This window comes from Psychrobacter sp. PG1 (genome assembly GCF_014897815.1).
In the GTDB taxonomy this organism is placed as follows: Bacteria; Pseudomonadota; Gammaproteobacteria; order Pseudomonadales; family Moraxellaceae; genus Psychrobacter.
In genome coordinates this window covers 92575-143588 of sequence record NZ_JABUZG010000083.1, presented here as the reverse complement: position 1 = coordinate 143588, position 51014 = coordinate 92575, and the positions used below count along the sequence as shown (strand labels likewise).

The window sequence follows — 51014 nt, the reverse complement described above, 5'->3', positions numbered from 1 at the left end:
TTTGCCATCGTTTTATTCCCAATGTTCAACACGCCCTAGTCGATTCAAGATAATTTAGAGACAAAGAATGTGAGCAAATACAGAAAAGCCCTTATCTATTTTAGATAAGGGCTTTTGAGACTAACGAATATTAAAGATATATAAGCAGCAATGCTTAAGTGTTTATTATCAATATTCGCTTATGAATGCTATATTTTACCATGACATTGCTTGTACTTAAGACCTGAACCACAAGGGCATGGGGCGTTACGACTGATATTCATACCAGCGTATGGGTCTGCCTCATTGGCATTATTACCACTACCCACAATAGCACCTGCGACCGCACTACCAGCAAGATTACGATTTTGCGCGGCGGCTTTTTCAGCTCCGCTATCCATATTATCAATATCACTATGCTCGAACTGCATTTGCATATGAGCAGCATTCTCACGCTGCTGTATTTCCAGCGCTTCTAGCTCTTCTTTAGTCGGAATATGGACACGTGATAAATCTTGAACGGTCTCAGATTTAATTGCGCCAAGCATCATTTGGAACAGCTCAAATGATTCACGCTTATATTCTTGCTCAGGGTTTTTCTGTGCATAACCACGCAGATGAATGCCTTTACGCAGCTGATCCATTTGGGTCAAATGCTCTTTCCAATGCTTGTCTAAGCTCTGTAGCATAAAGTGACGCTCAAGCTGAGCAGCATCTTTTTCGCCCATCTGCTCACGGCGGCTATGATAGCGATCGATAGCTGTTTGGATGATTTTGGCACGTAAGCCTTCTTCGTCTAAGCGGCGATCTTCATCGAGCCAATCATTGATAGGCATCGCAATCTTAAATTCATTTTCAAGCTCGTCTTCTAAGCCATCAATATTCCATTGGTCATCGATAGAACCTGGTGGAATAAACTGGTTAATCATGGCGTTATAGACTTCTTCGTGCATAATCTCAATGGCTTCAAGCAAATCCATCTCTGCTAGCAAGTCATCACGCTGACCATAGATCACTTTACGCTGTTCATTGGCGACGTCATCATATTTCAACAGATTTTTACGCGCATCAAAATCGCGGCTTTCTACTTTACCTTGGGCATTTTCAATCGATTTTGAGACCATCTTATGCTCAATGGCTTCATCTTCTTTAAGACCCATGGCACGCATCATATTTACGACGCGATCACCAGCAAAGATACGCATCAAGTCATCTTCGAGCGATAAAAAGAAACGCGACATCCCAGGATCGCCCTGACGACCAGCACGACCACGTAACTGGTTATCGATACGGCGTGATTCGTGACGCTCAGAACCAATGATATGCAAACCGCCAGCCGCGACCACTTGGTCATGTTTGACTTGCCACTCTGCTTTTAGGCGTGCCATTTCTTCAGGACTGACCGAATCGATATCTTCAATAAACGATTGCCAGTTACCACCAAGGATAATATCGGTACCACGACCTGCCATGTTGGTCGCAATCGTCACAGCCTTTGGACTACCCGCCTGCGCGATGATTTCGGCTTCACGCTCGTGTTGTTTGGCGTTTAGGACGTTATGCTTGACGCCCTCTTGATCGAGCAAATAAGACAACTCTTCACTGGCTTCAATCGTCGCCGTACCAACCAATACTGGGGCACCTTTTGCTTGAATCTCTTTAATTTCGCGAATAATACCTTTGTATTTGCCTAGCTTGGTTAAGAAAATCTGATCATCCATATCGATACGAGCAATCGGCTCGTGCGTTGGAATCACGATGACATCTAAGTCATAAGTTGATTTGAATTCTGCTGCTTCGGTATCAGCGGTACCTGTCATGCCTGATAGTTTTTCATACAAACGGAAGTAGTTCTGGAACGTCGTGGTCGCAAGCGTTTGGTTTTCTGCTTGAATTTCGACGTTTTCTTTGGCTTCTACCGCTTGATGCAGACCTTCTGACCAACGGCGACCCGGCATGGTACGACCCGTGTTTTCATCAACGATAACCACTTCGCCGTCATCGACGATATAGTGGACGTTTTTAACAAACACATGATGGGCGCGAATGGCAGCTTGTACGTGAGCCAATAATGGCAAACGGCTTGGGCTGTATAAACTTTCATTTTCACCCAACTCACCGACTTCGATTAAGAAGCGCTCAATTTTTTCATAGCCTTTTTCACTGATTTCGATTTGACGATTTTTTTCATCAATCCAGAAATCTTCTTCTTCGTTATTCTTATTGGCCTCTTCGTCTTTTGAGCGAATCAGCACCGGGATAATGGTATTAATCAGCGCGTACATACGTGAAGAATCTTCGGCTTGACCTGAGATAATAAGCGGCGTACGAGCCTCATCGATTAAAATAGAGTCAATTTCATCGATAATACAGAAGTTTAATGGACGCTGCTTTTTCTCTTTTAAACTAAAAACCATGTTATCGCGCAGATAATCAAAGCCATATTCGTTATTGGTACCGTAAGTAATATCCGCTTGATAAGCGTCGATTTTTTCTTGCGGCGGTTGTTGTGAATAAATGACACCGACGGTCATGCCCAAAAAGCCAAATAATGGACGGTTCAATTCAGCATCACGTGCCGCCAAATAATCGTTGACCGTAACCAAATGCACACCTTTACCACTGATGGCATTGAGGTACATCGCTAAAGTACCCATTAGGGTTTTACCTTCGCCCGTTTTCATCTCAGCGATTTTGCCTTCGTGCAAGGTGATACCACCGATCAGCTGCACATCATAATGACGCATGCCATTGACGCGTAATGACGCTTCACGGCAGACGGCAAACGCTTCGGGTAGTAATGCATCTAAGCTTTCACCTTGTTGGTGTCGTGCTTTAAACTCTTCGGTTTTTTGTTGTAATTGCTCATCAGACAGGGCTTGTACCGCAGCCTCTTGTGCGTTGATTTTGCTGACCACTTTGCGCATGCGCTTTAATTCGCGGTCATTTTTAGTGCCAACCACACTGCCTATAATCTTTGATAACATAATTTTTTGACCTATGGAAATATTCGATAATTAGTGCGCATTAGCCAAAGCTTCGCCCGCTGCCGCCTTGTCATTACAGTCATCACCTGACTAAGTACCTGTTGTTAACAAAGCACCTCTTAACAAAGTACTGATTAATAAGGTACTGCCTAATGAAGTGTCGCCTAATGAAGTATCGCCCAATTAAGTGTGACGTCATTATATATGGTTATGACGCCGATGGATACAAGGGCAGCGAGTAGATATTTGCCGACGTAAAAGCGCGGCTGGACGTGTTAAAATAGTAATTACACTTCACACTTCTTAGTTTTTCGACTGCTAAATTTGCGCGCTATGATGACCCTTTAATAAAGCTATTTTGGTAAAAATCAACCAGAATCTTGCAAATCAACCACTCATAAGCGAGTGTTTTTCTCATCTATTTTTTACACTGATCTGTATATACCGTCGTCCGTTTAACGCCAGCTGACTAAAAAACCCATTTAAGCATTATAAGAGACTCTGCATGACCGCTAAGCCATCCGCTCAAAACCTTAACGCCGAAAAACCTACTCCCTCAAAGTACGCAATATCAAAACAACAGACCGTGACACCTTTGACCTCCGATCAGTTGATGGTAGGCGATACCGTTTATCACTTGGCAGATCATACGCCGATGATGGTGCAATATCTAACCATGAAAGCCAACTATCCACAAGCGTTACTGCTGTACCGCATGGGTGATTTTTATGAGTTATTTTTTGATGATGCCAAGCGCGCGGCACAAATATTAGACATCACCTTGACTCGCCGTGGTACGGATAAAGCGGGCAATACCATTGCCATGGCAGGTGTGCCTTTTCATGCGGCCGATAGCTACATGGCAAGGTTGATAGCTGCTGGGCAAACCGTCGTTGTGTGTGAGCAAATTGACGAATCAGCCACTGGCACTGACAACACGAATAACCCGTCCAATGCTCCGACGATGGGCGATAAGCAGAAAAAAGATAAAAGCAAATCTGCTGCTGGCAGCATTATGCGCCGTGAAGTGGTTAAAACCCTGACCGCAGGAACAATTACTGATGATGCTTTAATTGCGCCCAATCATACGCCAACTGTGGTCGCCATTGATATCGAAATACCTAAATCGAACAGCAAACAACCTGTGCAAGCTGCCATTAGCCAAATGGATTTAGCCGCTGGAACACTAACGACGCAAACGCTGAGTGCCAGCTATAATAATAGCCATGATGATGTCAAAAATTTGCAAACGCAAATGCTGACGGTACTGGCACGCTTTGCGCCCAGTGAATGTATCATTAGCGAAGCACTTAACGACCGTATCGACGAAGATTGGATGCTGTGGCTACGTCAAAATCTCGACTGTCCGATTATCGAAGTGGCGGCAAATGACTTCCACCGTGAGCATGCCAGCGCAACTCTTTGCCAGCAGTTTGACGTACAACGCCTCGATGGACTAGGAATCAATGACGCACTTCTTGCCCAATCTAGCTGTGCAGCATTAATACATTATGCGCGGCAAACTCAGCAGCGTCACGTGCCACAGCTTAACCAACTTATCGTTGAGTACAGTGACGACTATTTAATTATCGATGCCAATAGTCAGCAAAATCTTGAGCTATTTACCCCCGTTAGCAGTAATGGAACCTCATTGATATCTGTACTTAATCATTGTCAAACACCGATGGGTAGGCGCTTACTGGTGCAGCAAATGAAACGCCCACTGCGTCAGCATGCGCGTATCAATTTGCGCTTAGATGCGATAACCAGTTTGTTAAATACTGATAAACAGTCTGAGCAAAGCTCGGGAAATATCTCATTAATTACCAGATTGCGCGAAACCTTAAACGTTATTGGCGATATGGAACGTATTAGTAGCCGTATTGGTCTGATGAGCGCTAAGCCGCGTGACCTGCGTAAACTTGCTGAGGGTATTGCTAGTAGCGCCCAGCTTACGACGCTACTGACGAATGCAGGTATTAGCCATGAGCAGGCAGGACTGTTACCGATGTTGATACAGCAATTGCCTGCACAGTTACCTGCCGTACAAACAGTCGCTGAGCTGATTGAGCGAGCCATTATCACAGAGCCACCCGCACATATTCGTGATGGTGGCATGCTCGCCGCAGGTTTTGATGCGGAGTTTGATCGCCTGACTCATCTGCATGACAATATCCAAGTGACATTGGATGATATGGTAGAATGCTCGCGTCAAGAGAGCCAATTACCCAGTTTAAAAGTGGGTTTTAACAAGGTCAGCGGCTTTTATTTTGAATTGCCCAAGATGCAGGCAAAAAATGCACCAGCACATTTTATCCGGCGGCAAACGCTGAAGAGCAGTGAGCGATTTATCACTGACGAGTTAAAGACTGTCGAAACCGAATATCTAAGCGCGCAAAGCTTAGCATTAACTCGTGAAAAGCAGCTGTATCACGAACTCTTAACTGAACTCAGCAACCATTTAGCCGAACTGCAACAACTCAGCGCTGCGGTTGCGCAAATAGATGTGCTTAGTAATTGGGCGCAGCTGGCAACTATTTATAACTGGCAGCGTCCAGTCATGAGTAACGACTCAAAAAAGAATAATAGCTTAGATAGTGTCATGGAAAGCAGTAATTTACATAGGGGCTTAGAAAATAGTCACTCAAAAAACGGCTTGAATAATAACAGTCAAACCAGTATCGACATCAAAGCAGGTCGTCATGTCGTCGTCGAAGCCGCACTAAACCCTGTTCATGCTCACAGTAATACTCCTGCCAAACATAGCAGCCATTTTGTCGCCAATGATTGTGCCTTAGGCAGTCACGAAAGCCCTGAAAGACTGTTGATGATTACCGGTCCTAATATGGGTGGCAAATCGACCTATATGCGTCAAACCGCGCTGATTGTTCTACTCGCGCATTGCGGCAGCTTTGTACCAGCTGCGCGTGCTCATATTGGTGATATCGATCGTATCTTTACCCGCATTGGCTCAGCTGACGATTTGGCAGGCGGCAAATCCACCTTTATGGTGGAAATGATTGAAACTGCCAATATTCTCAATCAAGCAACCAATAAATCGCTGGTGCTCATGGATGAAGTCGGACGTGGTACAGCAACCACTGACGGTTTGGCCATTGCTCATGCTTGCGTTAATCGACTGCTAGAGATTGGCTGCCTGACATTATTTGCCACTCACTACTTTGAGCTGACAAAATTGGCGGAAAACTATAAAGAAAGCAGTGGAAGTAATGACAAACTTATCCGCAACGTCCATGTCGCTGCCAGTGAAATCGACGGTCAACTGCTACTACTGCACCAAATCAAGGATGGTGCCGCAAGCTCTAGTTTTGGTCTGCATGTGGCAAAAATGGCAGGGATTCCTACCCAAGTACTGGATGATGCCAAGCGCTACTTAGCAGATAACTTAAAATTAGACCCTATTAAAGTAGAAAACGTGACAACCGTTGATGACAAAAATGAATTAACTAAGTCAGTAAATGATAAATGCGATCCTATTAATGGTCCTGAAACAGAGAAAGCGCATATAAGCCGTACCAATCAATCTCAAATAATGACTGATATTCCACAGCAAAATCAGCTGTTTAGCTTACAGGATGAGCTAAGCGCAATAAACCCTGACAACCTAACGCCAAAACAAGCGCATGATTTACTCTATCATTTGAAGAAAATCATTAGTCATTAAAGGGAATTGTCAATTAGCCGTAAAGGCGTTAAAATGTGCCTTATTTTCCAACTATTCTATGTAGCCCTTATCGTTGATTCAATTTAAAAGAAGGTCAAGGCAACCAAGTGCAGATGTATCAATGATACTTCAGGCACGGTGAGCACAGTAACTCTTTTAAAAGGGATGGACTATATCAGCCAATCCAATAACAGGTAGACCTCACTATGACCTTTGTCGTTACAGATAACTGCATTCTTTGCAAATACACCGACTGTGTGGAAGTCTGTCCTGTGGACTGCTTTTATGAAGGCCCGAACTTCCTCGTCATCGATCCTGACGAGTGCATCGACTGCGCGCTATGCGAGCCTGAATGCCCTGCCAATGCGATCTTCTCAGAAGATGAAGTGCCAAAAGGGCAAGAGATGTTTACTCAGCTAAACGAAGAGCTGGCACAAAAATGGCCAAACATCACAGAAATGAAAGGACAAATGCCAGAAGCTGAAAAGTGGGATGGTGTGGAAGGTAAGATTCAGTATTTAGAGAAGTAGTTAAGACTTAACAACCGCTCAACATACTGAGACAATAAAAAACCATCTAATGGCCACCAGAAAAAAGGGCTGTTAGGTGGTTTTTTGTCGTTTGCTAATCAGTGATAGTCTATATAGAAATACACATTATTGACAAGTACATGGGAGATATACTACCAGTATATCGGCTGATGTACGACATCGCCACAATCTTCTATTATCATAGTCCAAGCTAATATATTGGTTTTGCAAATACGAAAGGCTATGTATAGTCAGAGAACTGCTAAACGGCTACGGCGTTACTCTGCTTAGGGGTAATATTTTTACAATCTGAAGTCGGCTACCTTGTACCCGTTTTAGACTTCTTTGACTATATGTCACAGCGCACAGCATCAACGGTAACTCCCACTGTATTAAATCATAAGAAACTGAATTGGAAACATTCAACCTATGCTAGCATATTAACACCAGTCGGACTAAGTTCTGTCTATCCTGCGCCTTCATATAAATTACTTACTACGGCAAATAAAAAAATATTTCTTGATAAACTCTGGTTTATAACTAATTATTTCTATAATCGCTAGAAGACAAGTCAGAGTGATAATAACCATCAAATCAATTAAGATAAAACTAAACAGTTTTTTTAAATGAGCATTTAGAGTCAACAACATAATAATGCTCGAACTCATAGGCAATAAATCTTTAAAATTCATTCTACTACCAGCATTCAATCGTAAAAAAGCCAAACTTAATGTTTGGCTTTTTATTATGGATTAATAATATTATTGAATCTGTAACTCTTAATTATTCACGGCAAGAACCTGGTAAATACTTAGCAGGTATTCGATTAGCTTTTTTAACTACATTACCAGCTGTTGGACCACATTTCCAAGAATTGATAACTACACCATTTTTTGCACCAGCTACAATGGCTGCTCCATCTTTATCAACTGGTACCATTGCAAACTGCATTCCTCGAACTTCTGTAGGTAAGCCATCATCGCTACTAACAGTAACAACAATTGCTCCCGCATTTGTAGTATTTACTTTCTGAACATACTTTGTGGCAGGAGTTGTATCATCACCAACTTCACATCCCCACGTATCTTTTTTGGGTAAATTATCACTTCCAGATTGATAGACTTCTGATACCGTGGTTCGACATGTAGATGCTGCTAATACAGCTTCAGAAAGCTTAGCGCGAGCAGTATAATCCTGATAAGCAGGTAGAGCGACCGCAGCTAAGATACCGATAATGGCAATAACGATCATTAATTCGATTAAGGTAAAACCTTTTTGAGCAGTGTTCATATGAACTCCTTTAGGTATATAAAGATAAGTGGCTGTTGTTGATACAGCCGCATTTTATCTTTAGTAATATAATATGTTTGTTTCTCTTGTAATAGATGTTGCATATAACGTGCCAAAACTAATGGCTATAATGTACATGCGTGCTAAGTACTCGATTATTATTACTATTTTTGCATAACAAATCATGACTCTAATAGTAATTGACAGATAATGTTACTCTTACCCTACTGAAAATTGTCAGTTCACCTATTATAGGTAGTAAAAGGTAAGTCTTATTGACAATTTTTGTCAGCTTTATTTACCTTAAACATATTGTTTCTAATCATTCCAGTCATCTGCAGTCCCACAGACGCTGCCTCGACACTTATTATTTTGATAATTAAGACTGAGCGTTCCATCATTAGACATTTGACTGCCCGATTTTGGCGTTGCAATGATACGCCACTCTGAGGTGAGCGGATTGGGGGTAAAGCTGATGGTATAGAGCGCATTACCTTGTTTAGGAAAGTCCCCACCCAGCCCAGTAGTTAAAGCATTGCTATAACTACCTTGGATCAGTTTACGGCTTTGAATCTCGGCCGCGACATTATGTAGCTCACTCATCATATCCGTGCGTTTAGACTTTATGACATAGCGCTGATAGTTTGGGTAGGCGATAGCAGCGAGTACGCCTAAGATAGCGACGACAATCATGACTTCAACCAAAGTAAAGCCACGTTGAGAGACGGTTGTCTGCATAGATGATTGCTGAGTGTCTTTATATATCAATACCATTACCAAGTTTCCTCATTCGCACCGCAGTTGACATCAGCAATAGCTATGGTATTAGTTTTATGCGCACAGCGTATGCCGTTGCTGCTTAGCATGATCGTACTGCCACCCTTTGCAGGTCCTGAAGTATTTGGTATTGCTAGCATCTTCCACGTCCGACCAGTAGTGATAGAAAACCCTGTCGATACTAACGACTTACTCGTATCACCGCCATCGACGAGGGTAATCTTATATCGGTAGTTGGACGCATCGCTGCCATCCGGTACATAGATGGTTTTATTATCTTTCTCTGCATAGGCATAAGTGACTTTATTGCTCGTATCAATTTTCTGCGGCTGAAAGCCTTTATAGCTTAGTGCTTTAGAGCGCCAACTCTCAAGCTGTATCTGTAATTGCTGCATTTTGGCTTGTGTCTCACGCTCAGCATTCAAGATGGCATATTGACGATAGCTTGGAACAGCGATGGCAGCCAGTATACTGACAATAAAAATGACAATCATCAGCTCTATAAGCGTAAAGCCTCGTACACCGCTATGCGCTACCGTACTTACTGTCTTATTGATGGGCGACTTGGTCATACGCGGTGTCCTGTTGTGAGTGCGAGTAGAGTCATTTACTTTTAATGACTCTAAGGATGGTACTTAGCAAGCTTATGTATACATTTATCGCTACACTACTAACGCTGTTACTTTCTTTCATACCATGCTCGCGGTTGCAGAGTATAGCGCTCATTGAATAAAAACTCAGCAGCCGTTCCATCACCTGTTGCCTGTGTAGGACGACTCGTCTCTCCTGGATACAAGTCTTTGATATTACTATCATTCTTTATACCATCCAAACCGTATCCTGCACGATTAGCTGCTTCTATACGATCAGTAATGGTCGTTGTACCTATCAATATTTTGACGTCTGTATTGTCCTTATCGTATGCGCCAAGGGTCAATTCCTGAATACCCTGACCAGCAGGTATATAGCCACCCGTTCCTGATACTGAAGTGCTATCCATACAAACACCATAAGGTAGGCAATATAATTGACGCTCTGAGCCACCCGATATCTTAGCTGCACAGCTAGCCACTGTACCGTATTGCTTATCTGGATTATAAACCGTGGTATATAGCAAGTTGTTGATGACTGCACTATCACCAACGCCTTTATTATGCCTAACATTGTTGTATCCATCGAATCTCGTCAACGGATAATACCAACCCTGTTTACTTCCTTTGATCATATTTACCTTGGCAGCATTTTTCTGCGCTTCAGAAGGAGAAGCGCCAAGGGTAGTCGCTAAGTTAACCAGTTCACCTTCTGTTAGATTTTGCGTCACAGGCGTAAATCCACTTTTGTATAAATCAGCGTTGGTAATATCAGTGTCAATGATGCCGTAGACACGATTGGCGTAGTCATTATTGTTACGCAAAGTAGATAAAGGTGCACTACGATTACCTGAGATAACGTTGACTAACGCAAAGAGCTTGCCGTTATTAGCAATGGTTTGCCCACTAATCCCTTCATTACGATAAAAACTAACGATGGGGCGATCATAGAAACGATACGCATATTTTTTAAATGCTTCAGTGCTAGGTGCGGCATTAAGCACTCGTGTAACACGCTTATTTGAGAAACTGGCCACTTCAGTAAAACCATATTTTTCAGGACGAGCATTCTCAAAATCAGCACGGAATACTTGTCCGCCCAAATCAGCTGCATATAAATGATCCATAAGACCATCGTTGTCTCTATCAAGTACAGTAATACCACCAACCATACTATTGATCATCTTGTCGGTTTTGATATTCTTTGTACTGCCTGACTCACCACTGGTCGACCATATCAGTTCACCTGATTGGGCGTTAATCACATAGATAGCATTACCTTTCGCAGGCGCACTAGCTGTTGGTACATAGCTATCATCTTCGTATTTCATATCATAACCACCACCAAACACTAGTACATTGATAGGGTCAGCATCCTTACTCATACGAATTTTGGCTGATGTTGGTTTGTTCCAAATTTGACCTAGACGCTCAAAACCGACAGTGTTAGATTTAGCAGTCGTGGTTGAACTCAGTCCTGCTTTAGTAATGGTAAACAGCATTTTTGGTTCAGCTTTTTTACTAATATTCATCCCGTAAAAAGCCTCACCGCCCATTCTTAGACCGCCATAGGCAAACATACCTTTCTCACCTGCTACCTCTTCTACTTTTACCTGCTTTCCAGGCAAATCAAAGTTGTAATCCGTTGTTACCAACCACGGTGCATCAACGCCAAAGTAAGGTTCGCCCACTCTATCTCTAATCGAACCATCTACTAACGCTTCTGGTTGGGCAATCAACATAGACCTCGGGATGATAGCCACTTCTTCTTTGCCATCATCAGCATCAACCAAATGCAAGGCACCGTCCATAGAACCAAATAAAACATAATCATCACGGGTATCAGTGATACGCCCATTATCATCTAAAGTAGCGCTATAGGAGATCGCTTCAGGCTTAGAATGTACCACCCCGCCCAAGACTTTAGTTTCATTCGTTGGACGAGTCAGTACTAAATTTTTCACCTCTGTCGTGGAGGTAGGCTGTCCATCGTTGGTTAATACACTGGTAAAACCTAAAAAGCTCAGTAAGCGGCGTTGATTTAGCTGACTGTACGCTCCTGCATCTATTAGCTTGTCAAACCCTTGTGGCTTACCGCTACTATCCACACTCAATTTACGTAAAATCGGTGTGGTATTACCGCTCGAAGTATAGTCCTCAACATAAAGGCTACGAACACTACCAAGGCTTGAGCTTGGTGTACGCAATTGCGCATAAACACCACCAGCGGTAATATTATTGTTGGCTATACTGCCTTCTACTTTGAAATCAGAGGTTTGCCATAGATCTTGAGTTTTTTCATCGAGGTTACCTGCGACATCTTTGTACAGCAGTTTGCTGCTATTACCGAATAGCGTGCCTTTATTTAGCTCATACTTCTTGAGGTTGCCTCTCCAAATACTGGCTGCTGAAGCAATACTAGGATCGAGCATCGGTAGATAGGCATAGGGTAGTTGGTTTGCAGCGCGATAAGGATCCTCTGGAATAGTAATAGTACCTGAAGGTGCCGTATTGATTATCTGTACCAAGCCTGAGGCAAAATCAACAATACTGGCAGCAATATCTGCTGACTCTTCGGTATAGTAAAAACCGCCATCACCAAAGGTTTTGACTTCATTGTCACCTTTACGCTCACCCAGTTTACATAAATTCCGAGTGTCATTGCCGACACTACCGCTATCACAATCCGTTACTTCTTTTGATTCGCCGTCAACTGTGATGGTGCGCGTGCCAGTCAGTCCAGCAAAATCACTACCAAAACCAACTGTTGCTGTTTTGATAGGTAACCCAAGCGGATTATTGGCAGTATTGCGTAGTAGCGCTGCATAGCTAGCCATACAACCCCATGACCTAGAACTACTGTCACCTGTCAAACTTTCACAGCTATCTACTGACAATGCAGGGCTAGAGGTAGAAGCTAACAAAGATTCATTCATTAAATTCTTAGATCTAGTAGTACGACTACCGTTTGGTTGGCCATCGGTTAATAAGTAAATACCATTACCGCTACATTCTTGGGTATTCAATGGAGAAATATATGCATTGCCAGATTTGGAACTACTAACAGAGTCATCAAACCCACTATAATTATCTGAGCCGCCACCTTTAGTAGTCGTACCCATCATGTAAGCACCTGACTCTGCTAGCGCGTGGGCAGTTGGTGTCAAACCTGATGCTTCTAAGTCTTTTGCTGCATTGATTAATGCTGCTCGTTGAGGCGCAGTTAGTGCCTTGGTAGGAACTAACACCACCCCCGCTCTGTCTCTGCCATTATAACTATAATTACCGAAGCCTATCTCATAATCATCCGAGAGAGAGCCACTGTCTTTTAGGTTGTTCTGATAGTCGAAAACCTCATCGGCCAATAGTTCGATGAGCGCTATTTTTAGGCGAGTCAATCTATCAAATCGCATCGTCCCATTAATAGTACAACCTTCAGGAGTAAAGTTAATTTCTTGTTGAATGCTTGTCTTGTCTATGACGGTATTCCCATCTTCATCCCTGTACAACCCATCAGCAGCTGAACCATCATCCTGACGTTTATAAATAACGGCACGAATTTTTTCTGAAGACTGAGAAGATGTCCAGCATGATTGGCCATAATCGTTGCGCATGCTACCACTACCCATACTACCTGAGGTATCTAGCATCATAAAAATAGACGCCGTACCTGGTGTGGCTGGTGCATAAATCTCCAAGTCACCTATCGGCTTTCTATTGACAGTAGCGGCTTGAGTCACCGTACCAGTCAGCCCTATGACCACCGCTATCGCTAAAGCTTTGATAGGCCATGACTGTCGGTTAGACCTTTTGCTATATACATGTTGCATGACCTATTCCTTATATGTGTCAATTCAATTTGCTAACCATATGTCAATCATATCCCGATGGTCAGCTGCACAGATTTTTTGTCTATAAAATAGTTGCTAGTGACGAGTATTAGGTAGAAGGAAGCGTACAACGTAGGCCACTGCCTTTACCAAAGTCAACACACTGTGTACGCTCTGATTTATTCTCTACATTAGCCTTTTCATACAAGACTTTACTGGGAACACCAGCTTTTATCATGCAACCACCAATAGTGTTGTCTTTATTGCTAACGCTATCGACTTTACTAGTCTGCTCAAAACAATCTTTACCATTAACCTTTGGATCAGCATAAGCAGGTAGTACAGAAGTGCTGTTGATATCAAACATAAACGCTTGACTGGAAATTGTGCCACTGTCTTGACCAATCGTATAACTACCAAATGCTTCATTGCTAGCACTTGGTGGTGTCAGTGATATATTTACTTGGGTCATGCTCGCATTACGTTCGCTGACATAGTCAGCAGATTTAGCAGGATTACAATAGCCTTTGCCAGCGCCTAGTATATTACCCCCACCAGGTACAGTAATGGTTGTCTTATTAATGTCAAAAAACTGACTACGAGGACGGAAACAAAAAACATATTCATGGTTGGTGCTACTGGTATCTAAGATGAAGTGCCCAAAAGGGCCACTACGTGACAGCATATCGTCATAAATACTAGCACTACTACTGCCATTGATACTTTGTTCAATATTCTGATTGGCGTTATCTGCTGACTGTAATAGCAAGGTATTGATTTGGTCACTGGTGGCTAGTCGCAGGTCAGTCGTACTTTGCTTAACAGCGATAACGCCCGCTAATATGATCAATACTAAAAACAATAGCACTACAATTAGCACAGCGCCTTGCTGTGTTGATACAGAACTTTTAAGGGACTGGTGATGAGGTATATTTGACATGTTGTCCTCTTTTTTTGTGGTGCTACTTGCTACTAGATGTCATACCAGTTACCGACATAACACGAGCGTTACGCAATAAATTTGTTGACTCATAACTGCGGCGATAATATTTAGTGTTCTCGGTTTTTAATGTCTGTGCTGTGCCAAATACGCTAAAGTCAGTTTTGTCTACACTACTGATTAGTGGCGTGCTACTACGAACGATGACACCAATTTTGACTGTCGTGATTGCAGGCTTATCCGTGAGTAAAGGTTTATCTAAATTGAGATAAATGCTTGATGGCAGATACGTTAAATTATTTACATCTGTTAGCGTCCCTAATAGCACCTTAAATTGGTCAATAGCGGGTATCATTACCTCACCGTTATCACCCAAATCACTAACAACACCTGCACTACTCAGACGTCCCGCATCACAAGCCAACACTAAGTTTTGTGAACCTGTTACTGCTGTTTTTCCTGCTACTGGGCGTACAAAGTAGCGCTCGATAACCCAATCGCTACTACCGGCAACAATCTCTGCACCCTCACAGTCAAACAAAGCATTTTGCGTAATATTTTTATATTGAATAGTCAGCTGATCGCTAGCAACATTCGTATTTGATATGCCTGTCCAGCCGTTGGTACCCTTCGTTCCTGTCTGACCAGCACTGACCGTAAGATAACCAGTATTAGCGTAGCTACTGTCTCCTAAATTATTACCTGTTAAAACAATCCCACCATTTCTTGTGGTGTCGTTAACATTGGTAATAGGGTTTCCTAAATTGGCAATACGAATCTGATCTTCTAGGGTTTGTAATGCAAATATTGTACTGTCTTGAACTTCTGAGGCGCCCTGCTGTACGGTCACGGTACGGGTACTAATGATATAAACCTGTATTACTGCGGCAGATATCAGTAAACCTAAGACTAACGAGATCATCAGCTCAATAAGCGTAAATCCTGAGGCAGAAGAAGGCGAAGTGTGATAAGGATGGCTTCTATTACTGTAAATATACATTAATACGCCTCCGATATTAGGCACTGACTGCCTGTTTTATAAACACCATTAGCACCAGCACAGGCTTTAACGTCTGTATCATCTAATAATGCTTTGGTACCGTTCCATGCAGTGACAATACACATTTGCTGCTGAATAGCTTGTTTGGTCGTCCCTGGACAAGTAACCACGGCAAGCTCCACACCTTCATCTTTTGCTAACTGTTTGACCATCAATGCGTCACGAGTTGCCAATTGGCTGATGTTACATAGTTTATTTGGAATTTTTTTACTATCAGCATTAGTCGTTGTGCCATTTGATAAGCAGTTGTTAGCACCATTACGGCTTATGGTTTTTGTATCAACCTTAATATTGTCAGTTGCAGTGCTGCTGATAATCGCTTGGATAGTAGGTATAGCAAGCGCGGTGTCAGGTGTAACACTGACGAAAGCAGCGCCGCCGCCTGTGACATAAGCCTCAGGATAAGCACGCATAATCTCAGCCAAATTTCGAACGAGCGTCAGTGATTTAGTACGGACAAGACTCTCATCAGTGGCGCTGACCGCTCGCACTTGTAGTGCGCTAAAGCCTAATACTGCAACAGATAGCAATAATACGGCGACTAACACCTCTATCAAACCAACACCACGCTGATGAGTTATTTTATTTGTTAGCATGACACTCCCGTCTTAATATCGATATTAGCAAGTTTACTGACATTAACCTTTTTAGGTATAGTCGATGTATTTGCATCACATATAGTGTAGGTAACTGCCGCATCAACACGCTTGCTAGGTTCAAACTTAATACTGGTTTTAGAAGATTTAATAATGCTCTTACTATCGTAACGGTAGCTTGCTATTATCACCGAATCTGCATCAGTAATATTTATCACTTTGGGATTACTACTATCGTTATAGCTTAAAGTAATAGGTTGACGACGAATCAAACTTTCGTTTTTTGCTTCTTTCAACGCATTAGCAAGTGTAGCTGTTGTCGATTTGACTCGCTGATTGGCAAGCTGGCTCGTAATACTAGGCGCTGCAATACCGACAATAATGGCAAGCACAGCAATCGTTACCATCAATTCAATCAGGGTAAATCCTGAGCTGGTTGCTCGTAGCTTACGTGGTAGATTATTTGTAGATGCGTTCACATCAAATCCCTATTTATAACGGCAATTTTATAATAACTATTGTTTGTCTAATACCAATACTGAACCAAAAATATCAACAATGAATTCAAATTTTCATATCATTTTTGCCAGTCTTTTTTATAGTTATTCAATCAAAATATTGCAATTTTTGTTCCATAATATTTAACAAAAGTTTTGCATAGCAATAATAATAGCCATAGCAGTTATGCAAGCTATTTAGAAAATAGCATTTTATAAGCAATGCTATTGAGTGATAAGCACAGTATTTTGGAATATTAATAACAAATAAACATATATTATTTTAATAATATAGCGTTAAGGCAACATATTAGCAACATATTAGTGATTATCAATAGAGAGGAACAGATTTTAAGACTGATTTCCATGCGCTAAAGCATAGGCAGAAAGATGGTATTTATGATTGGCTTGAATATCTGACATGGTAACTGTTTCAGACGGGGTAAGCAGTGTACGTCCCAATGCTTGTAAACTAGCGCCCGTGGTCGCAACATCATCAAACAATAATAAGCGTTTCACAGGAGGCTTTTCGATTAAAACAAAAGCATTGTCTAGATTACTCAGGCGCTCAGCACGTGTAAGCCCTTGCTGACTGACAGTGTCGTCAATGCGCTTTACACCATGCCATAAAGGTATCTGCCAATGCTTAGACAATTGCGCCGATAAAATACTGACAGGATCGAAGCCGCGTTTGAGCAGTCGTTGCTCGGTTGTTGGCATGGCGACAATCACGCTATTATCATGATGACAACCATGAGGACGTGGTAGCTGACGTATAGCATGTAACAATAACGGCAATTTGGTCATGTCTTCATGGTGCTTAAAAGCTCTGATCACTTGACGCAGCGGATACTCATAATAAGTCGCCGTTTGGATAGATAAAACCGTACCAGCAGCAATATCAACATTGAAGGGTTTCGGCAACCACGCGATACTGTCATGACAATGCGAGCAAAGTAGTCCGCTGTTAAAACGGTGGTTAAATTGCTGGCGCAAATTAGCAAAAAATGAAGGATCGTTTGGCAGGGGCTTTAGAGAGTGCGATATAGAATCAGCCGTTGGCAAGCTACTAATATTTGATAAGAGGTAATTTTGAGATAGCTGAGATTGTGGCGTGCTGCGATAAACACGGCACAACTGGCAGCGTATATCGAGATACTCTGCCAGCCATAGTCCAGTTTGATAAGGCGCTAAAAGTCGCATGGACGATTATCAAAATGTGCGCTGATATTAGAAACCTTTCCAATCATTCAGTACGATACCAAAACCAATAGAGGTATTTTCGTGGTTGTAATCGATGATGGATTCGCCATAGCCTTGGAAAACCTGAACAAAGCCATTAACATTCTCTGATAATGGATAAATATAATCGACTTGCGCCGCCCCTTTATTGGTGCTTGGATTGTAGCGCAAAGTGCCACTTAGGCTTTGTTGATCAGGCAGGTCATATGAGAATTTGACATCACCGTAACCCATGTAGTCTTCAATATCAGGATTGTCTTCACTGCTGCTGCTCTCATTATTGACTCGAGCCCAAATACGCGGTACGACCGATAGCTTGCCCCACTCTGCCCCCGCCATCAGGTAAGCACGATTCCATGAACGTGATAACGGGTCGTCTTGTCCATTAGAGTGATGAATGGCACCAGCGCCAAGCATACGAAGACGACCACCAAAAGGCAAGTCTGCCGTCACTGGCTGAGTCAAAAATATCTCAGGCTGATAGTCGGTGGCACGGAATGGTCGCGAGTTGTCTTCGTTGTAGACTTGCCAATGTGACTCTTGCGTATAACCAAACCATAAGTCAGCACTGCTATCAAATAAGTCTTCGGCGACTTTGGTCTTCAAAGATATCTGAAACTTCAGCTCCGTTTCACGTATATCATTAGAATCAAACGACTCTACATCTTGCGACGGTGTGCGTGGGTTTAAGTTGGGATCAAAGGTATAAAATAGTGGTAATACGTAGGTCGGACGGTATGGTCTGACGGTCCAAGTTCCACGCTCACTATTTTTATCGAGGTCATAAGACAAGCTGAGTGGGGTATATTTTTCGATGTCGGTCTGCGTGACTCCAATATTTTCTAAAACTTGTGCTTCTCTTTGCGTTAGCCCAACTGTGCCTAGACTTTCTGTCGTAGTAGGCCCGTTCTCGGCTGAACCAGTCGCTGTGGTATTCGCACCAGCAATGGTAGATTTCTCTTCTACAAAGACCACTTGCGGATTGCCTGAAAGTGTACTTTGAAATGTTTTTGCCAAATCTACTGGCTGCTTGGTCGTGGTGTAAGTCGGTGTTTTACCTTCTTCAGCGACTTTATCAAAGCAAGCCAAACGCGCAGCACTGGTCTGTACTTGGGTACATTCAAAAAATAATTTCGCTTGCTGAGCGATAAATTCTTTACTGACTACTTGGCGATCTTGCGCAGCTGTATTGGCATCCTGTGACACCTGATAGTCTTCATACTCAAACGCCGCCTCCGGTACTGGTAACTCATTATAGCTCTGAGTTTTATCGGCAGCTTGGACTTGCACGGTAAAGCAGGTTAGCGCTAGACCAACAGCAATATTCAAATAATGCTTTTTCGTCTGAAGTAAAATATTTTGGCGCGTGGTAATAAGGGGCACAGTTCGGCGCTTTGCAGTGATATGGGAAAACATAAGTGTCCTTTGTCTAACTGACATTATCGCCAGCAGAGTATATGAGATAATGAGTATGACTATTAGCATCATCGCTAAAATAAGCGTAATGACATTCAGATATAGAAATCAGCAATTACGATGAGTAATGCGCCTTCAGCATTGTTGCTTTATTGTAATGAAAATATGTGCACTATACTAGCGTTATCGCTGCACTATACCAATGTAAATATGAATAACCAATGCTAAACCAAATGCTTAGCGTCAGGATGACAGATAACCGTTGGTAAAAATAAAAGAGCCAACGTACTGTATGAATAGTACATTGGCTCTTTTATATTGTTAAGCCTTTAGAAAAGACTTACTCGTTTTATTAAGTATCAGTTATTAAGCATCGTCAATGTTTGTTCAAACTCTGAACGACCAATTTCGCCTACCTGTTGATTGGTCAATTGACCGTCTTGATAATACAGCAATGCTGGCGGGCCAAACAATTTATAGCGCGCTAAGATTGCTTTAGAATCGTCAGTAGTTTCTGTTATATCCAGTCTCACCAACTGCCAATCCTGCATCTGCGCTGGACGATTATGAAATAAGTTTTTATCCATAATACGGCACTCGATACACCATTCAGCAGTGACATCGACAAGCACTTTAGGGTTAGCGGCGATAATGGCATCTAATTCAGTCAGCGTTGTGACGGTTTTATCTGTTGTATTACTCATGGCTGGCTGACCAGTCGTCTGCATCATCGGAGCAGCACTTAAAGATGCCAGCGGATGCAAGCTATCATCGTTACCCAACGCCGCGCCGATGACTAAACATGTTGCCCAAATACCAGCGATTAATCCCAATGCTTGGGTCAGCATACGACCTTTACCCAACCAACTCCACGCCCACATCGCTACAACCATAAACCATAACGCCCATACCATTAGCATCACGGGTGAGATAAAGACGCGCTCAATTAATAATAAAGCAACGGCAAAGAGCAATAAGGCAAAACCTTGCTTGACCCAGTTCATCCACGCGCCCGCTTTCGGCATAATTTTACCTTGGGTGGCACCAATTAAGATAAGCGGTGCGGATAAACCAAAACCCAGCATAAATAAAGCTGCAAAACCCAGTAGTGGACTACCAATCGTCGATACGGCAAGCAGTGCCCCAAACAATGGCGCAGAAACACAAGGCGATACTACGAGCGCAGATAAGAAACCCGCGATTAAACTACCGCCCGTACTGCCCAGCTTGCTATCCCCTGCTTGACTCAAGCCTTGCATTTTATTACTAATAAATCTTGGTAAGCGGATACTAAACACACCCAGCATATATAGTGCAAGTAGGACAAAAACAATCGCAAAACCAATGAGGATAATGGGGTTTTGTAGCCAGCCGATAATGCCTAATGATTCACCAAACACGGCGATAACTGCGCCCAAAATACCATAAGCTGTTGCCACGCCAATAGCGTAACTGGTGGTGAGAATAACACCGCGTTTCACCGTTGGGTTTTCCTCACGGGCAACGATATTGGCAACGATTGGCAACATTGGTAGTACGCATGGTGTCAATGCCAAACCCAGCCCTGCTAAAAACAATAATACCAATGCCAACCAAGGATGAGAAGCCAGACCAAAAGGATCGCTATCAGTAGCATTATTTCCAGCAACAGTATTGTTGGTTGTCGTAGGAACTTCACTTGTCGCAGTGCCATCGACGCCTTGTTCATCTGCGCCAGAAATCGTATTGGTGGCGCCAAGCTCTCCATCTAAAGCCTCATCATCCAACAAGGCATAATCAATCACCCCATCATCAGTCAGCGCTTGCTCTGCTGCAAGACTATCGGCAACCGTTGCACTTGACTCAGCGGTGTTGTCATTATCTGTCAGACTGTTGTTAGCAGCTTCTTGAGTAGAAGTACTGGCGCTATTTCCTGCAATTTGTGGCGTTGTAGCAGCGATATCAATCGTCGTTTTAATTTTTTCAGGTGGATAGCATAGCCCTGCTTTGGCACAGCCTTGCCAGCCAATCACCACGGCGGCATCGTTGACGCTTTTACCATTACTACTGCTCAAGGTCGTCGTAGCCACCATATTCGCTTGGTCAAACACCAGTACTTTTCCGAATGTTGGATCATCGATTGACACTGGCTTTTGACTAAAGGTAAAAGGCGCGGCGGTCACGCCAGCTGGCAACGTCAGTTTGATTTGGTCTTTATAAACATAATGCTCAGGCGTAATGTCAAAATTAATGGCTAAGCGCGTGCCATTATTGGTAGCTTTACTGTTATCACTGACTTGGAAAGCTTTGTTCACTGGTAAAAACTTCGTCTGTGCCGCATTTTTATCACTGCTAAATAAATCACCCAGCCCTGCCGCATGAGTCATCATGGGCATCGCAGCCAGTCCTGTAAACAACGAGCTACTAGAGACCGCAAATGCTAGTAGATAAGATTTTTTGGACGAGCGATGTACCGTTAGCGATGGTGTTTTTTTTATTGTCTTGATGGACATGAAGAGCTACCTATTTATTACCTAATATTCTATTTATTACCAATATTTGAGTCGATCGGCTTGTGGTCTATTTGCGTGTCACGGCGATATCAACCGTGGTTTTGATTTTCTCTGGCGGATAGCACAGCCCAGCTTTTGCACAGCCTTGCCAGCCAATGATAATCGGTGCATTTTTTGCGCCTTTACCATTGTTAGTAGTCAGAGTCGTGGTTGCTACCATATTTTTTTGGGTAAAAACGGGAACCTTACCAAAGGTTGGGTCGTCAATGGAGACCGGCGACTGACTAAAAGTAAAGGGGGTTGCACTCACGCCTTTAGGAAAACTGAGAGTAAGCTGATCTTTATAGACATAATGACCTGGCGTAATATCAAAATTAATAGATAAGCGCGTGCCCTTAGACGTGGCCTTAGTGCTGCTAATAACTTGAAACGCTTTATCGACAGGCAAAAACTTCGATTGGGCGGCACCATTATTAGCAAATAACTCGCCCAAACCTGCAGCTTGAGCACTCATAGATGCCATTGACAACCCTATCATCAATGAAGTACTCATGATTGCAAGTGCGTGAGGCAACTTAGAGACTCGTTTATTCGTAATGACGGCTTGTGAATTGAGTTTGTTGGTAAACATGAGTAATGACCTCTACTGGCTGATTTTAATGACAAATGAGCGGGGCGATATGACTGGTATCAAACGTATAGCTTTTTAGAAAAATGGATGGTTTGACATTATCTATGGAATGCTATGCCACTTAGTTACTGATATAAAAATATCAACCAATAAGGTCTTATTGGTTGATATTTAAGAGCTTTAGAGCGACCGTCACCAATAAACATACTATGAAGTAAGGGATCGTTAGCTACCCATATTTTAATTGCTCATCAAGCTAATACTTATAATTGAGCATAAAGATCAGCATCTTGACCTTCGCCGCCTTGCTGGCCATCTGCACCCAGCGAAAATAAATCATAAGGACGACCTTCACTGCCTGGGGCGACATATTGCATCTCATTTTCCCAGCCATCTGTTGGATAGCCGCCTTTGATATAACCACCATCTGGGTAGTTTTTGGCCTCTGCTGGCGGTGTTGTTAATGCTTCTAGACCTTGTGCGGTAGTCGGATAGCGCGAATTATCAACCTTATACATATCAAGGGCGTTGGATACTGTAGCAAGCGCTGTTTCAGTGGTCTTGACGCGAGCTTTATCACTTTGTCCCACCACTTTCGGGACAACTAAGCCTGCAAGAATTGCCAAGATTACAATCACGACCATGATCTCGATCAGAGTAAATCCAGACTGGTTATTACGCATAGGCAGTGGCTGACGTGCTCTTGTAGGAGCTGGCTTGTTGGCACTCATGGCACTTATTGGCATAGCACTTGTTGGCATAGTAGTTACTTGAATTTTGTCAATTATAGTCATCGCTTTTATCATCGCTTTTGGCATCAGGGTGATGTAAATAGGAAAAGTGGCGTTCAAGTAACATTAATGATCGGCGTATTAATGAGCACTGAAACGATTATCACTATAAACCATGATTTTATTTTTATCTAGGGCGTGTCCTCAATTCAATCGTTTACTTTCTAAATGGGCTAAAAATAGCTAAATTTTGCCAAACATCGTCAAATAGCTTCTTAATATCTCGATATTAAGAAGCTACTTTCCTTGTTTGACGGCAATCTATCTCATTTTTATCACCATTTTTAAAATAAGGAAACGCCCTAGCACCGCAAGTATATTGTTATGAACCTTGACTTTTATAAGCATCAATACTGAACCACAGCATGACGAGTGATATTTATAAGGATAACTTTTGACTGACGCTTACTATAGCTTGATGGCTGGCTTTACCCTAATAAAAACCTGACTCAGTCAACAATCTACAACAGTAAGCAAATCTTAAGAAAGCTAGCGTAATATTTAGTAAGATCGCTACAATAGAAATGTGAGCGGGAGGCACACAAGCTCAGAAGGCTTAAGTGCTCACTATCCTGCCAGATCATTCATATTGACAATCGGTAGCATCACTGCCATTACGATAATCATGACTACCACGCCCATCAGCACTAGCATCAACGGCTCAAGTAGCGACAATAAGGTACTGATAAAGTTAGTGGCTTCTGCTTCCTGCATATTGGCGGCGCGGCTGAGCATATTCTCAAGCTCACCTGAGTTTTCGCCACTTTTAATCATTTGCACCATCATCGGCGGAAAGTAACTGGACTTTTCTAATTGACTCGATAAGCTTGAGCCTTCCGTCACCCTATCAGCCGCAGTGATGATGGTTTTTTGAATGTGTAAATTGGTCGTCACCGCCGCACCAATATGCAGTGCCTCAATCAATGGCACCCCTGAGCGTACCAATATCGCCAATGTACTGGCAAAACGTGCTGCATTCAGCCCTTTTGATAACCGCGCCAATATCGGTAGCCTTAGCACGATGCTGTCTATCGCTAACTTACCCGCTTGCGTCTGCGCAAAACGATAAAACAAAAACGCCGTTCCGGCTAATACTAGCAGCATCAGCCACCACCACTGAGTAATGAGGTTAGATAAGCTAAGAACAATTTGGGTAATGAGCGGTAGCGCTTGCTCAGACTGCTCAAACACTTTGACAATTTTGGGCACCACAAAACTCATCAAACCCATAATCACGCCAATTGCCATCACCATCAGCACAATCGGATAAACCATTGCGCCTTGGATTTTCTTTTGCAATGCAAAGCGGTTTTCGGTGTAATCTGCCAACTGGTTCAAGATTAAATCCAAGTGACCTGACTTCTCCCCTGCCGCAATGGTCGCGATATATAGTGGTGGAAAACTGGCGGCTTGCTGCAATGCTCGCGCCAAGCTCAAACCCTCTAATACATGCGAGCGCACGGCAAGCATGAGAGATTTAATATGGGTTTTTGGTGATTGTTTGGCGACGGCGGCAAGCGTTTCCTCTAACGGAATACCCGCTGCCAATAATACCGATAATTGACGGGTCAGCAATGCTAACTCGTAAGCAGAGGGTTTTTTATAGCGGTTTTTATTCTGGTTTTGTCTATCATTGACGGCACTGACTTCAACGGGTGTCCATTGTTTATCACGCAGCTGCTGGCGAACTTGTCGCGCAGAATCGCCTTCGAGCAAGCCTTTTTGCACACTGCCATGGTCATCTAACGCTTTATAATGATAAGCGGGCATAGCAGCGAATATCCTAAAGTGGTCAATAATAAAAGGTAATAAACAAGGACTTATAAAGGAGATCTATCGAGATCCAATGGCTTAAAAAAGCGGCGTAGAATCGCTACTGTCTGGCATCAAACCTTGCAATAACAAAACATCCAAGTGCTGCTGCTGCAATTTTTTATCGAAGTCGTTGACCTCAGCAATGAGCATTCTCTCGATACGCTTGTCACTGGCAAAGACACTCAATCGTGCACAGATAACTGCCAATTGATAAATACGTTTTTTACAGTAGCCATCCAGCCCTTGTAGCAGTCTAACCATGTATGGCGTCTCAAGACTGGCGTAATCGTAATCAGCTATAACCTGCGAACCAAGTGCCGTAACACCATAGCTAATAGATAGATGGGCACAAAAATAACAGCTGAATAAGTAGCCAACGACATGTCCAATATAATAGCCGCGGTCATAGGTAAAACTACTCACGCCGAAGTGCCCAAGCACATAGCTATTTAGACTGCCTTGATCACGAATAGGCTTACTGTTCTTTAATTTGCCAACGGTGGCAAAGCATAGCGGATTTCGCCCATCCTGAGTGGTCAGTTGCCAACCAGCTGGCTGCTGAGCTGGCATATGACGGACAATATCAGCGATGATGTCATCGACCACATGCAGCTGCTGCCAAAGACGCTCTAATCCATCGATATCCATCAAGCCGCGTTTATCAAGCTGCTGTGCCAGCAAGTATTGCTGATGTTCTGCGAATTGTGATTTGAGCGTTTGTACCAAATAAGTAGGTCGCGTGGCAGCGGATGCCATATATAATAATCGCGTACGCTCATGCTGGGTACAATACAGTGCCACACGCTGCTCGGCAATATTCATCTCGCTAGCAGCAGATTGTTGCACCGCGCTATGGGTATTAGATAACTCATCAGCTGCGCCTTTAACAACTGTCTCTTTAACACCTACCTCTTCAATATCTGGCAGCGTAAACAGTGCCAATAACATCGCTTTGTCAGGTGTCGCACCCGCCTTGTCTTTTCGACCATGCTTGACGTTGCTTAGATTCATATCGCTTTGTTTTTTAGCGGACACAGCTGAGCCTTGTTGGCTATTGGCTCCTGCGCGTGGCTTTGCGGTCGGTTCAGTCATAACATACCATCAGCAGCAAAAATAAATATCATTTAGAACAAACGATCTGACCACCATACAGTGACATATCTTACGCTAAAAACAAGCGTTTGCGCCTAAATGACTCATTATTCCATAGTACCTGAACACAAGCACATTGTCAGCTGTCCATCGTCAAAATACTCTCTATCAACACCTGTCAACCATAGACGAAATATCTTCATGGAAGTCTCATACTTCACCATGAGAAAACAAAAAAGCGTTAAGGGCCTAATGGCAACCTTAACGCTTTTATGGTGTATTAACGATACGCTATGCGATGTTTTCTTGTTGATATTGTTGGCGATAGGCTTTTGGAGATACCCCATAAACGCGCTTGAATGCTTGACTAAAGGTCGAATCTGACGCATAGCCAACCAACTCACTGATACGGCCAATACTGTTTTGCTGCAAGCGTAGATAACGAGCCGCCAAGCGCAAGCGATAGTCAATGAGATAGGTCAACGGCGGCATACCAACTGTATCTTTAAAGCGCTGCGCAAAGCTTGAGCGTGACATTCCTGCGACTTCAGCCAGCTTATGAATGGTCCAGTTTTGATTGGGCGCTTGATGCATCGCTGCTAACGCCTTGGTCAAAAACGGGTCTTTCATGGCTTTTAGCCAATTTTCTGTGGCCTCAGGCAAACTTTCAATATAAACCCGCAAACATTCAATCATCATAATACTTGCCCAATGATTGATGATTGCGGTCTTACCCATGCGCTCACGCTCGGCTTCTAAGGTCAGCAGCTTAATCTCGACATCAATGACCTCAAACCTACCGTCAGACTCATCGTTGATTTCAGGCAAAATCGCAGGCAGCACAGATAACAAAGGACGTATCATTTCTTTATCATACTTGCATTCAATCAATATCAAAGACGAGTTAGGATCACCGTTGCCATCGATATCAAGGGTGTTTTCCTTACAATGAGTCAGCAACTCATCTAGCGGTAGCGCATCGTCACCATTATGATCTAAGGCATAGCTCACATGCTTATGGGCACTGGGAATCATAATCATATCGCCTGCGTGAGCCTGTCGCAAACCATTGCCGACGTCGATACAAAAGCTCCCAGACATCACTAAATAAAATAAAATCGTATCTTGTCTAGTGATGGAATAAGACCAATTACCAGTCCCATTCAAACGATAATACTTGGTTTCAAACAAATGCACGTTTTGTAGCAATACGCTCAATGCGTCCATCAATCACTTCCTCAATAATATAAGATCCATAGCAGCGCATCTCAAACAAGCACTCACATCCCTACTACGGTCTTAGGCTTACTAAATCTATTCAATATATTTTTTAACTGACCTTTAATTTTCTTAACACTCGTATCATTTTCAATGGATCACTTCTTAATGGATGACCTAATATATCAACGGGCTTTAAGACCTTATCATGATGCATCACTAAAAGCGTTGCCTTTGTTATTCTATATTTTGCTATTCTATATAAAGGCGGTTAAAGAATAACAAAGCAGGTTCAAGGCACATACAGAGATAGCGAGCGTCTCGAAAGAGAACCCATAATAAAAATAAATGAGACAAAAGGCCAGTAAATCAATAGACAATCAAAGGGTTGATGAGTCTACAAATTTTAATCGCAGGGGGTAAGATAGGTTAAAACCAATCATACAGGCACAAAAAAAAGCCAAAAATGGCAAGTATTATTATTTAGAACAAGGTTTTTATAATGAGATAGAACAAGAAGAGGAAGAGGATAATGCAGAATAAAATATGGGGCGACTGATGGGACTCGAACCCACGACAACCGAGATCACAACCCGGGGCTCTACCAACTGAGCTACAACCGCCATAACTATTGCCTGATAAGGCAAGATTTGCAGGCTAAATGGTGCGCCTGGCAGGATTCGAACCTGCGGCCACCTCCTTAGAAGGGAGATGCTCTATCCAGCTGAGCTACAGGCGCTCTTAGAGGACTTTTATATACTAAAGCAAGTTTTAAATATATCAAAAACTAAACCATTATACATAAAAAAAAGCCTGTAAGGCTCTTAAAAATAGATGGTCGGAGTGATAGGATTCGAACCTACGACCCTCTGGTCCCAAACCAGATGCGCTACCAAACTGCGCCACACTCCGAAATGTCTATTATCACGATAGTTTGTTGATTAACTCGTTGTTGGCAATGCCACTAACTTGTTAACGTTCCTTGCTATCGAGGTGCACATATTAAGGGGAAAAGCCGATGGTGTCAACACCTATTTTTAATTAATTTAAAAAAACTGCTAAATTACTTAAAAAACGCTCATTTATCATAAAAACCACTATGATAAATCCTTTTCTCCACGATGCTAAGTGCTACTTACTCATCGACAGCGCTCATTATACTCTATTCCAATCAGGAAGCAAGCTGCCGTTTATCGTACCAGTAAGAACATTGAATGGTACGAGCCACAATGGCGCAGGACTCACTTTTTCATCAGTAGCATTATGGCTATTATCATGGTTGTTAGCGCCATCAGTCTTTTTATAATCATGCACTTGTTGGCTGAGCGCAACTGGTAACCGCTCATTATCTTGTACTGGGTAAATCAGCCACACCTGCCCTGCTTGATAGGCCTGAGCGTAACTCATCAGTTGATAAGCATCACTGGCACTAATGCTGGCTGTCTGCGATAAATGCTTCCATTTAATATCGATGACATGGCTATAGTGACCTTTTTCTCTAGCTTCAATAACCGCAGTGCCATTCTGATTGTGACAATTATCATTAGCATTAGTTTTATATATGAGCAAATCAGGTCGTATAGACAGACATGCGCGCCCTTCTGCATCCGTTAGCCAGATACTTTGCGTTTGATATAACGGCTGATATTGTTGACTCACTTGCTGAAACATCGAGGCAATGCGCAGGCTTGCCCATTGCTCAAAGGCTTGATTCATATCAATCAGCAAGCATAAACGCGGAGAGGACAGATTTTGCCTAGATGGTTTATTTAGCGCAATACCATTACCTGTTGTCACATTGGACTGCCTTAGTAACCAATAAGCCATATCTAACAATTGCTGAGCAGCCTGTAGTTGCGGTGCTCGAAGCGGTTGCACGGCTAACTGACGCTTTGCTTGCTTGTATATCGACTCTAACTGTGTCAGCTCTTGATAACTCAACGCCGCTACTCGCTGCCAAGCCTGCAAAAATTTAGGCGCATCTGCTTTCGATAGCGTTGATTGAAAAAATAAAGGTGTCAGCAAAATCAACGTGCTCTTAATCAGCCGATTACCTAGCATGTCTTGGCTCAGTATACTGCTCTCACAGACAAACTTATGCGGCTGCATGCTGTTGTGGCGCATTTGTTCTTTGATGAGAAGTCGACCTTGTATCGATGCTTGATTATCGACCTGCGTCTGATAGTGTTTGCTTGGTCGATAATGAGCCAGCCGCTGCAAAAACTGCGTGATAAGCCAATCTGACAATGGCAGTACAGCTATCGATAGCGGCGACAATTGACTGCTAAATTGACCTAGATTTTTTGTATTGGGTAGCTTATTTTTGGCATGACTGCTATTGGTCAAATCCGATAGCATGTCCTGCACCCATTGGCGAGTTTGCCTGATATCGGGGCGATGACTGGCATGGCGATGACTAGCATTCTGTGAAAGGTATGATTGCTGCGCGACTTGAGCCCTAGAAGTTTTTGCCGCGAGTTTGGGTAATATCTCAAGCGTCATGCCGCTGGGCAGTAAAATAACCCCTATATAATGTCCGACTTTTAACTGCCATTGTCCCTGTCTGCGCTTAATGCTAAAGACCGCAAACTCTTGCGCCATCAACCAATGGAAATCAGATATCCGTAAGAAGTCATGCACTGTTAGACGCTGGTGTTCAAACACAGTGATGGTATTTACATCAAACGCATTAACGTTAGCACTGTCAATATTATTGGCTATGACTTTATGACTAAAACTATTATTTATCAACGCTGAGCACCTTTATGGATATAAACGTTGATAGACAGTAGGTTTGGCAAAATCGCCTACCCCCGTAATGAGGTCGGCATTTATCTTATAGCCAGCAGTGCTTATAGACTGACCGAAAAATGCATTTTGACCAGTAAACAGCGGATTTTGATTACTCGAATTTACTTGGTCACTCGCACTGTTATTGCTCGATGCATGACTATCATGAATAAACTGTGCTTGCAGTGACTGCTGCTCATCTCTAAAGATATATTGCAAAGTACCCTCTTGCCCACCCGTCGCTTGCATTAACTGCGGAATGATTTGTTCGACCAACACCGCTTGCAATTGTCCAAGATTCGTCACTGACCATAAAAAAGCATGACCTAATTGCGCTTCCATTCCCACTGTTTGCATGATGCGATTATTCAAACCAGCTAATAGCTTTGCCAAATCTACCATCGCCGCTGGACTGTCAGTTTCTGAGTTTTGGGGCACATGAATGATGGGTAATAATTCTGGTTGCGGTGGACATTCAATAAAACGAAAGCGCCGACGTAATGCCATATCAAGTGGTGCTAAAGAGTGATCTTGGGTGTTCATCGTGGCATAAATATCAATGTTGGCAGGGATGCTAAAAGCCCGTCCAGAATAGGCCAAATGAACGGTCATCGCGTTTGCCATGCCAGCCCGTTTGTCTGGCTCAATTAGACTGAGTAGCTCGCCAAATACTCGTGACACGTTGGCGCGATTGATCTCATCAATTAAGATGGCATAACGCTGCTCTGGATCATTTGCTGCCCGTTGACACAGTTTTAAGAATGCACCATCTTGAATGGCGTAATTCATTTGAGATGAGCTATTCATTTGAGATGAGCTATTCATTGCATGATTAGACGCTGCCATGACAGGACGAATGCCTTCGACAAACTCTTCATAGCCATACGCTTGATGGAAGCTGACCATGGTAAAGCGCTGCTGGCTAAAACCTTGATTTGGATTAGCTTGGCTTTGATTGATACTGTTATCACGCTGCGCCTGCTGAAATTCGGCAAGTTGCTGCGATAGCTCTGTTAATAACTCAAAGCTTTCTGGCAGCAAATACCACGCACCGCCCTCATCTTTATCAAAATAGGCTTGGCTGACACGGTTTTTATAAGTCACAGTTTTTGAATTGGTAGGGCTATGCATTTGAAGGACAGACCAAGCCGTATTGCTTAAGTTTTTTTCGCGGGCATTCTGCGCCGCTTTCGCGACAAAAAACGCATGATTGACGATTTCAGGCACTTTTACCAAGTCTTGGTGTTTAGATTGAAAATCCAAAAGTACCAAGCATACGATTTCACGCCAGCTAAGCTCTTGCAATAGCTGCCCCAACAAATCTGCCTCATCGGCTCTCGGCAGATAGTCGGTATATCGCTTAGCAATTTGTAACAGTCGATAGGTTTTCCCCGTACCAGCAACGCCTGTATAAATGATATTGGTCGGCACATGAATTGACGTGTCAGGCATAACTTCATCCAGCATAAAAAAAAGGAAATAAGAAAAATAATCGATAAGATACGCTAAAATGTCATCATTATAGCGTGGCTGTCTTTATGGCATCCAGCAGCACTGTTTATGAAAGCATCTGAGTGATACGATATTGCATTGAGCGATAGCATTCCTAGCATCTAGGGTATCATGACGTTAGCCCTATTTTATAAGCGCAGCAGTTCATGCTAATAATAGTAGGCAGACGGCGGTTAATGTACCATAGTAAGCATGGCAGCTTGCACAATAGGCATCCTATCAGCTGCTATGATGAAATATATAACACTCAAAGCGTCATTTAATCTATCTACATTAAGGAATTTTGTATGTCAGGATTATTAAAAAAACTCCCTAGCAAGCTAACCAATAAATTGCCAGCCAAAACCTCTGACAGCACAAGATCGCCCGTTGAAAAACCCAACAGCACGCTCAAGCCCATCAGCAATCAATTCACCAAACTGTTATCTGTTACCAAATACTTGCCTGCCAGCGCACGCTCGAGCATTTTATCCAAAGCCTTTGGTAAAGTGGTGCCATATGTAGGCACAACGGGCGTCTATTATGAAACGGTCGAACCCAACCAAGTCGTGGTGAGCTTAAACAATACCAAAGCAGTGCAAAATCATATTGGCTCTATTCATGCGGTCGCCATTACCTTACTTGCCGAAACAGCGACCGGTTTTATTTTGGGTTTAAACCTACCCTCTGACCGCGTACTATTGATTAAATCGTACTCGGTTAATTTTTATCGCCCGATTAAAAAAGGCCAAATTGCAGCAGTGGCGTCTTTATCGGATGAACAGCGCTTAGATATCCTAAATACGCCAAAAGGTGAAATGGTGATTCCGTGCGTCATTCATGACCGTGAGTCTGACAGTGATCGTGACCCTATCGTGGTTGAGATGACATGGGCTTGGATTCCTAAGTCTGAATTAGAAGCCCGCCGTCAGGGCAAGACCAGCGACAAGCCGCTAGAAGCTGACACTGAATCTAAAACAGAAGTCGAAGCTGAGCAAAACGACCAATAACTGGTTAAGCATAAGTAAGACATAATGTGTCATCTAGTGTGATGAGACATTATGTTTGTTAAACTTGTATAGTGAATTTAGAAAAATTGTGAAAAAAACGTATAATAAGGAGACAGCGATGTCCAAGATTACCCATAAATTGACTGCCCATTTAACTAAGGCGTTGCTCGTGGGCGCGTGCTCACTAGGCCTTGCTATGACAGCAAATGCGGCGCCAATGGCAAATACCGCAAGTCTGACTAAATCTAGCCCTGTGTTTCTTGGTGATGGCGGTAATTATCCTTTTTCAGAAGCAGTACGGGTGGGCGATACGCTATACATGTCTGGACAAATTGGTTTTAAAGATGGCAAATTGGTCAAAGGTGGTGTCAAAGCCGAAGCCAAGCAAACATTGGATAATATCAATGAAACCCTGTTAAAGTACGGCTATCAAAAATCAGACATCGTCAAATGTATGGCGATGCTGACAGACATGGACGACTTTGACGATTTTAATAAAGTCTATAAAGCGGAATTGGCCAAACCTTATCCGGTACGTTCAGCCTTTGGCGTCGCTGAATTGGCGGCAGGTGCCAGCGTTGAAGTTGAATGTATCGCTGCAAAATAACTGTTTTTTTAATAGCCTTATCTTAAACAATCAAAGCGTCCTCTGTTAGGGCGCTTTCTTTCGTCACTCGTAGCACTTCCTCTAACGTCGTACGACCTGCAATGACTTTATGTAGCCCATCCGCACGAATCGACGGTGTCTGCTGACGTGCGTACTCCTCTAGCTCATACTCGGCGGTATTACTATGAATCATACGGCGCAAGGTATCATCAACGGGCACCACTTCATATATCGCCGTCCGTCCTTTAAACCCTGATTGATTGCATTTGTCGCAGCCAACTGGTCTGGGTAGATTGATAGGTGTAGTTGTTAAAGTTTCAGCACCATTCTCTAAAACTGATCCAATACCAATTTCAGTAAATAATTTGGCTTGCTCACTATCAGCCACTTGCCAACCATGACAATGCGGGCATAACGTACGCACCAAGCGCTGGGCGACGACACCAATCAGCGATGACGATAATAAAAATGGCTCAACGCCCATATCTTGCAGACGCGTGACGGCACCAATGGCGGTGTTGGTATGCAAAGTTGATAAAACCAAATGTCCAGTAAGCGACGCTTGTACGGCAATCTCTGCCGTTTCTAAATCGCGAATCTCACCAACCATCACCACGTCCGGATCTTGGCGTAACATCGCACGTAAACTTTTGGCAAAAGTCATATCGACTTTATTATTAACCTGCGTTTGCCCAATGCCATCGAGCTGAAACTCAATCGGATCTTCAGCGGTCAAGATATTACGGGTTTGGTCATTGAGGTCGGTCAGTGCTGAATATAGCGTCGTGGTTTTCCCTGAACCTGTCGGCCCTGTCACCAAAATAATGCCGTGTGGGCGATGAATCAAGCGTTTTAGCTCACTATAATCGTTATCAGACAGCCCTAAATACGTCATATTCAGGCGACCTGCTTGCTTATCTAATAGACGCATAACCACGCGTTCACCAAAGCTTGATGGCAATGTCGATACCCGCACATCAACCTCACGACCTGCCAAGCGCAAGCTGATACGTCCATCTTGTGGCACACGCTTTTCGGCGATATCGAGCTTGGCCATGACTTTGATACGCGACACCAATAATGGCGCTAATTGGCGTTTTGGCGTGATAATTTCTTTTAATTCACCGTCAACGCGAAAGCGAACGACTAAGCGTTTTTCAAAGGTTTCAATATGGATATCTGAGGCATTTAAACGTATGGCTTCGGACAACAATGCATTGATGAGACGAATAATAGGCGCATCATCTTGCTGATCCATCAGATCTTCAGTTTCAGGGACACTATCTGCCAAACTATCAAGATCAGGATGGTCTTCGAGCCCAGCGGCAATATGCTGCGACTCACCAGTATTGCCTGCATAAGCGGCGTTCATGCGCTTTTCAAAGTCATCGGCGCTGATGCTTTCATAAGTGGGCACACCGCGTACACCTTGCTGCTGTAAAAATCGCACTGCCTCATTAATCGCTGATAATGGCGTGGCTTTGGTCAGCACCAAAGTCGCTGGCAGCTCAGGATCAATGGCAAGTATGGCCAAAATTTGATGGCGTTTCGCAAAACTGTACGGCAGTTGCATCATAAAAGCGACCTGATAGATAAAGATAAACTCAGAAAGAAACTCGTGTCAAAGCGTGGCAAACGTATTATGCTTAACTGGCTAAACCAAAAAAGACTGCAAGTAAGATTGCGTGATTTTGTTATAATAGCATTTTGTTTTACTCGCCATTAGGATTTTCAGTTATGTCAGAGAACACAAGCACTGCTACTCATCCGACGCCCCTTTTACAAGACACTTTTACGGTCGGGAGTCGTACTTTTTCTTCTCGCCTGTTGGTCGGTACAGGCAAGTATAAGGATATGACTGAAACGGGCGCCGCCATTGGCGCGTCGGCAGCAGAGATTGTCACCGTTGCTATTCGTCGTACCAATATTGGTCAAAACAGCAATGAGCCCAATCTACTTGATGTGATTTCCCCCGATAAATACACCATTTTACCCAACACTGCTGGTTGTTTCGATGCCGAGACTGCCATTCGTACCTGTAAGCTTGCTCGCGAGTTGTTAGGCGGGCATAATCTGGTTAAGCTTGAAGTATTGGGCGATGAAAAAACCCTCTATCCGAATGTGATGGAAACGCTAAAAGCTGCCAAAGTATTGATTGATGACGGCTTTGAAGTGATGGTTTATACCTCAGATGACCCTATCGTCGCTCAAGAATTAGAAAGTATGGGCTGTGTGGCAATTATGCCACTTGGTAGCTTGATTGGTTCAGGTCTTGGTTTGCTGAATCGTCACACCCTCAGCCTTATTATCGAGAATGCCAAAGTACCGGTATTGGTCGATGCAGGCGTTGGCACGGCCTCTGATGCAGCACTGGCTATGGAGCTTGGCTGTGATGGCGTCCTGATGAATTCGGCGATTGCCAATGCGCAAAACCCAGTCATGATGGCCCATGCCATGAAGCATGCCATCTGGGCAGGGCGCGCAGCGTTTTTGGCGGGTCGTATGCCAATGCGTAAAATGGCGACTGCGAGCTCACCGCAAACAGGATACTTTTTTCAATAGCTTTTAAATTTAATGACCATTATTAAATTCATAGTATTTAATAAAAAGTCAGCTATAAAATAATAATAAAAGAAGTAACTCTTACTCAACTTATCGTCATAAAAGGATTTATTATGCGGCTTCTCACAGCAGTCGACCAGTTGTTTTTACTTCTTGAGTCGCGTAAACAGCCCATGCATGTTGGAGGTCTATTCCTATTCGAATTGCCAGAGAATGCGGGTAGCGGTTTTGTTTGCCAATTGGTCAAACGAATGCAAGATTCTGATGTGTCGCCTACCTTTCCTTTTAACCAAGTGCTTGAGCATTTGGCTTTTTGGAAAAAGGACAAGCATTTTGATGTTGAGCATCACTTGCATCATGTTGCCTTACCAAAGCCTGCACGGGTTCGCGAGTTATTGATGTATGTTTCAAGAGAACATGGTCGGCTGTTGGATCGTGCCATGCCATTGTGGGAATGTCATGTGATTGAAGGTATTCAACCAGAAAACGAAGGCGACCCTGAGCGTTTTGCTCTATATTTCAAAATTCACCATTCGTTGGTTGATGGCATTGCTGCCATGCGCCTTGTCAAAAAATCATTATCACAATCGCCCACTGAGCCAGTAACGCTACCGATTTGGTCATTAATGGCACGCCATCGCAATCAAGTCGATGCGATTTTACCCAAAGAGCGCTCCGCATTACGCATCATTAAAGAGCAAATATCTACCATTAAGCCTGTTTTTACCGAATTACTGGATAATTTGAAAAATTACGGTGATGACAGCTATGTCGGTACTTTTGATGCACCGATGAGTGTGCTTAATAAACGCATCTCAGCATCACGGCGTATAGCCGCGCAGTCTTATGATATTCAGCGTTTTAACGATATTGCTGAGCGACTAAATATCAGTAAAAACGATGTGGTGCTGGCGGTATGTGCGGGTGCCATTCGTCGTTATCTTATATCCATGGATGCGCTGCCTAGCAAGCCGCTCATTGCTTTTGTACCCATGTCGCTGCGTACGGATGACAGTGTGGCAGGCAATCAATTATCCTTTGTACTGGCCAATTTGGGCACGCATTTAGATGATCCTTTGAGCCGAATCAAACTGATTCATCGCAGTATGAATAACGGCAAACGCCGCTTTCGACGTATGAATCAAGCCCAAGTGATTAACTACAGCGTGATTGCCTATGCTTGGGAAGGTATCAACTTAGCGACCAGTCTATTTCCCAAAAAGCAGGCGTTTAATCTGATTATCTCTAATGTGCCTGGTTCTGAAAAACCACTATATTGGAATGGTGCACGTTTACAATCGTTGTACCCTGCATCTATTGTCTTCAATGGTCAAGCAATGAATATCACCCTTGCTAGTTATCTAGATAAGATTGAATTTGGGATTACGGCTTGTAGTAAAGCACTGCCGCATGTGCAAGAAATGCTGACGCTTATTGAAGAAGAGTTGCAACTGTTGGAAACCACCAGTAAAGCGCTTAAGTTCCAAGGCATTACGGTTGAAGATAAAAGTAGCTATAAGAATAATGGTAAAACAAAAAAGCTGGCTCCATAATGGAACCAGCTTTTTAGTGTTAAGTTGTCTTAATAATTATGCTTAAGTGGTACTTAAAATGCATCACCCCACGTTGGGACAACCACTTGCATCAATGGCTTCAATAACTTAATGTTACAGGCGAAAATAGAGCCTGAAGTCATTGAGTTGTGTGCGCCTGTATGGTCAACCACCACGCCACGTGCTTCGGTCACGATAAGCTCGCCTGCTGCGATATCCCAAGGCTTAATTGACATCTCAAAATAACCATCAAAACGACCGGCAGCGACATAACACAAGTCAAGCGCAGCTGAGCCTAAACGACGAACTTGACCGCCTGCTTCAGAGATTTTTTGCAAGCTTTCAAAATGCTGCTTGGCATAAGAAATGACTTCGCCATTGCGTTTACGCTCAAGCGGATGACCAGTGGTAAATAGACCGCCATCAATCGTTTTGCGCTCGCTCACTTGCATGCGGCGATTGTTCAAGCGCGCGCCTTTACCACGGCTAGCAGAGAACATCTCATCACGGACAGGGTCATAGATCACGCCATGTTGGGTCACGCCTTTATGCTGTACGGCGATAGACACACAAAACTGAGGCACACCATGGACGAAGTTTTTGGTGCCATCTAGCGGATCAATAATCCAGCACCAGTCCGCATCTTCACCGCGACCTTCTTGCATACCAAACTCTTCACCCAAGTACGAGTGATTTGGATAGCTGGCTTTTAGGGTTTCAATCGTCAGCTCTTCGCTAAAGCGATCAATACGCGTAACCAATCCATCAAGCCCTTTTGACTCAATATCCAACTCGATTTTATGGCGGTTTTGATGCGCATATAAAATCTCTTTACCAACTTTTTCAGCAGTACGTGCTGCGATGACGACCATGGGTTCCATAAATAACCTATTTGCTTGATGAATGAATGTCAAAAATAAGACGAACTCTGTGCCCACAACATGCCAATCAGCCGCTGCATCACACTGTATTTATACGATTAAAAAAATGCGCCATTTAAAAGCGATGATCGCATTATACTAAAATTGTTCGATAAAAAACGAAAAAAACCATGACGTTCGCCAAACCAACCCAAATTCTGGTGGTCATCACAAACTGCGTAAGTTGTAAAAAAGTCGGCACCTACGACTAAGTAGGCGTTCGCTCTATCGATCGAGCTTTTATCTATTTAACCAATACTCTGTCCAAATGACAGCTAAAAATCTTAAAAACGTTCAAAGATATAACTTAAACTTACAACAGCAACTTTTCAAGCTGCCTTACCACACCAGTAACATCTAAACCACAATCAGCCATTTGCTCTGCTTGTGAGCCATGGGCGACAAAGCGATCTGGAATGCCGATATTAATAACGGCAGGGCGATTGTTTTTAAAGGCTGGCGATTCGTTAAGCAAATATTCATTTACCGCACTGCCCGCGCCGCCCATAATCATGTGCTCTTCCAAAGTCGCAATGTGTGTAATACCTTGCTCTAATAACGTTTCTAATAATGCCGTGTCTAAAGGTTTTACCCAGCGCATATTAATAACATGTATCTGACAGTCTGATTCTATATCATTGTCAATTAGGCTTTCTGCCGCTTGCTGAGCTGTCGCAACCATGGTGCCAAATGCGAGTAGCGCCAGCTTTTTAGGCGCACCCTCACTACCTAATACCGACTCTACCACTGCCTCGCCAACGTTATAAGTCTGTGCTCGCAATTCAATAACTGCGCCAGTACCGACACCGCGCGGATAGCGTACTGCCGTACAGCCTTGGTATTCATAACACGTATTAAGCAGATGGTAGCATTCGTTTTCGTCTTTTGGCGCTGCAATCAGTATATTGGGCACGCAGCGTAAAAAGGCAAAATCGAATACGCCTGCATGCGTTGCACCGTCTTCACCGACTAGGCCAGCACGATCAATAGCAAACATCACATCAAGGTTTTGCAAAGCCACATCATGAATCAGCTGATCATAGCCACGTTGCAAAAACGTCGAATAAATCGCCACAATCGGTTTGACGCCTTGGGTTGCCATACCAGCAGCCAATGTGACTGCGTGTTGCTCAGCGATGGCTACATCAAAAAACCGCTCCGGAAATTGACGGGCAAAATCAATCATCCCCGAGCCTTCTTCCATAGCAGGTGTGACGGCAAGCAGCTTATCGTCATCAGCAGCCTTATCACATAAGAATTGCCCAAATACTTGCGAGTATTTTAACGCAGGTTTGGTGCTGGGCAATGATTTTTCTGTGGCGACAGCCTGAGTATCATTCTTGACTTCGACAGGAAGCTTGCTGATAGCATGATAGCCAACGGGATCTAACTCAGCTGGGGCAAAACCTTTGCCTTTGGTGGTATAAATATGGACTAAAACAGGCCCTGTTATCTGCTTGGCAAGTGATAATACCCGCAGTAGCTCAGGGATATTATGACCATCAAACGGACCAAAGTAGGTAAAACCAATCGCTTTAAATAAATTGTCTTCTAACTGCGGCACATCACGCATCTCTTTGTGACGCTTACGGCGATCAAAGCCTTGCATATCAGGGCGTTGGCATAGTACTGGCTCGCCTGCATCAGAGATATCAACCTGATATCCTGACTCCCATAGCATCGCTAAATGCCGTGAAAAACCACCGATAGAACAAGAGATTGACATGTCATTGTCATTTAAAATGACCAATAAATCCGCATCTTGTTGCACCGCATCATTCATCGCTTCAAACGCCATACCACCGGTCATTGCACCATCACCAATGATACAAGCAACGGTTTGCGCGCGACCTTGATAGCGCAGTGCTAAGCTCATGCCTAGACCAGCTGAGATTGACGTCGATGAATGACCAACGCCAAAGGTATCGTAAACGGATTCTGCACGCTCAGGAAAAGCAGTCAAACCATCTTTCGAGCGAATCGTCGCCAACTGATCACGGCGACCTGTCAAGACTTTATGAGCATAGGCTTGATGACCCACGTCCCAAACGATTTGATCTTGCGGCGTATCTAGTAAGTAATGCAGCGCAATGGTCAACTCAACCACGCCCAAATTGGCACCAAAATGCCCACCGCTTTGACCTGCTGAATACAATAGAAATAGCCGCAGCTCATCAGCCAACGTGATAAGTTGAGCGGTTGTCAGAGTATTAAGATCAGCTGGCGCTGCAATGCTATCCAGCAAAGGCGTATCAGGACGGACGCGTGGAATCACAGTATAAGTCTGCTGTAAATTCGACAGCTGGGCAGCAGAATCGACAGCTGGCATAGATACGGACTGAGACTGTGGGGAATGAGGTGACTGCTGCATAAACCGTACGATACCTACCAATCTGCTGACAAGACAGCCTCTTAGTGCATAATGCTACCTAAGTGACGTCAATAATATCTACACCATTATTGGTGTAATCGACCATATAACTGTTCATAAATTTATTCAGGCAGCCTCTATGTCTTTATATAAACATATAGAAGCTGCGCCGAATAGCACGTACGCTGCCGTAATGGACAGCGATGGAGCTTTGCTTTCGCGCTTTCATAACAAGGGATAATATTATGCCTTATTATTCTGCATCAATATTGGATGTTAGTGACGACATAGTAATGTAAGGGCAAAGACTTGTCACTGTATCCGTCAAAATAGTATGGCATAATAGCATTTATTTTTAATTGTCGCTTTAATCATCGTGCGTCGTTTGTGAACTTTGTGTGTTTTTATAATAAAGACAATCAGCATGCACTCTTTACGAATGAATTATACTGGCATAATCCTACTTTCATCATGCAGCTAGGATGTCATCGCTGTTTTAATATGGTTAAAAAAGACCCTCTACCGCCACGCTTATCGGCTTATGCAGGACATTAATGTCATATCAATTTATTACCAGTGCCAAACTACCTACTCGTCATGGCGAGTTTGATATTCATATCTTTGAAAACGACGAAGGTCAAGAGCATGTGATGCTGACTGTCGGTCTACCTGTCGTCGATCAACATACGGCGGACAACTCCCCGAGTCAAACGGACGCCACGCGAGCAGAAAAAACCATTCCATTGATTCGTATTCATTCAGAATGCTTGACGGGCGATGCTTTTAGCTCATTAAAATGTGACTGTGGACCGCAGCTCAACACGGCGATGCAGGCAATACAAGAGACTGGCTGCGGGGCGATATTATACTTGCGCCAAGAAGGTCGCGGTATTGGTCTGACCAATAAGATTCGCGCTTACGCCCTGCAAGACCAAGGTCATGATACTTTAGATGCCAACCTCATGTTGGGCTTACCCGCTGATGCGCGCATTTATGATATGTGCGGCCCGATGCTCGCTCATATCGGTGTTGACGCCGTCAGACTCATCACCAACAATCCAGACAAAGTGGCTTATCTAACCGAGCACGGTATTAATGTCGTGGAACGCGTGCCTTTATTGGTTGGGGTGAATGATATGAATGCTGAATATTTAGCGACCAAGCGCGACCGCATGGGTCATTTATTAGATAAAGATTTCAATACCGCGTTACATCTTAATAAGTAGACATCAATACACTAAATAAATAGATATTTTATGAGTATTTCAAATACAGATAATAAGACAGAGCTATCAGCGACAGACTTAACAGTGCCAGCCAATAACGACATCATGCGTGTGCGTGAATTTCTGGTCGATTTGCAGGCTCGTATCTGTCAAGCCTTAGAGGCGCAAGAGCGCGATGGTGGCGGCAATGCAACCTTTGTGCCTGATGACTGGGAACGTCCTGAAGGCGGCGGCGGTCGCTCGTGTGTCCTAGCAGATGGTGAGGTGATTGAAAAAGCGGGTGTAATGTTCAGTCATATTCACGTGCATAACTTGCCTGCTTCAGCCACTGCACGCCATCCCCATATCGCTGGTCGTAAAGCCCAAGCCATGGGGGTCTCATTGGTTGTCCATCCCAAAAACCCGAACGTCCCAACCAGCCATGCCAATGTGCGTTTGTTCGTTGCTGAAGCTGAGGGCGAAGACCCTATTTGGTGGTTTGGTGGTGGTTTTGATTTGACGCCGTTTTATCCCGTACTCGCTGATTGCGTGCATTGGCATCAAGTCTGTCATGATCTGTGCGCGCCTTTTGGTGACAGCGTCTACCCTGACTTTAAGCAATGGTGTGATGAGTATTTTCACCTACGTCATCGTGATGAGCAACGCGGTATCGGCGGCTTGTTTTATGATGATGTCAATACAGAAAGTCGCGGCTGGGACTTTGAAACCTGTTTTAATTTTATGAAGGCGGTCGGCAACGGTTATCTTGACGGTATCATGCCCATCTTTGAGCAGCGTAAAGATACCCCTTATACCGAGGCACAGCGCGAATTTCAGCTCTATCGCCGTGGTCGCTATGTTGAGTACAACCTTGTTTATGACCGCGGCACGCTATTTGGACTACAAAGCAATGGTCGTATCGAGTCTATCTTAGTCAGTATGCCGCCGCTTGCCAGCTGGCATTATCGCTTTGAGCCGACTGAAGGCTCGCCTGAGTTTGCATTGACCGATTTTTATCTAAAACCACGCGATTGGTTGACTCTATAGTTTGTGTGAATATAATAAAGGCTAAGGTATTTATTAGCTTGTCTTTAGAGAGTATCAAGAAGGTCAGCTATCCACGCTGACCTTCTTATATGAGCGCAAATTTATATGGGCGCAAATTTATATGAACGCTAATCACTGACTCAAAAATTACGATGATATAACAACTAAATTTACGTCCACTGCACGGATAACCGTTACAATGAAAACTATTGTTGGAAAAATCCTTTAGAAGCGAATGCGTTTCCAAAAGATGATGAGGTAATTTTTATAACAATACGCTTTATTTAAAAGCAGTATTTAAAAGAAACCTTTCGATTTAGAAGAAGCCTTTAAAGGCTGTTATTTAAAAACAGTATGTAAAGCCAGCGTTTATAAGCGCGCCTACTACTAACCAATTTTACAGGAGTAATTCACATGGCACAGGTTCATACCAACCAATCACTAAAATCTATCTTTGGCATCACATTGATGGCAGCCGCCCTAGGTCTAACAGCGTGTAGCACTGCCACTGACCCTGATGTAAAAGCCCGCCAAGATAGCATGAAAAGCTATGGTGATGCGATGGGTGTCATGGGTGATATGATGAAAGCACCTGACACCTTTGATGCCGCCGTATTCAAAGAGCAAGCCGCATTTTTAGCAGAAGACGCTGCTACGCCTTGGAGTCATTTTGAAAATAAAGAAGCCGTTGGCAATGCGACTGATGCCGTTTGGTCAAATGCCGATGGTTTTCGCGCAGAAGCAGAAAACTTTCAAAAAGTCACTGCTGAGCTGAACGCTGCTGCACAAACAGCCACTAGCATCGATGATGTCAAACCAGCCTTTGGTGAAGTCGGCGCCAGCTGTAAATCATGTCATACCGATTTTAAAGTCAAAACTGACTAAATTGATATTGTAAAAAATCCGCCATGTCATTTGATATGGCGGATTTTTATTTCGAAAATATTGTGTAAAAGGCCGTTCTTTAAAATAACGTGCTAAAAAAATCATTCTGCCACAGCTTTATTAACATCGATCGCCTTTTGCTCATGCAATTTACTCACAATCGATGTCACTGATGGATCACTCAAATCTATCGTGCGTATCGGGAATGGAATGTTGACGCCTGCTGCATCGAGTGCGCTCTTAATCTCAACGATCACTTGATGAATCGAGGTCACTTTGTTGGCTTGGGTGCCATCTTCGATAAACCAACGTACCATCAAATCTATCGTTGAATCACCAAAGCCCGTAGCAATCACACTTGGCTGCGCTTTCTTCGATACGCTTTCGACTTTATCTAACGCTTGTAGAATCTCAGCTTTTGCTGCTTCGATATCATCTTCATAGCCAATACCGACAGCCACTTGCAAACGGCGCTGCTTATAGGCGGTATTGACCGTCAATGCTGAGGTGTAGAGGTCTGAATTGGGAATAACCACTTGCCGACCGTCATACGTCTTGATAGTCGTGGCGCGTATTTTAATATCCTCAACCGTCCCTTCATAGTCGCCTGAGACAATCTGATCACCGATGCGAAACGGCTCTGAGATCAGCAGCAAAATACCAGAGAGCAAGTTTTGAAAAATATCTTTAAAGGCAAAACCAATAGCGACGGAACCAATACCGAGTGCGCCAATCAGCTTAGCAGGCGTAAATCCGGGCACGGCAATCACCATAGCAATCATAAAACCGATAAAAATGATGAGTGCGCCGCCTACTCGCTGAAACACTTTAACCAAGTTCTGATGCCGACTGCGACTGCCTAAAAGTTTGTATACCACTTTTTTGAAGACAATCGATAGAAACCAAAAAATCAGAATAACAATAATTGATGCGACAAAATAGGGAATGCGTTCAACAAAGCCAACCACTATCTCATTTGCTGAATCAATGATGCTTTGATATGTCAGCACATCCGTTGTCACTGGTTCAGCCGCTATATTGGTATTTACTGTCGTTTCTGCCTCAGAGGTAGGCATCTAGATGTCACTCCTTTAGTTGGTTGGCTTTATGCTTCCATTCACTCGATTAATTGATTGTTTGACTAGGGCGTGTCCTAGACTAACTGACGTATTGCCGTATAGACGTACCAGCCTGTCAAGCTAGCCCATTAAATCTGCTTGTACAATTTCAATCCAGTAACCATCAACATCTTTGATAAAGGCAATGTTTTTCATACTGCCATCTTCTGGACGTTTTTTGAATTCGACATTATTTTTATCAAACCAAGCAACCGCTTCATCGAGACTAGGTACGCTAAAGCAGATATGTCCAAAACCTTGTGGCTCACCATTACCATCATGATAACTAAAGTCAGCTTTCGTTTCGGTACCATAATTATGGGTCAATTCTAAAATGCCACGTTGACGGAAGGCAAAGATTTCCAAATCATCACCTGCGGGCAAATTGTTGCGCTCGCTTTCGGTTAATTTGGCTAAAAAATATAAATCAAAACCCATATCAGGGAATTTTTTGACCGCCAGTAAAGTCATACCAAGGACACCAGTATAAAACGCCAACGACTTGGCAGGATCTTTGACACGTAGCATGGTGTGGTTAAAAGTAAAACCTGTCGTCTGTGCTGAGATAGGCTGCACACCATCGGTATTGACGCTGCTCGTTGGCTGGGCGATAAGTGATTCGTTATTATTATCAGTGGCTGAGCCAGTATTTGCTGTAGACATAGTCATCCTAATATTGACAAAATAGAGAGTTTAAAAGCAAGCGCGTGAATATTTTTTACGCGCTTGACCCTTTTATCATAATAAAAAATCGCGAAAGCATTGAGTGGGTTTTGTAAGAGCGCACACTGGGTGCTACCCATTTAACCGATTAATTAGCTGTCTAAGAAACGTACTTTTCCTGTCTCTAAATCATACTCTGCACCAACGACCAGCAATTGACCGCTATTGGTTAAATCCTCTAATGCCCGCGAGCCATGTTTGAGCTGGCTAACTGACATACGGACGTTAGCGCGGATAGAGCGATCGACCAACTCGTCGGCATCGACATCTTGACCATTGGCAGTGGCAAGCTCATGCAAGTTATAAACGCTTGGGCGAATGCGATCGACAATCGACTGCAAGTTGGGCGAATAGTTTTTCTCAGGATTGATCAGTGTCTCAACACAAGCCGTGACCGCGCCGCAATGTGAGTGCCCAAGCACGACCACCAATTTTGTACCGAACTTTTCGGCCGCAAACTCAATCGAGCCAATCTGTGAAGGCGCGACGACATTACCCGCGACTCGAATAACGAACAAATCACCCAAGCCTTGATCAAATACAATCTCAACTGGTACTCGTGCATCCGAGCAACCCAAAATAATGGCCAATGGATCTTGATCTTTAACCAATTCAGGTCGTCTTTGCATTGTTGGATCAGTAGTGGTCAAACTATCTATGTAGCGCATATTGCCTTCTTTTAAAAGCGCAAGAGCTTCTTGACCGGTTTTCGGGCGTGTATCGTTAGGCATAAGACATCCTTTATCATTAATAATATTAGCGTTATAAACAGCTTTCCACACATGTATTCAAACATAGATTTGCGAATGGCTACTAACCTATCAGGCGCATTATGTTTGTCTGCCATACCGTGATTGTATAGGAATAAAAACCAAAAAATGATAAAAAATTTTGTTTAAATATCGTCATAGAATGGCAGTTATTGCTAGGGTGTATCCTCATTTTAAAAATGGTGATAAAAATGAGATAAATTGCCGTCAAACAAGGAAAATAGCGCACATAATATCGAGATATTAAGAAGCTATTTGACGATGTTTGGCAAAATTTAGCTATTTTTAGCCCATTTAGAAAGTAATCGATTGAATTGAGGACACGCCCTAATCATACAGAATTATAAAGTTGGAAGTGAAACTGAAAAACAGAAATGCATTAGCCAAAACCGAGCATCAAACAGACAACACCGAACTATCAAGCATCAACAGCCATTGACAGCTTAATCGTGTTGCTCGCAGAACTTATAACGAACTTGCACTGATTTATATCAAGGGTTTGTTATAATACGCGGCGACCAAATCGGGTTTACACCCATCGCTTATATCCATATCAAATCACCTTGACCACAGTGTCCTAAATAAATAGCTGTACTGCGATGTCGGACACGTAGGAATAAATATTATGACCAATTCACCGCCAAATATGCACAGAGCCTCTGCATCAGCTCAAGATGACAAAGTACTACTGCAACTGACTGGTCTAAAAAAAACCTATGATCAAACTGAAGTATTAAAAGACATCAATCTTGATATCAAGCACGGTGAATTTTTGACGCTGCTTGGTCCATCAGGCTGCGGTAAAACAACCTTACTGCGCCTAATCGCTGGTTTTGAGCAGCCAAATGCTGGGGCAATTTATCTAGACGGCGTACAGATGGCAGGCTTGCCAGCGGATAAACGTCCCGTGAACACAGTATTTCAGCAGTACGCCTTGTTTCCGCATATGAGTGTCGCACAAAATGTTGCTTACGGGCTTAAGCTCAAAAAAGTACCAAAAGATGAGATTCAAACCCGCGTGCGCGAGATGCTCGCCATGGTACAGCTGGAGCATTTAGCCAATCGCAGGCCACAAGACTTGTCTGGTGGTCAGCAGCAGCGTGTCGCTATTGCACGAGCCGTCATCAATCGCCCTAAACTGTTGCTACTTGATGAGCCACTATCTGCGCTCGATCATAAGCTGCGTTTACAAATGCAATCTGAGCTTAAACGGCTGCAACGAGAGCTTGGCATCACTTTTGTATTTGTCACCCACGATCAAGAAGAAGCGCTATCGATGTCAGATCGTATCGCCGTGATGAAAGATGGCTCTTTTCAGCAAATCGGTACGCCTATTGAGATTTATGAAACGCCGGCGAATTTATTTACCGCCAAGTTTATCGGTGAGACCAACTTATTTAAAGCGGAAGTCAGAGGCGTTTATCCTGAGCAACCAGATCGCGACGGTCGCGTGACCAATGGCCGTATCGAAGTCGAAGTTTGTGAAGCACAAGCGCAAGACGGTCCGACCACCTTACGCAATTTACGCCGCCCTGATTTTGCTAACGATGTACAAGTGGGCGATATCGTTAATTTATTGCTACGTCCTGAAGATTTGCGAATTTATGACCCCAATGATAAAGAACATGGTGGCTTACTCGGGCGAGTGATTGAAAGCAACTATAAAGGTAGCACCTTAGATTCGATTATTGAGTTAGCAAACGGTCACATTATTAAGGCTTCTGAATTCTTTGATGAGGATGATCCAAGCTTTGATTACAAGTTAAATGAAGGTGTCAAAGTATCATGGGTCGATGGCTGGGAGTGGGTACTACCAGAAGACGGTACGCTTGATGATGAAGCCAATCATCAAGCTGCCAGTTTAGCTGCTCAAAAGGATATTAGCTGATGGCAGGTCATAGCTTAGGCAGCAAAAGTCCTTTTCGTACCGTAACGCTCTGGCTGATTTGGGGTTGGTTACTGATATTTGCGCTATTGCCAAATATCTTAGTCATCGCTGTCAGTTTTTTGAGCCGCGATAGCAGTGCTTTTATTAGCTTGCCTGTCAGCATCGACAGCTATATACGCATGATTGATCCGCTATATTTTGGCGTATTTATTCATTCATTATGGATGGCAGGCATCACAACCATCATCTGCTTGTTACTTGGCTACCCTTTTGCTTGGCTGATAGCCAAAGCCAAAACGCGTTGGCAGCCGCTACTCATGATGCTGTTAATACTACCATTTTGGACCAACTCGCTTGTGCGTACTTATGCACTCAAGTTACTGTTTGCCAATAACGGTTTGATTAATAAATCACTGCTGGCAATCGGTATCATCGATACTCCTATCGATATTTTATACACGCAAGTGGCGGTGATTGCTGGTTTGACGTACTTATTGTTCCCATTTATGGTGTTGCCGTTATACGCAGTATTTACCGATTTGCGCAATGACATGCTACTCGCTTCACAGGATTTGGGCGCATCAAAGACCCAGACTTTTTGGCATATCATATTGCCATTGACGACGCCTGGCATTATCTCAGGGGTATTATTGGTGCTGCTGCCTGCGATGGGTATGTTTTATGTGGCAGATATTTTGGGTGGTTCACGCAATTTATTGGTCGGCAATATCATCAAAAACCAGTTCTTGGATGCGCGTGACTGGCCATTTGGCGCAGCTGCCAGCGTGTTATTAACACTAGCAATGGCAGTACTATTACTCGCCTACCGTGCCAGTAGTCGCCGCATTGGCAAGACCGACTTTAATGAGGTGGCCTAATGTCTGATAGTTCACTGAATCATCAACTGAATAGCTCGGCAACTAAAAAAAGATCGTCTATTAAGATTGGCAGTATCGCGGCTAAAGGCTATCTTAGCCTCATTTATACCATGCTGTATTTGCCAATTATCGTCTTAGTCGTCATGTCCTTTAATAAATCGAAAGTCGGCTATAACTGGGGCGGCTTTAGCTTAAAGTGGTATGAGTCGCTGTTGAATAACCAAGCGATGCTCGATGCTTTTTGGCATTCTATTGTATTGGGATTGGTCGCAGCCACTGTCTCAACTTTGATAGGAACGCTAACTGCTCTCGCCTTACATCGCTATAACTTTCGCGGTAAAGGCTTATTAAATGGGCTGTTATTTGTATTAATGATGTCGCCTGAAATTGTACTCGCTATTTCATTATTGGCATTATTCTTATTAATAGGGTTGCAATTAGGGTTCGTCTCGCTGTTACTCGCGCACATTACTTTTTGCTTACCGTTTGTAGTCATCACGGTGTTTGCACGATTGAGCAGTCTGGATGAACGCTTAATGGAAGCCGCACGCGACTTGGGCGCCAATGAATCAACGATGGTGCGTACCGTACTCATTCCTGTCATTCTGCCCGCAGTGATGGCAGGTTGGCTACTGGCATTTACCTTATCGCTCGATGATGTGGTGGTTTCTACCTTTGTCACGGGGCCCAGTTATGAGATTTTACCGCTACGAATTTATTCGATGGTACGGGTAGGACTCAAACCAGAGGTCAATGCCATTGGGACGATTTTATTGGTTGCCTCGCTGATATTGGTCATTATTTCGCAGCTATTATTGCGTCGACGCTAATTTATTGCTGATTAAAAATCGGACTTTGAATGAAAATCAGCGCTATATCAATTATAATGAATTTTTCTCACTTTAGCGGTTAGGTTGTCTTATGTTAGAGCTTCGTCATCTCAATACCTTAACCGCGCTACGAGCGCATGGCTCATTGGCGGCGGCTGCCGATGAATTGCACGTCACGGCTTCCGCGGTCTCGCATCAGTTAAAAGAGCTAGAGAATTATTACGATATCAGCTTGGTCAATCGCCGAACACGCCCGCTGACTTTTACGCCAGCAGGTAAAACGGTACTGGCATTGGCAGATAGCATCATGCCGCAGGTCACTCGTACCAAATCCAACCTTAAACGCTTAGCTCACGGTCAAGCGGGTAGATTACGGCTAGCCTCTGAATGTCACAGTTGCTTCGATTGGCTAATGCCGATACTCAATCATTACCGCCGCGAATGGTCTGATGTAGAGCTAGATTTTGCGACTGGTTTTGAGCCAGAGCCGCACCACTTATTGATGGAAGGTGATATTGATTTACTCATTACCACCAGCGATTTACCGATAGACGGTATCAGCTATCAGCCGTTATTTGAGTATGAAAGTCGCTTGGTGCTATCACCAACGCATGATTTGGCGGCGCAGAAATTTATTGAGCCAGATGACTTAACCAATGAAACCCTGATTGCGTATCCAGTGGAAGCCAAGCGTCTCGATATTATTGCCAACTTTATGACCCCTGCGCAAGTAAGCTTTGATAGTATTCGCACTACAGAGTTGACGGCGATGCTGATTCAATTGGTTGCTAGTGAACGCGGTGTGGCGGCGTTACCTGATTGGGTGGTTGCTGAATATGAGAAAAAAGGCTGGGTCGTCTCGCGTCCATTGGGTACGGGTGTGCATTGTCAGCTATATGCAGCGACGC

The 51014-nt window shown here is 43.5% G+C and carries 38 protein-coding genes and 3 tRNA genes (1 of these 41 running past the window's edge); 13 read left to right on the top strand and 28 right to left on the bottom strand.

The window, feature by feature from the left end; genetic code table 11:
* Positions 1 to 188: 188 nt before the first annotated feature.
* Positions 189 to 2966: a preprotein translocase subunit SecA gene (gene secA, locus INT03_RS13225; RefSeq protein WP_045443474.1), complete on the bottom strand. Its 2778-nt coding sequence runs from the start codon at positions 2964 to 2966 to the stop codon at positions 189 to 191.
* A 505-nt stretch (positions 2967 to 3471) separates the two neighbouring features.
* Here secA and mutS point away from each other — a divergent pair.
* Entirely contained in the window at positions 3472 to 6651 is a 3180-nt protein-coding gene (gene mutS, locus INT03_RS13220) for a DNA mismatch repair protein MutS (RefSeq protein ID WP_193009299.1), read from the top strand.
* A 206-nt stretch (positions 6652 to 6857) separates the two neighbouring features.
* Positions 6858 to 7181, top strand: coding sequence for a ferredoxin FdxA (fdxA, locus tag INT03_RS13215; protein ID WP_057758216.1), 324 nt, complete (start codon positions 6858 to 6860; stop codon positions 7179 to 7181).
* Between the two features lie 783 nt (positions 7182 to 7964).
* On the opposite strand, the gene INT03_RS13210 is transcribed toward fdxA, so the two are convergent.
* The 21 genes from INT03_RS13210 to INT03_RS13110 all read right to left on the bottom strand — a co-directional run bounded on the left by INT03_RS13210 (position 7965) and on the right by INT03_RS13110 (position 31700).
* Complete coding sequence (locus tag INT03_RS13210; RefSeq protein ID WP_193009298.1) at positions 7965 to 8471, bottom strand: pilin; 507 nt, start codon at positions 8469 to 8471, stop codon at positions 7965 to 7967.
* Positions 8472 to 8789: 318 nt separating this feature from the next.
* A complete protein-coding gene (locus INT03_RS13205) occupies positions 8790 to 9245 on the bottom strand; it encodes a type IV pilin protein (protein WP_296293105.1) in 456 nt (151 codons plus the stop codon).
* Positions 9245 to 9820 (bottom strand): type IV pilin protein, encoded by a 576-nt coding sequence (locus INT03_RS15085; RefSeq protein ID WP_193009297.1) that lies wholly within the window; start codon positions 9818 to 9820, stop codon positions 9245 to 9247. The genes INT03_RS13205 and INT03_RS15085 overlap by 1 nt, the downstream gene beginning before the upstream one ends.
* Before the next feature lie 107 nt (positions 9821 to 9927).
* The gene (locus INT03_RS13195; protein ID WP_193009296.1) at positions 9928 to 13668 is read right to left on the bottom strand and encodes a PilC/PilY family type IV pilus protein; all 3741 of its coding nucleotides are present in this window, start codon (positions 13666 to 13668) and stop codon (positions 9928 to 9930) included.
* Positions 13669 to 13777: 109 nt separating this feature from the next.
* Positions 13778 to 14608, bottom strand: a complete 831-nt coding sequence (locus INT03_RS13190; RefSeq protein ID WP_193009295.1) for a pilus assembly protein PilX — start codon at positions 14606 to 14608, stop codon at positions 13778 to 13780.
* 22 nt (positions 14609 to 14630) lie between these two features.
* A complete protein-coding gene (locus INT03_RS13185) occupies positions 14631 to 15608 on the bottom strand; it encodes a PilW family protein (protein WP_193009294.1) in 978 nt (325 codons plus the stop codon).
* Complete coding sequence (gene pilV, locus INT03_RS13180) at positions 15608 to 16264, bottom strand: type IV pilus modification protein PilV (RefSeq protein WP_193009293.1); 657 nt, start codon at positions 16262 to 16264, stop codon at positions 15608 to 15610. Before pilV ends, INT03_RS13185 begins: the two co-directional genes overlap by 1 nt.
* The gene (locus tag INT03_RS13175) at positions 16258 to 16743 is read right to left on the bottom strand and encodes a GspH/FimT family pseudopilin (protein WP_193009292.1); all 486 of its coding nucleotides are present in this window, start codon (positions 16741 to 16743) and stop codon (positions 16258 to 16260) included. Before INT03_RS13175 ends, pilV begins: the two co-directional genes overlap by 7 nt.
* A gap of 369 nt (positions 16744 to 17112) precedes the next feature.
* Positions 17113 to 17964 (bottom strand): ComF family protein, encoded by an 852-nt coding sequence (locus tag INT03_RS13170; RefSeq protein ID WP_193009291.1) that lies wholly within the window; start codon positions 17962 to 17964, stop codon positions 17113 to 17115.
* A gap of 27 nt (positions 17965 to 17991) precedes the next feature.
* Entirely contained in the window at positions 17992 to 19419 is a 1428-nt protein-coding gene (locus INT03_RS13165; protein ID WP_193009290.1) for a phospholipase A, read from the bottom strand.
* 359 nt (positions 19420 to 19778) lie between these two features.
* Positions 19779 to 21911 (bottom strand): protein-disulfide reductase DsbD domain-containing protein, encoded by a 2133-nt coding sequence (locus INT03_RS13160; RefSeq protein WP_193009289.1) that lies wholly within the window; start codon positions 21909 to 21911, stop codon positions 19779 to 19781.
* 67 nt (positions 21912 to 21978) lie between these two features.
* Complete coding sequence (locus INT03_RS13155) at positions 21979 to 22542, bottom strand: protein-disulfide reductase DsbD domain-containing protein (RefSeq protein ID WP_055123509.1); 564 nt, start codon at positions 22540 to 22542, stop codon at positions 21979 to 21981.
* A 263-nt stretch (positions 22543 to 22805) separates the two neighbouring features.
* Positions 22806 to 23273: a type II secretion system major pseudopilin GspG gene (gene gspG, locus INT03_RS13150; protein ID WP_045452738.1), complete on the bottom strand. Its 468-nt coding sequence runs from the start codon at positions 23271 to 23273 to the stop codon at positions 22806 to 22808.
* Between the two features lie 627 nt (positions 23274 to 23900).
* Entirely contained in the window at positions 23901 to 25103 is a 1203-nt protein-coding gene (gspF, locus tag INT03_RS13145) for a type II secretion system inner membrane protein GspF (RefSeq protein WP_055123510.1), read from the bottom strand.
* 81 nt (positions 25104 to 25184) lie between these two features.
* Positions 25185 to 26240, bottom strand: a complete 1056-nt coding sequence (locus INT03_RS13140) for a hypothetical protein (protein ID WP_193009288.1) — start codon at positions 26238 to 26240, stop codon at positions 25185 to 25187.
* A 291-nt stretch (positions 26241 to 26531) separates the two neighbouring features.
* On the bottom strand, positions 26532 to 27467 hold the full coding sequence (locus INT03_RS13135; protein WP_045452534.1) for an AraC family transcriptional regulator: 936 nt from the start codon (positions 27465 to 27467) through the stop codon (positions 26532 to 26534).
* A 538-nt stretch (positions 27468 to 28005) separates the two neighbouring features.
* Positions 28006 to 28081 (bottom strand) — tRNA-His (locus INT03_RS13130).
* 39 nt (positions 28082 to 28120) lie between these two features.
* Positions 28121 to 28197: transfer RNA gene (locus INT03_RS13125), tRNA-Arg, on the bottom strand.
* A gap of 96 nt (positions 28198 to 28293) precedes the next feature.
* Positions 28294 to 28370 (bottom strand) — tRNA-Pro (locus INT03_RS13120).
* A gap of 243 nt (positions 28371 to 28613) precedes the next feature.
* A complete protein-coding gene (locus tag INT03_RS13115; RefSeq protein WP_226950238.1) occupies positions 28614 to 30209 on the bottom strand; it encodes an McrC family protein in 1596 nt (531 codons plus the stop codon).
* Positions 30210 to 30221: 12 nt separating this feature from the next.
* Positions 30222 to 31700 (bottom strand): McrB family protein, encoded by a 1479-nt coding sequence (locus INT03_RS13110; protein ID WP_193009287.1) that lies wholly within the window; start codon positions 31698 to 31700, stop codon positions 30222 to 30224.
* A gap of 347 nt (positions 31701 to 32047) precedes the next feature.
* Between INT03_RS13110 and INT03_RS13105 the strand changes: the two genes are divergently transcribed.
* Together INT03_RS13105 and INT03_RS13100 are read left to right on the top strand one after the other, a co-directional pair.
* Positions 32048 to 32749 carry a DUF4442 domain-containing protein gene (locus tag INT03_RS13105; protein ID WP_193009286.1) on the top strand — a complete coding sequence of 234 codons (702 nt, stop codon included), beginning with the start codon at positions 32048 to 32050 and terminating at the stop codon, positions 32747 to 32749.
* A gap of 118 nt (positions 32750 to 32867) precedes the next feature.
* Positions 32868 to 33356, top strand: coding sequence for a RidA family protein (locus INT03_RS13100; RefSeq protein ID WP_193009285.1), 489 nt, complete (start codon positions 32868 to 32870; stop codon positions 33354 to 33356).
* Positions 33357 to 33378: 22 nt separating this feature from the next.
* On the opposite strand, the gene gspE is transcribed toward INT03_RS13100, so the two are convergent.
* Positions 33379 to 34932: a type II secretion system ATPase GspE gene (gene gspE / locus INT03_RS13095; protein ID WP_193009284.1), complete on the bottom strand. Its 1554-nt coding sequence runs from the start codon at positions 34930 to 34932 to the stop codon at positions 33379 to 33381.
* A gap of 161 nt (positions 34933 to 35093) precedes the next feature.
* On the opposite strand from gspE, the gene INT03_RS13090 reads away from it, so the two are divergent.
* Both INT03_RS13090 and INT03_RS13085 read left to right on the top strand, forming a co-directional pair.
* On the top strand, positions 35094 to 35918 hold the full coding sequence (locus INT03_RS13090) for a thiazole synthase (protein WP_087814573.1): 825 nt from the start codon (positions 35094 to 35096) through the stop codon (positions 35916 to 35918).
* A 113-nt stretch (positions 35919 to 36031) separates the two neighbouring features.
* Positions 36032 to 37471, top strand: coding sequence for a WS/DGAT/MGAT family O-acyltransferase (locus INT03_RS13085; RefSeq protein ID WP_193009283.1), 1440 nt, complete (start codon positions 36032 to 36034; stop codon positions 37469 to 37471).
* Positions 37472 to 37524: 53 nt separating this feature from the next.
* Here INT03_RS13085 and INT03_RS13080 read toward each other — a convergent pair whose 3' ends face one another.
* Both INT03_RS13080 and dxs read right to left on the bottom strand, forming a co-directional pair.
* A complete protein-coding gene (locus INT03_RS13080; RefSeq protein WP_045452546.1) occupies positions 37525 to 38352 on the bottom strand; it encodes an inositol monophosphatase family protein in 828 nt (275 codons plus the stop codon).
* A 352-nt stretch (positions 38353 to 38704) separates the two neighbouring features.
* Positions 38705 to 40762 (bottom strand): 1-deoxy-D-xylulose-5-phosphate synthase, encoded by a 2058-nt coding sequence (gene dxs, locus INT03_RS13075; protein ID WP_193009282.1) that lies wholly within the window; start codon positions 40760 to 40762, stop codon positions 38705 to 38707.
* A 554-nt stretch (positions 40763 to 41316) separates the two neighbouring features.
* Between dxs and ribA the strand changes: the two genes are divergently transcribed.
* The 3 genes from ribA (at position 41317) to INT03_RS13060 (ending at position 43899) form a co-directional block, all read left to right on the top strand.
* Entirely contained in the window at positions 41317 to 41988 is a 672-nt protein-coding gene (ribA, locus tag INT03_RS13070) for a GTP cyclohydrolase II (RefSeq protein ID WP_045452548.1), read from the top strand.
* Between the two features lie 30 nt (positions 41989 to 42018).
* Positions 42019 to 43014 (top strand): oxygen-dependent coproporphyrinogen oxidase, encoded by a 996-nt coding sequence (hemF, locus tag INT03_RS13065; protein ID WP_045452551.1) that lies wholly within the window; start codon positions 42019 to 42021, stop codon positions 43012 to 43014.
* Positions 43015 to 43428: 414 nt separating this feature from the next.
* Positions 43429 to 43899 carry a c-type cytochrome gene (locus INT03_RS13060; RefSeq protein WP_045443409.1) on the top strand — a complete coding sequence of 157 codons (471 nt, stop codon included), beginning with the start codon at positions 43429 to 43431 and terminating at the stop codon, positions 43897 to 43899.
* A gap of 101 nt (positions 43900 to 44000) precedes the next feature.
* Here INT03_RS13060 and INT03_RS13055 read toward each other — a convergent pair whose 3' ends face one another.
* The 3 genes from INT03_RS13055 to INT03_RS13045 form a co-directional block, all read right to left on the bottom strand.
* Positions 44001 to 44975 (bottom strand): mechanosensitive ion channel family protein, encoded by a 975-nt coding sequence (locus INT03_RS13055; RefSeq protein WP_226950237.1) that lies wholly within the window; start codon positions 44973 to 44975, stop codon positions 44001 to 44003.
* A gap of 123 nt (positions 44976 to 45098) precedes the next feature.
* A complete protein-coding gene (gene gloA, locus INT03_RS13050; RefSeq protein ID WP_193009281.1) occupies positions 45099 to 45680 on the bottom strand; it encodes a lactoylglutathione lyase in 582 nt (193 codons plus the stop codon).
* 152 nt (positions 45681 to 45832) lie between these two features.
* Positions 45833 to 46471 (bottom strand): carbonic anhydrase, encoded by a 639-nt coding sequence (locus INT03_RS13045; RefSeq protein WP_045443399.1) that lies wholly within the window; start codon positions 46469 to 46471, stop codon positions 45833 to 45835.
* A 664-nt stretch (positions 46472 to 47135) separates the two neighbouring features.
* On the opposite strand from INT03_RS13045, the gene potA reads away from it, so the two are divergent.
* The 4 genes from potA to INT03_RS13025 all read left to right on the top strand — a co-directional run.
* Positions 47136 to 48398, top strand: coding sequence for a spermidine/putrescine ABC transporter ATP-binding protein PotA (potA, locus tag INT03_RS13040; RefSeq protein WP_193009280.1), 1263 nt, complete (start codon positions 47136 to 47138; stop codon positions 48396 to 48398).
* A complete protein-coding gene (gene potB / locus INT03_RS13035; RefSeq protein WP_193009279.1) occupies positions 48398 to 49276 on the top strand; it encodes a spermidine/putrescine ABC transporter permease PotB in 879 nt (292 codons plus the stop codon). The genes potA and potB overlap by 1 nt, the downstream gene beginning before the upstream one ends.
* The gene (gene potC, locus INT03_RS13030; protein ID WP_193009278.1) at positions 49276 to 50106 is read left to right on the top strand and encodes a spermidine/putrescine ABC transporter permease PotC; all 831 of its coding nucleotides are present in this window, start codon (positions 49276 to 49278) and stop codon (positions 50104 to 50106) included. The genes potB and potC overlap by 1 nt, the downstream gene beginning before the upstream one ends.
* A 91-nt stretch (positions 50107 to 50197) precedes the next feature.
* Positions 50198 to 51014: the 5' portion of a LysR family transcriptional regulator gene (locus INT03_RS13025; RefSeq protein ID WP_045452563.1), read on the top strand. Its footprint extends 74 nt past the window's final position; the window shows 817 of its 891 coding nt (coding positions 1–817); the start codon lies at positions 50198 to 50200; its stop codon lies off the right edge, out of view.

Coding starts and splice junctions, on each gene's coding strand:
- INT03_RS13160 (WP_193009289.1), bottom strand. CDS start 21,911: ATGTCCATCAAGACAATAAAAAAAACACCATCGCTAACGGTACATCGC.
- INT03_RS13170 (WP_193009291.1), bottom strand. CDS start 17,964: ATGCGACTTTTAGCGCCTTATCAAACTGGACTATGGCTGGCAGAGTAT.
- INT03_RS15085 (WP_193009297.1), bottom strand. CDS start 9,820: ATGACCAAGTCGCCCATCAATAAGACAGTAAGTACGGTAGCGCATAGC.
- INT03_RS13205 (WP_296293105.1), bottom strand. CDS start 9,245: ATGGTATTGATATATAAAGACACTCAGCAATCATCTATGCAGACAACC.
- potB (WP_193009279.1), top strand. CDS start 48,398: ATGGCAGGTCATAGCTTAGGCAGCAAAAGTCCTTTTCGTACCGTAACG.
- gspE (WP_193009284.1), bottom strand. CDS start 34,932: ATGATGCAACTGCCGTACAGTTTTGCGAAACGCCATCAAATTTTGGCC.
- potA (WP_193009280.1), top strand. CDS start 47,136: ATGACCAATTCACCGCCAAATATGCACAGAGCCTCTGCATCAGCTCAA.
- INT03_RS13155 (WP_055123509.1), bottom strand. CDS start 22,542: ATGTTTACCAACAAACTCAATTCACAAGCCGTCATTACGAATAAACGA.
- INT03_RS13110 (WP_193009287.1), bottom strand. CDS start 31,700: ATGCCTGACACGTCAATTCATGTGCCGACCAATATCATTTATACAGGC.
- INT03_RS13055 (WP_226950237.1), bottom strand. CDS start 44,975: ATGCCTACCTCTGAGGCAGAAACGACAGTAAATACCAATATAGCGGCT.
- INT03_RS13135 (WP_045452534.1), bottom strand. CDS start 27,467: ATGGACGCATTGAGCGTATTGCTACAAAACGTGCATTTGTTTGAAACC.
- secA (WP_045443474.1), bottom strand. CDS start 2,966: ATGTTATCAAAGATTATAGGCAGTGTGGTTGGCACTAAAAATGACCGC.
- INT03_RS13105 (WP_193009286.1), top strand. CDS start 32,048: ATGTCAGGATTATTAAAAAAACTCCCTAGCAAGCTAACCAATAAATTG.
- mutS (WP_193009299.1), top strand. CDS start 3,472: ATGACCGCTAAGCCATCCGCTCAAAACCTTAACGCCGAAAAACCTACT.
- INT03_RS13190 (WP_193009295.1), bottom strand. CDS start 14,608: ATGTCAAATATACCTCATCACCAGTCCCTTAAAAGTTCTGTATCAACA.
- INT03_RS13090 (WP_087814573.1), top strand. CDS start 35,094: ATGTCAGAGAACACAAGCACTGCTACTCATCCGACGCCCCTTTTACAA.
- gspG (WP_045452738.1), bottom strand. CDS start 23,273: ATGAGTGCCAACAAGCCAGCTCCTACAAGAGCACGTCAGCCACTGCCT.
- INT03_RS13210 (WP_193009298.1), bottom strand. CDS start 8,471: ATGAACACTGCTCAAAAAGGTTTTACCTTAATCGAATTAATGATCGTT.
- gspF (WP_055123510.1), bottom strand. CDS start 25,103: ATGCCCGCTTATCATTATAAAGCGTTAGATGACCATGGCAGTGTGCAA.
- ribA (WP_045452548.1), top strand. CDS start 41,317: ATGTCATATCAATTTATTACCAGTGCCAAACTACCTACTCGTCATGGC.
- gloA (WP_193009281.1), bottom strand. CDS start 45,680: ATGTCTACAGCAAATACTGGCTCAGCCACTGATAATAATAACGAATCA.
- INT03_RS13165 (WP_193009290.1), bottom strand. CDS start 19,419: ATGTTTTCCCATATCACTGCAAAGCGCCGAACTGTGCCCCTTATTACC.
- pilV (WP_193009293.1), bottom strand. CDS start 16,264: ATGCTAACAAATAAAATAACTCATCAGCGTGGTGTTGGTTTGATAGAG.
- INT03_RS13045 (WP_045443399.1), bottom strand. CDS start 46,471: ATGCCTAACGATACACGCCCGAAAACCGGTCAAGAAGCTCTTGCGCTT.
- fdxA (WP_057758216.1), top strand. CDS start 6,858: ATGACCTTTGTCGTTACAGATAACTGCATTCTTTGCAAATACACCGAC.
- dxs (WP_193009282.1), bottom strand. CDS start 40,762: ATGCAGCAGTCACCTCATTCCCCACAGTCTCAGTCCGTATCTATGCCA.
- hemF (WP_045452551.1), top strand. CDS start 42,019: ATGAGTATTTCAAATACAGATAATAAGACAGAGCTATCAGCGACAGAC.
- INT03_RS13060 (WP_045443409.1), top strand. CDS start 43,429: ATGGCACAGGTTCATACCAACCAATCACTAAAATCTATCTTTGGCATC.
- INT03_RS13185 (WP_193009294.1), bottom strand. CDS start 15,608: ATGTATATTTACAGTAATAGAAGCCATCCTTATCACACTTCGCCTTCT.
- INT03_RS13195 (WP_193009296.1), bottom strand. CDS start 13,668: ATGCAACATGTATATAGCAAAAGGTCTAACCGACAGTCATGGCCTATC.
- INT03_RS13100 (WP_193009285.1), top strand. CDS start 32,868: ATGTCCAAGATTACCCATAAATTGACTGCCCATTTAACTAAGGCGTTG.
- INT03_RS13085 (WP_193009283.1), top strand. CDS start 36,032: ATGCGGCTTCTCACAGCAGTCGACCAGTTGTTTTTACTTCTTGAGTCG.
- INT03_RS13140 (WP_193009288.1), bottom strand. CDS start 26,240: ATGACTGAACCGACCGCAAAGCCACGCGCAGGAGCCAATAGCCAACAA.
- INT03_RS13080 (WP_045452546.1), bottom strand. CDS start 38,352: ATGGAACCCATGGTCGTCATCGCAGCACGTACTGCTGAAAAAGTTGGT.
- potC (WP_193009278.1), top strand. CDS start 49,276: ATGTCTGATAGTTCACTGAATCATCAACTGAATAGCTCGGCAACTAAA.